This window comes from Bacteroidales bacterium, from assembly GCA_013141385.1.
Classification (GTDB): Bacteria; Bacteroidota; Bacteroidia; order Bacteroidales; family Tenuifilaceae; genus UBA8529.
Genome location: JABFRB010000028.1, coordinates 1 through 57,671, shown reverse-complemented (window position 1 = coordinate 57,671; position 57,671 = coordinate 1). Strand labels below are relative to the sequence as shown.

51 protein-coding genes and 1 tRNA gene (1 of these 52 running past the window's edge) are annotated in these 57,671 nt (G+C 35.8%); 33 read left to right on the top strand and 19 right to left on the bottom strand.

The features are described from left to right. The 5 genes from HOO91_16240 to lpxA form a co-directional block, all read left to right on the top strand. Positions 1-928, top strand: partial view of a hypothetical protein gene (locus HOO91_16240; GenBank protein ID NOU19107.1) — the 3' portion only. 476 nt of this gene lie to the left of the window's left edge; only the last 928 of its 1,404 coding nucleotides appear in the window; its start codon lies beyond the left edge, outside the window; it ends in the stop codon at positions 926-928. A 236-nt stretch (positions 929-1,164) separates the two neighbouring features. Continuing rightward, positions 1,165-2,409 (top strand): HD domain-containing protein, encoded by a 1,245-nt coding sequence (locus tag HOO91_16235; GenBank protein NOU19106.1) that lies wholly within the window; start codon positions 1,165-1,167, stop codon positions 2,407-2,409. A 44-nt stretch (positions 2,410-2,453) separates the two neighbouring features. Beyond that, complete coding sequence (gene lpxD, locus HOO91_16230; GenBank protein NOU19105.1) at positions 2,454-3,503, top strand: UDP-3-O-(3-hydroxymyristoyl)glucosamine N-acyltransferase; 1,050 nt, start codon at positions 2,454-2,456, stop codon at positions 3,501-3,503. Positions 3,504-3,595: 92 nt separating this feature from the next. Continuing rightward, the gene (locus HOO91_16225) at positions 3,596-4,996 is read left to right on the top strand and encodes a bifunctional UDP-3-O-[3-hydroxymyristoyl] N-acetylglucosamine deacetylase/3-hydroxyacyl-ACP dehydratase (protein NOU19104.1); all 1,401 of its coding nucleotides are present in this window, start codon (positions 3,596-3,598) and stop codon (positions 4,994-4,996) included. Continuing rightward, on the top strand, positions 4,993-5,796 hold the full coding sequence (lpxA, locus tag HOO91_16220) for an acyl-ACP--UDP-N-acetylglucosamine O-acyltransferase (GenBank protein ID NOU19103.1): 804 nt from the start codon (positions 4,993-4,995) through the stop codon (positions 5,794-5,796). The genes HOO91_16225 and lpxA overlap by 4 nt, the downstream gene beginning before the upstream one ends. A gap of 44 nt (positions 5,797-5,840) precedes the next feature. Here lpxA and HOO91_16215 read toward each other — a convergent pair whose 3' ends face one another. The 5 genes from HOO91_16215 to HOO91_16195 form a co-directional block, all read right to left on the bottom strand. Continuing rightward, positions 5,841-7,217 (bottom strand): transglycosylase SLT domain-containing protein, encoded by a 1,377-nt coding sequence (locus HOO91_16215; GenBank protein NOU19102.1) that lies wholly within the window; start codon positions 7,215-7,217, stop codon positions 5,841-5,843. Further along, on the bottom strand, positions 7,183-7,389 hold the full coding sequence (gene tatA, locus HOO91_16210; GenBank protein ID NOU19101.1) for a twin-arginine translocase TatA/TatE family subunit: 207 nt from the start codon (positions 7,387-7,389) through the stop codon (positions 7,183-7,185). The genes HOO91_16215 and tatA overlap by 35 nt, the downstream gene beginning before the upstream one ends. 124 nt (positions 7,390-7,513) lie before the next feature. After that, a complete protein-coding gene (gene rseP, locus HOO91_16205) occupies positions 7,514-8,833 on the bottom strand; it encodes an RIP metalloprotease RseP (protein NOU19100.1) in 1,320 nt (439 codons plus the stop codon). Positions 8,834-8,838: 5 nt separating this feature from the next. Continuing rightward, the gene (locus tag HOO91_16200; protein ID NOU19099.1) at positions 8,839-9,996 is read right to left on the bottom strand and encodes a 1-deoxy-D-xylulose-5-phosphate reductoisomerase; all 1,158 of its coding nucleotides are present in this window, start codon (positions 9,994-9,996) and stop codon (positions 8,839-8,841) included. A 32-nt stretch (positions 9,997-10,028) separates the two neighbouring features. After that, positions 10,029-10,895, bottom strand: a complete 867-nt coding sequence (locus tag HOO91_16195; protein ID NOU19098.1) for a M23 family metallopeptidase — start codon at positions 10,893-10,895, stop codon at positions 10,029-10,031. A gap of 246 nt (positions 10,896-11,141) precedes the next feature. Here HOO91_16195 and HOO91_16190 point away from each other — a divergent pair. Continuing rightward, positions 11,142-11,214: transfer RNA gene (locus HOO91_16190), tRNA-Met, on the top strand. A 48-nt stretch (positions 11,215-11,262) separates the two neighbouring features. Then, positions 11,263-11,508, top strand: a complete 246-nt coding sequence (locus HOO91_16185) for a GIY-YIG nuclease family protein (protein NOU19097.1) — start codon at positions 11,263-11,265, stop codon at positions 11,506-11,508. Positions 11,509-11,758: 250 nt separating this feature from the next. On the opposite strand, the gene HOO91_16180 is transcribed toward HOO91_16185, so the two are convergent. From HOO91_16180 to HOO91_16170, 3 genes are all read right to left on the bottom strand, one after another. Further along, positions 11,759-12,142 (bottom strand): DUF1987 domain-containing protein, encoded by a 384-nt coding sequence (locus HOO91_16180; protein NOU19096.1) that lies wholly within the window; start codon positions 12,140-12,142, stop codon positions 11,759-11,761. Between the two features lie 29 nt (positions 12,143-12,171). Beyond that, positions 12,172-12,681, bottom strand: a complete 510-nt coding sequence (locus HOO91_16175) for a DUF1987 domain-containing protein (GenBank protein NOU19095.1) — start codon at positions 12,679-12,681, stop codon at positions 12,172-12,174. A gap of 162 nt (positions 12,682-12,843) precedes the next feature. After that, the gene (locus tag HOO91_16170; GenBank protein NOU19094.1) at positions 12,844-14,283 is read right to left on the bottom strand and encodes an oligosaccharide flippase family protein; all 1,440 of its coding nucleotides are present in this window, start codon (positions 14,281-14,283) and stop codon (positions 12,844-12,846) included. Between the two features lie 119 nt (positions 14,284-14,402). On the opposite strand from HOO91_16170, the gene HOO91_16165 reads away from it, so the two are divergent. The 6 genes from HOO91_16165 (at position 14,403) to HOO91_16140 (ending at position 20,149) form a co-directional block, all read left to right on the top strand. Next, complete coding sequence (locus HOO91_16165) at positions 14,403-15,530, top strand: glycosyltransferase family 4 protein (GenBank protein NOU19093.1); 1,128 nt, start codon at positions 14,403-14,405, stop codon at positions 15,528-15,530. Between the two features lie 5 nt (positions 15,531-15,535). Next, a complete protein-coding gene (locus HOO91_16160; GenBank protein NOU19092.1) occupies positions 15,536-16,135 on the top strand; it encodes a ribonuclease HII in 600 nt (199 codons plus the stop codon). A gap of 102 nt (positions 16,136-16,237) precedes the next feature. Then, a complete protein-coding gene (locus tag HOO91_16155; protein NOU19091.1) occupies positions 16,238-18,385 on the top strand; it encodes a S46 family peptidase in 2,148 nt (715 codons plus the stop codon). A 228-nt stretch (positions 18,386-18,613) separates the two neighbouring features. Next, entirely contained in the window at positions 18,614-19,141 is a 528-nt protein-coding gene (locus HOO91_16150) for a hypothetical protein (GenBank protein ID NOU19090.1), read from the top strand. An 11-nt stretch (positions 19,142-19,152) separates the two neighbouring features. Next, entirely contained in the window at positions 19,153-19,557 is a 405-nt protein-coding gene (locus HOO91_16145) for a DUF1987 domain-containing protein (protein ID NOU19089.1), read from the top strand. A 181-nt stretch (positions 19,558-19,738) separates the two neighbouring features. Next, entirely contained in the window at positions 19,739-20,149 is a 411-nt protein-coding gene (locus tag HOO91_16140) for a DUF1987 domain-containing protein (GenBank protein ID NOU19088.1), read from the top strand. A 75-nt stretch (positions 20,150-20,224) separates the two neighbouring features. On the opposite strand, the gene HOO91_16135 is transcribed toward HOO91_16140, so the two are convergent. After that, positions 20,225-20,752 carry a hypothetical protein gene (locus HOO91_16135; protein NOU19087.1) on the bottom strand — a complete coding sequence of 176 codons (528 nt, stop codon included), beginning with the start codon at positions 20,750-20,752 and terminating at the stop codon, positions 20,225-20,227. Positions 20,753-21,118: 366 nt separating this feature from the next. On the opposite strand from HOO91_16135, the gene sufB reads away from it, so the two are divergent. The 10 genes from sufB to HOO91_16085 all read left to right on the top strand — a co-directional run bounded on the left by sufB (position 21,119) and on the right by HOO91_16085 (position 30,544). Further along, a complete protein-coding gene (gene sufB / locus HOO91_16130; protein ID NOU19086.1) occupies positions 21,119-22,564 on the top strand; it encodes a Fe-S cluster assembly protein SufB in 1,446 nt (481 codons plus the stop codon). 117 nt (positions 22,565-22,681) lie between these two features. Further along, entirely contained in the window at positions 22,682-23,428 is a 747-nt protein-coding gene (sufC, locus tag HOO91_16125) for a Fe-S cluster assembly ATPase SufC (protein NOU19085.1), read from the top strand. 85 nt (positions 23,429-23,513) lie between these two features. Further along, a complete protein-coding gene (sufD, locus tag HOO91_16120) occupies positions 23,514-24,878 on the top strand; it encodes a Fe-S cluster assembly protein SufD (GenBank protein ID NOU19084.1) in 1,365 nt (454 codons plus the stop codon). Between the two features lie 66 nt (positions 24,879-24,944). After that, positions 24,945-26,171, top strand: coding sequence for a cysteine desulfurase (locus HOO91_16115; GenBank protein ID NOU19083.1), 1,227 nt, complete (start codon positions 24,945-24,947; stop codon positions 26,169-26,171). Between the two features lie 32 nt (positions 26,172-26,203). Further along, positions 26,204-26,662: a hypothetical protein gene (locus HOO91_16110; GenBank protein NOU19082.1), complete on the top strand. Its 459-nt coding sequence runs from the start codon at positions 26,204-26,206 to the stop codon at positions 26,660-26,662. 10 nt (positions 26,663-26,672) lie between these two features. Beyond that, the gene (locus HOO91_16105; GenBank protein ID NOU19081.1) at positions 26,673-27,098 is read left to right on the top strand and encodes a SufE family protein; all 426 of its coding nucleotides are present in this window, start codon (positions 26,673-26,675) and stop codon (positions 27,096-27,098) included. A gap of 147 nt (positions 27,099-27,245) precedes the next feature. Beyond that, complete coding sequence (locus tag HOO91_16100; GenBank protein ID NOU19080.1) at positions 27,246-27,569, top strand: DUF59 domain-containing protein; 324 nt, start codon at positions 27,246-27,248, stop codon at positions 27,567-27,569. A gap of 45 nt (positions 27,570-27,614) precedes the next feature. Next, the gene (gene queG, locus HOO91_16095; protein ID NOU19079.1) at positions 27,615-28,550 is read left to right on the top strand and encodes a tRNA epoxyqueuosine(34) reductase QueG; all 936 of its coding nucleotides are present in this window, start codon (positions 27,615-27,617) and stop codon (positions 28,548-28,550) included. Between the two features lie 46 nt (positions 28,551-28,596). Continuing rightward, positions 28,597-29,577: an alpha/beta hydrolase gene (locus tag HOO91_16090; protein ID NOU19078.1), complete on the top strand. Its 981-nt coding sequence runs from the start codon at positions 28,597-28,599 to the stop codon at positions 29,575-29,577. Continuing rightward, on the top strand, positions 29,555-30,544 hold the full coding sequence (locus HOO91_16085) for a GSCFA domain-containing protein (protein ID NOU19077.1): 990 nt from the start codon (positions 29,555-29,557) through the stop codon (positions 30,542-30,544). The genes HOO91_16090 and HOO91_16085 overlap by 23 nt, the downstream gene beginning before the upstream one ends. A 54-nt stretch (positions 30,545-30,598) precedes the next feature. Here the strand turns inward: HOO91_16085 and HOO91_16080 are convergent, their stop codons facing one another. The 3 genes from HOO91_16080 to HOO91_16070 are packed head-to-tail and all read right to left on the bottom strand — an operon-like array spanning position 30,599 to position 36,275. Then, a complete protein-coding gene (locus HOO91_16080; GenBank protein NOU19076.1) occupies positions 30,599-32,683 on the bottom strand; it encodes a DUF5017 domain-containing protein in 2,085 nt (694 codons plus the stop codon). Positions 32,684-32,696: 13 nt separating this feature from the next. Then, entirely contained in the window at positions 32,697-33,557 is an 861-nt protein-coding gene (locus HOO91_16075) for a hypothetical protein (GenBank protein ID NOU19075.1), read from the bottom strand. Between the two features lie 18 nt (positions 33,558-33,575). Beyond that, positions 33,576-36,275, bottom strand: coding sequence for a TonB-dependent receptor (locus HOO91_16070; protein ID NOU19074.1), 2,700 nt, complete (start codon positions 36,273-36,275; stop codon positions 33,576-33,578). A 303-nt stretch (positions 36,276-36,578) separates the two neighbouring features. Between HOO91_16070 and HOO91_16065 the strand changes: the two genes are divergently transcribed. Beyond that, positions 36,579-37,628 carry an endonuclease/exonuclease/phosphatase family protein gene (locus tag HOO91_16065; protein ID NOU19073.1) on the top strand — a complete coding sequence of 350 codons (1,050 nt, stop codon included), beginning with the start codon at positions 36,579-36,581 and terminating at the stop codon, positions 37,626-37,628. 16 nt (positions 37,629-37,644) lie between these two features. Here HOO91_16065 and kdsB read toward each other — a convergent pair whose 3' ends face one another. After that, positions 37,645-38,403, bottom strand: coding sequence for a 3-deoxy-manno-octulosonate cytidylyltransferase (gene kdsB / locus HOO91_16060; GenBank protein ID NOU19072.1), 759 nt, complete (start codon positions 38,401-38,403; stop codon positions 37,645-37,647). Between the two features lie 166 nt (positions 38,404-38,569). On the opposite strand from kdsB, the gene HOO91_16055 reads away from it, so the two are divergent. The 6 genes from HOO91_16055 (at position 38,570) to groL (ending at position 43,704) form a co-directional block, all read left to right on the top strand. Then, positions 38,570-39,808, top strand: a complete 1,239-nt coding sequence (locus HOO91_16055; GenBank protein ID NOU19071.1) for a sigma-54-dependent Fis family transcriptional regulator — start codon at positions 38,570-38,572, stop codon at positions 39,806-39,808. 45 nt (positions 39,809-39,853) lie between these two features. Further along, a complete protein-coding gene (locus tag HOO91_16050) occupies positions 39,854-40,354 on the top strand; it encodes an LptE family protein (protein NOU19070.1) in 501 nt (166 codons plus the stop codon). 5 nt (positions 40,355-40,359) lie between these two features. Continuing rightward, the gene (locus HOO91_16045; protein ID NOU19069.1) at positions 40,360-41,097 is read left to right on the top strand and encodes a hypothetical protein; all 738 of its coding nucleotides are present in this window, start codon (positions 40,360-40,362) and stop codon (positions 41,095-41,097) included. A 17-nt stretch (positions 41,098-41,114) separates the two neighbouring features. After that, entirely contained in the window at positions 41,115-41,468 is a 354-nt protein-coding gene (secG, locus tag HOO91_16040) for a preprotein translocase subunit SecG (GenBank protein ID NOU19068.1), read from the top strand. A gap of 255 nt (positions 41,469-41,723) precedes the next feature. Next, on the top strand, positions 41,724-41,999 hold the full coding sequence (locus HOO91_16035) for a co-chaperone GroES (protein ID NOU19067.1): 276 nt from the start codon (positions 41,724-41,726) through the stop codon (positions 41,997-41,999). A 58-nt stretch (positions 42,000-42,057) separates the two neighbouring features. Further along, positions 42,058-43,704: a chaperonin GroEL gene (gene groL, locus HOO91_16030; GenBank protein ID NOU19066.1), complete on the top strand. Its 1,647-nt coding sequence runs from the start codon at positions 42,058-42,060 to the stop codon at positions 43,702-43,704. A gap of 81 nt (positions 43,705-43,785) precedes the next feature. Here the strand turns inward: groL and HOO91_16025 are convergent, their stop codons facing one another. Beyond that, a complete protein-coding gene (locus HOO91_16025) occupies positions 43,786-44,490 on the bottom strand; it encodes an HAD family hydrolase (GenBank protein NOU19065.1) in 705 nt (234 codons plus the stop codon). Positions 44,491-44,662: 172 nt separating this feature from the next. Here HOO91_16025 and lepA point away from each other — a divergent pair, with 172 nt between their 5' ends. From lepA to HOO91_16010, 3 genes are all read left to right on the top strand, one after another. After that, the gene (gene lepA / locus HOO91_16020; GenBank protein ID NOU19064.1) at positions 44,663-46,450 is read left to right on the top strand and encodes an elongation factor 4; all 1,788 of its coding nucleotides are present in this window, start codon (positions 44,663-44,665) and stop codon (positions 46,448-46,450) included. A 79-nt stretch (positions 46,451-46,529) separates the two neighbouring features. Then, the gene (locus tag HOO91_16015; protein ID NOU19063.1) at positions 46,530-47,291 is read left to right on the top strand and encodes a hypothetical protein; all 762 of its coding nucleotides are present in this window, start codon (positions 46,530-46,532) and stop codon (positions 47,289-47,291) included. 641 nt (positions 47,292-47,932) lie between these two features. Then, complete coding sequence (locus HOO91_16010) at positions 47,933-48,805, top strand: tetratricopeptide repeat protein (GenBank protein ID NOU19062.1); 873 nt, start codon at positions 47,933-47,935, stop codon at positions 48,803-48,805. A 274-nt stretch (positions 48,806-49,079) separates the two neighbouring features. Here the strand turns inward: HOO91_16010 and HOO91_16005 are convergent, their stop codons facing one another. The 5 genes from HOO91_16005 to HOO91_15985 form a co-directional block, all read right to left on the bottom strand. Then, positions 49,080-51,836, bottom strand: a complete 2,757-nt coding sequence (locus HOO91_16005; protein ID NOU19061.1) for a CHAT domain-containing protein — start codon at positions 51,834-51,836, stop codon at positions 49,080-49,082. 904 nt (positions 51,837-52,740) lie between these two features. Continuing rightward, positions 52,741-54,228, bottom strand: coding sequence for a family 16 glycosylhydrolase (locus HOO91_16000; GenBank protein ID NOU19060.1), 1,488 nt, complete (start codon positions 54,226-54,228; stop codon positions 52,741-52,743). Positions 54,229-54,252: 24 nt separating this feature from the next. Then, positions 54,253-54,642 carry a DUF1987 domain-containing protein gene (locus tag HOO91_15995; protein ID NOU19059.1) on the bottom strand — a complete coding sequence of 130 codons (390 nt, stop codon included), beginning with the start codon at positions 54,640-54,642 and terminating at the stop codon, positions 54,253-54,255. A 173-nt stretch (positions 54,643-54,815) separates the two neighbouring features. Beyond that, positions 54,816-55,508: a response regulator transcription factor gene (locus tag HOO91_15990; GenBank protein NOU19058.1), complete on the bottom strand. Its 693-nt coding sequence runs from the start codon at positions 55,506-55,508 to the stop codon at positions 54,816-54,818. Positions 55,509-55,525: 17 nt separating this feature from the next. Next, the gene (locus HOO91_15985; GenBank protein ID NOU19057.1) at positions 55,526-57,133 is read right to left on the bottom strand and encodes a HAMP domain-containing histidine kinase; all 1,608 of its coding nucleotides are present in this window, start codon (positions 57,131-57,133) and stop codon (positions 55,526-55,528) included. Between the last annotated feature and the right edge of the window lie 538 nt (positions 57,134-57,671).

Below are 57,671 nucleotides of genomic sequence, written 5' to 3'. Positions count from 1 at the left end.
AATAGTATTCGCCGTTTACCAAACGGGGGTTAAAATCTATGTAGAGGATAGTCCCGTTAAGGGAGCAAAGGGCGGATTTGCTGTTGGTGGTTTATCAACCCAAGCAAAGGGAGCGATTGCCCGCGATATACTATTTGTTAACCCCGATTCAACTCGAATAAATTTTAATGAGAATATCGCAAAAGGAGCAAAGGGTGGATTTGCAGTTGGAGGACTCTCCAACCAATCAAAATCTGGAACTAATAGCGATTTCTTTAAAGTTACTAAGGACTCATCATATTTTAGTACTACTGTATTTGCAAGTGCGAATATTACATCTACGGGTAATATTAGTTCTGGAGCAGGTACTGCGTCTACCCCAGTTTTAGATATTGATGGAAACGTTTACCAAACTGTTCAGATTGGCACCCAGGTTTGGATGAAAGAGAACCTCAGAACCACTCATTATTCCTATGGTAAATCTATTTACCCATACGATACGGCTTATAATAATACAACTAATGTTGATACTATTAAGAATTATGGTAGGCTTTACTCATATTTTGCAGTAACGGATACTTCAAATGTGTGCCCTAATGGTTGGCATGTTCCATCGCCTCCTGATTGGGATTCTTTATTAGTTTTTGTTGGTGGACCTTACTGGAAAAGAGATTCAATAATAACTGGCTTAAGGCTAATGGACAAAAATTACTGGAGTGTACCCAACAAAGCTAATAACGCTTCAGGATTTTCGGGTAGAGCCGCTGGTCAAGCAATGCCGAGCACACAGTGGATTTTTAGTGGTTTTGGAACGGAAGCCAATTGGTGGGGAAAATTCGGAACTGTACTAAAACTTGATAGTGGTGGAGGGGTAGTCGTTGGTTCAGGAAATCCTTCAAATGCTTTCTCCGTTAGGTGTGTTAAGGGGAAAGGGATGCCCGCAAAGTGATATAGTTCTATTCAATTAAAGAGAATATTCAGATAAAAACAATTAGAATTTAATCATTTATTGAAGAACCTGTCAAGTTTTAAACTTGACAGGTTCTTTTATCTTTTAAAGATATATTTAGAGCCTTTAATGAGAATCGATTGATTGTTTTGTAGTGGAAAATTTTCTTTATCAGGTAAACAATTATTGAAGGTTTGGTTATCTTGCTACCCGACTCTTTCTCATAAATATTTAGTATGGATGCAACCAATAAAAAGAAGATTGTTAACGATCCTGTTCATGGATTTATTAATATACAACATCCCCTTGTTTTCGATTTGATAGAGCATCCATATTTTCAGCGTCTACGAAACATCAAGCAGTTGGGTTTAACCTATTTGGTATACCCTGGGGCAAATCATAATCGCTTCCAACATGCTTTAGGCTCATTACATTTAATGAGCGAGGCGATTTCGGTACTTCGTTCAAAAGGACATTGTATAAGTGAAGAGGAGTCCGAAGCCGTTTCTATAGCAATTTTACTCCATGATATTGGACATGGCCCCTTTTCCCACTCATTGGAGTACAGCATTGCCAAAGATATTAGTCATGAGACCATTAGTCGTTGTTTTATTCAAGGGCTAAATATAGAAATGAAGGGGAGGCTAAAAATGGCAATTGAGGTTTTCGAAGGAGATTACCCTAAGAAATTCTTACACCAGCTGGTGTCCAGCCAGCTTGACATGGATAGGCTCGATTACCTTAGACGAGATAGTTTTTTTTCGGGGGTTACCGAGGGTACTGTTGGTGTTGAGCGGATTATTAAGATGCTTAATGTGGTGGATGATCAGTTAGTTGTTGAAGCAAAAGGGATTTACTCTGTTGAAAATTTTTTAATTGCTCGAAGGCTTATGTACTGGCAGGTTTATCTTCATAAAACGGTAGTAGTTGCAGAGCAAATTCTTATCAAAATGCTACAAAGAGCGAGGGAGTTGGTAAGACGAGGAGAAGACTTATTTGCAACGCCATCACTTAATTTTTTTTTAAAGAATGATGTTTCCGAGAAGGATTTCTTAGTATCTATCAAAATGGATAATCCTTCTGAAGCCCTTACCCATTTTGCAAACCTTGATGATAGCGATTTGATGATAGCTGCTAAAATGTGGTGTCAACATCAGGATATAGTGCTATCAAAATTGGCAGAGATGATAGTAAACCGAAAGTTGCTTAAAATAGAGTTGAGTAGCAAACCCTTCGAAACGGAAAAATTAAATTCTATTCGTCAGCAAGTTTTGCTCAAATTTCCTTTTTTTGATAAAAACATTGACTATTTTGTGTTTTCTGATTCTGTAAGCAATAATGCTTACAGTTCTCAGGACGATTCCATTAAAATATTATATAATAATGGAGATCTGGTTGATATTGCCATAGCTTCAGACATACTTAACACGAAAGCGTTATCTACTGAAGTGAAAAAATATTTTCTCTGTTACCCGAAATGATTTAGAAATATTTAGTTTTGTGAATAAATTAAAGAATATTTAACATGGAATTTACAGCACAAGCAGTTGCCAAATTTTTAGGAGGAACTATTGAAGGAAACCCTGACGTTATTGTTAATAACGTGGCGAAGATAGAAGAGGGATTTTCTGGTGCTCTTTCGTTTTTGGCCAACCCAAAATATGCACATTATATATATACCACGGACTCTTCAATCGTTCTTGTTAATAACGATTTTGTGGCAGAGTCACCGATTAAAGCAACCTTAATTAGGGTCGCTAATGCATATGAAGCTTTTGCCCAATTGCTTCAACTTTATGCACAATCCAAAAAACAAAAAAACGGAATTGAAACGCCTTCTTTTATTCATAGTTCAGCAAAGGTTGGTGAAAATCTTTATCTTGGAGCTTTTGCTTATATCTCAGAAAATGCGATAATTGGTAATAATGTAAAAATTTATCCAAACGCATACGTTGGTGATAATGTTAAAATAGGTAATGATACCATTATTTACCCCAGCGCTATTATTTACGAGGATTGTATCGTAGGCAGCAATTGTGTTATTCATGCAGGGGCTATTATTGGTGCCGATGGATTTGGATTCGCATCAGGCGAGGATACAAATTACAAGAAAATCCCTCAGATTGGTAATGCTATTCTTGAAGATAACGTTGAGATAGGCGCTAACTCAACCATTGACAGGGCAACTATGGGTTCAACGATCCTTCGAAAAGGCGTTAAACTAGACGATCATGTGCACATTGCACACAATGTTGAAGTAGGAGAAAACACAGTTATGGCAGCTCATGCCGGTGTTGCTGGCTCAACAAAAATTGGAAAAAATTGCATGTTTGGTGGACAGGTGGGAATAGGACCTCATCTTAAAATTGCCGACGGTGTAAAAGCCGGGCCACAAGCGGGAATTCCAAGTGACATTAAGAAGGAGGGTAGTATTGTATTAGGTAGCCCTGCAATTGATATATCTTCTCAAAAAAGATCAATGGCTGTTTATAAAAATCTTCCAGAGTTGCGTAACAGAATGAGCGATCTTGAAAAAATAGTTAAGAATTTAAAAGACAGATTATCAGAACAATAAATCTAATTCACGGTTTATTACCCCTTTCGTTACAATAAATTAATAGTTATTTTTATAAATTGCGAAGTTTTATTTCAGCAATTTATAATTTTATGGCAGATAAGCAAAGAACCATTCATCAACCTATTTCTATTAAAGGAAGGGGATTACATACTGGCGTTGAGGTCGAAGTAATAATTTGTCCAGCAGAAGTTAATACTGGATATAATTTCCAAAGAGTTGATTTAGAAGGCCAACCCAAAGTTGAAGCTCTTGCAGATTATGTTACCGATACCTCCCGAGGGACAACGTTAGTCCAAAAAGGAGTTAAGATAAATACCGTTGAGCATGTTTTGGCCGCATTATCTGGGATGGGTATTGATAATGCACTAATTAAGGTGAATGGCCCTGAAATGCCCATTATGGATGGGAGTTCCAGCGCTTTTGTAAACGAAATTGCAAAGGTGGGAACGGATGAGCAGGGTGCGGAAAGAAATTTCTTTATTATTCGCGAAAAAACGGTTTACCGTGACGAGAAGAATAATATCGAAATAGTTGCCTATCCCGATGATGGTTTTAGCATTGATGTGATGATCGATTATAACTCTAGGGTACTTGGGCATCAATATGCAAAACTAACTCACATCGAAGATTTTGAATCACAAATTTCACCTTGTAGAACATTTGTGTTTTTCCATGAGTTAGAGATTCTCCTTAAAAACAACCTTATTAAAGGAGGAGACCTGCAAAACGCAATTGTTATAATGGAGCGGGAGGTTCCTCAGATAGAGCTTGACCGTATTGCTGATCTTTTCAATAAACCCCATGTACAGGTCAGACCCTCAGGATTTCTAAACCATCTTGATCTTCATTTTACTAATGAACCTGCCCGCCATAAACTTTTGGATATGGTTGGTGACCTGTCCCTTTTAGGCCTAAGAATAAAAGGGAAGATAACCGCACTTAGACCTGGACATCATGCAAACACAGAGTTTGCAAAAATGCTTCGCAAGCAGTATAAAAAGGAGATTCTTAAACCAACACCTCCAATATACGATCCAAACCAACAACCCCTGATGAATATTCTTCAGATACAAAGAATACTTCCACATCGTCCTCCATTCCTGTTGATCGATAAGATTATGAGTATGGATGGTTCATCGGTAGTAGGAATGAAGAATGTTACTATGAATGAGGGTTTTTTTGTAGGCCATTTCCCTAATGAACCCGTTATGCCAGGAGTATTACAGGTTGAGGCAATGGCACAGGTTGGTGGAATTTTGGTTCTTAATTCGGTTCCTGATCCTGAAAACTACTTGACATACTTTCTAAAAATTGATCAAGTACGGTTTAAAAGAAAAGTTGTGCCGGGCGATACCCTTATCTTTAAATGTTTTCTTAACGAACCTATACGTAGAGGTATTGCAAACATGACAGGGCAAGCTTTTGTTGGAGATCAGCTTGTTATGGAAGGAGTTCTTATGGCACAAATCTCAAAAATTAAAGAAGAATGAACCAAAATCTAGCATATATACATCCCAATGCAAAAATAGGTAAAGATGTTACCATTGAACCATTCGCATATATTGCTGAGAATGTTGAAATTGGAGATGGAACTTGGGTTGGTCCTAATGCTACCATTCTTGATGGTGCACGGATTGGTAGGAATTGTCGTATTTTTCCGGGTGCGGTTATCTCTGCAATTCCTCAGGATTTAAAATTTAGAGGTGAGGAGACAACCGCCGAAGTTGGTGATAATGTTACAATGCGTGAATGTGTAACCATTAATCGGGGTACCAAATCACGTGGGAAAACTGTTGTAGGCAATAATTGCTTACTAATGGCTTATGTACATGTTGCCCACGATTGTATATTGGGCAACAATATAATATTGGGAAATGGGACACAACTTGCCGGAGAAGTTGAGATCGACGATTTTGCAATCCTTAGCGGTCAAGTTTTAGTTCATCAATTTGAACGAATTGGTATGCATGTAATGGTTCAGGGAGGCACTAAAGTTAATAAGGATATTCCTCCTTATATAATTGCAGCTAGAGAGCCAATTACTTTTGCAGGACTTAATATTATTGGTTTACGGAGGAGAGGCTTTAATGCTGAAAAAGTTGGTGAAATTCAGGAGTTATATCGTAATCTTTATGGCAAGGGGATGAACGTTACCCAAGCAATTGGCTATATTGAGAACAATATGGTTCAAACATCTGAAAGAGATTTAATTTTAGACTTCATTAAAAAATCAAAAAGGGGAATTGTAAGGGAATTTACAGGCGATCCTTCCGATGGACTTGAAGATTAGTGTCCATTCCAAAATAAATTGAAGCCAACGATATGTTGGCTTTTTTATTGGTTTGTGCTTGTTTTTAGTGAGTCAGTGGAATTCTCCTGCTGTATTCTTTGGTATACTTTTTTATCAACCCAAATATTCAGATACTCTCCTTTGTTTAAATTATCATCGGCATTAGGATTCCAAATTAGAATATCGTCTATTGTACAACCATAGTTAATTGCAATTTTGTGAAGATATTCGCCAGATTTTACCTTATGTTGAACCTTAATTTTTCCATCGGTATTACCAGAATTAGCCAGTATATCATTGTAGGTTGCCGTTTCAACTTTTGAATTGTAAATCGTTTGTTCTTTTTGCAGGAATTGTTCAATTTCGTTTGTAGGTAACCATAATGTGATAGGCTTTCCTACTTCGGGTAAAAAGTCTCTACGGTATACGGGATTCAAAAAACGAATTAGTTCTATAGGAATACCAAGTTCTTTTGATATGGCAGCAAATGTTGCAGGCTTGGATACCATAACGGTATCGGTTTTTGTGTAAGTAATGATTGGCTTAATGATATCAATATGGTGACTACTTGCATTGTTCATTATATATGCAGCTGCAATAAAAGCTGGAACATAGTTTTGAGCTGCCTCTGGAAGATAGTCGTAGATTTTCCAAAAATTAGTTTCTCCCTTTGCTCTACTAATAGCATTCCGAACAGCACCAGGACCTGTATTGTAAGCAGCAAGTGCTAAGTGCCAATTGTTAAAAATTTTATAAAGATATTGGAGGTATTGGCAGGCAGCCTCGGTTGATTTTACAGGATCCATTCTTTCATCAACATAGGAGTTAACTGCGAGGTTGAACATCTTTGCAGAGTTGATTTTAAATTGCCAAAGGCCAGTGGCACCTGCCTTTGATACAGCAAGAGGATTTAAGGCTGACTCAACTACCGCTAAATATTTTAACTCAAGAGGTAGATGATACTTATCGAGCATTTCATCGAAAAGAGGAAAATACAATTCAGCAAGTCCAAGGATTAGCGAAACCTGTTCACGACGTTCAATTGAATAGATATCGATATATCTTCTAACATGGGGGTTATAATCAAAGTCAATTGGTGATAACTTTCCAATAGATGCAATTTTATACTCGTAAACAAGATCTGGGAAAGTAGGGAAATTATCAGATAATTTATTCCTTGGCTTAGATATAGAATCAGGGAAAATGTGAAGGCTTTCTAAACAATCAAAGACTTCAAGTGTATAATCATATTTTATCAGAACAGGGTTAACCTTATTATGTCCATTGGCTAATACGGATATAAATAAAAAGAACACCAAAACGATACATTGTCGGAAAAACAAATTAACCGCCATACTGACTATTGGGGAATAAAGGATTACGATACTACTCTTTTGAGGTATTTGTCTCCTTTTTATCATTATTAGTAGGTTGATCGGCTTCGCGCATCCCCTTTTTGAACTCACTTACACCTTGACCAAGTCCTTTCATTAGTTCAGGTATTTTTCTTCCACCAAATAGCAGAAGGACTATGACAAGTATGACCAACAGTTCTGTCATTCCAATTTGACCAGCAAGAACAAATGCATTCATCGTTTTATGTTTTATGGTACAAACCTAATTCAAATAATAACAATTTAAAAGAAAATTAGGAAAACAGTGTTTAAAGAAATCACTTAGAGCCGTTTTCTTCAGTACTTAAGCGCAAGTAATTTTTTTATTTAAAGAGTTTAATAATATCATTTGCATTTGCAAATACTAATAAACTCAGTAAAATAATCATCCCAACTATTTGAGCATACTCTAAGAATTTATCACCAGGCTTTTTACCTGTGACCATCTCGAATAGTAAAAATAGCACATGCCCCCCATCGAGTGCAGGAATTGGAAGGATATTCATAAATGCCAGTATTAATGACAGAAATGCGGTAAGATTCCAAAACGCTTGCCAGTCCCATGTTCCAGGGAAGATGTTGCCAATTGTTATAAATCCACCTACCGATTCGTATGCCTTTGTTTTTGGGGTAAATATCAGTTTAAACTGTTTAATATAGCTGGAAAGGGTGCTCATACCCCTTTTGATTCCTGCAGGAAATGATTGAAAAAAGGTATAGGTTAATTTTTTTGTTTCAAAAAACCTCGAAAAGTCTCTAACGGGATAAACCCCTACAATACCCGTATTTGGTACTTGAACACTTATATCAATTGTATCAACACCTCGTTTAAAAGTAAAAGCAATATTTTTATTTTTAGATTTTTGTATGGTGGATCTAAACTCGTCAAAATATTTTTTTGGCTCGCCATTTATGGCAACCAGTTCATCGCCCTTTTTAAACCCTGCATTTATAGCGGGTGAGTTTTTTTCAAGTTCACCTACAATAAACGGTATACGATAAATAATTACAAATGGGTTTTTAATAAGCCTAGCAATTAGGCTATCGGGGACAATAAAAGTTACAGTCTTGTTATCTCTAAGAACAGTGATACTTCTTTCGCTGTTAAGTAGTATATCGTGTGTAATTTTAAGGAAATCATCTACCTCTTTTCCTCCAACAGTTATAATTTTATCTCCATTACGGAATCCCATTTCAAGCCCAAGAGAATCACAAGCAATACCATATTTAACACTAGAGTTTGGCAGATATTCTTCACCCCATGCATAAAGCACTAGACTATAAATGAATAGGGCTAGAAAAAAGTTGACAACTACACCGCCAATCATTATTAGTAATCTTTGCCATGTTGGTTTTGACCTAAACTCGTAGGGTTGAGGCGGTTGTTTTAGTTGTTCTTTATCGAGCGATTCATCAATCATCCCCGATATTTTAACATAACCACCTAGGGGTAGCCATCCTATTCCGTACTCTGTATCTCCTTTTTTAAACTTAAAAAGCGAGAACCAAGGATCGAAAAAAAGGTAAAATTTCTCGACTCTTGTTTTGAAGAGTTTTGCAAAAATAAAATGACCCAGCTCGTGAAGTAAAACGAGGATTGATAAACTTAATAGAAGTTGACCAGTTTTTACTAATATTTCCATAGCTATTATTGATATTCTTTTATGATTTCTTTGGTTAAAATTCGTGTTTCCTTATCGGTATAAATGTAATCCTCAATGGAAGGTTTGGGAATAAAAAACGAACGAGAAATTGCCTCTCCAATTACCTCCGACATCTGAAGGAAACTAATTTTTTCGTTTAAGAATGATTCCACCGCTATTTCATTTGCAGCATTTAAAATGCATGGGGAGTTACCGCCTCTAATAAGCGATTCTCTGGCAAAATTGAGATTTGGGAATCTTTTAATATCCGGCTCTTCGAAAGTGAGTGTTGGATAATCCGTAAAGGTGAATCGGGGAAAATCCGATTTTATTCTATATGGGAACGAAAACGCATATTGTATTGGTAACCTCATATCGGGAAGTCCGAGTTGAGCTTTAATAGAACTGTCTTCAAATTGAACCAGTGAGTGAATTATTGATTGTGGATGAATAACCACATCAATTTGGTTGGGCTTAAGGTTAAATAGCCATTTTGCCTCTATAACCTCTAATCCCTTATTCATCATTGTGGCTGAATCGATAGTTACTTTTGAGCCCATACACCAGTTTGGATGATTTAATGCATCGGCACAGGTCACCCTTTTAAGCTGTTCAAGGGTGTGCTGACGAAAAGGACCCCCAGAAGCAGTTAGAATTATTTTTTCAATTGGACTTTTTTCTCCCACTAAACATTGAAAAATTGCTGAATGTTCAGAGTCAACAGGTATTATAGGGACATTGTTTTGTAACGAAAGTTCAGTAATCAGATCTCCAGCAACCACCAAGGTCTCTTTATTGGCGAGAGCAATCGTTTTTTTTGCTTTAATTGCATTGATAGTAGGTATTAGTCCAGAAAAACCCACCATTGCTGTTAGGACAATATCAATGGTATCCATTTCTACTATTTGAGCAATAGCATCGAAGCCAGCATAAACCTTAATATCAGTAGAGGATAACGCATCTTTTACAAAGGGGTAGTTCTCTTTATTTCCTATTACAACTGCATTGGGACGGAACTGCAATGCCTGCTTTACTAAGGTTTCGTAACTGTTATATGCGGTTAGCACCTCAACATCAAACAAGTCAGTATTTGATGCAATTACATCCAAAGCCTGTGTTCCAATTGAACCAGTAGATCCAAGTATGGCAATTTTTCTCTTCAATGGATACTTATGTAATTTTGTAAATAAAACGATTAGAAAATAATATACTTTTGAGGATCAATCGGATTTCCATTGTGCCATAGTTCAAAATGTAGATGTGGGCCAGTTGTGAGTTCTCCGGAGTTACCTATAATTGCAATTGTTTCTCCTGCTTTTACTCTAGCACCTTGTTTCTTTAATAGTTGACTATTGTGCTTATAAACAGAAATTAGGTTATCATCGTGCTGGATTTGTATAACATACCCTGTTTCAAGCGTCCAAGTTGATAGGGTAACGGTACCATCAGCAACAGCAACAACAGCTTCGTTTGGAGCAGCAACAATATCTACACCATAATGATTTTGCTGCAAACTAAATGTGCTAGTAATAACACCTTTTACAGGGGTAAAGAAAAGCATATTACTTATACTACTCTTTGATTTGCGATTATCAAACACTGATAAGTTGTACATTTCATTTTCTTCAATTTGCAGCCTTAGTAATGAGTCCTCTACAGATCGAGTAAAACGAATCTCCTTATATTTGACTGTTGAATCGGGTTTACTTACAATACTAGTTGGTTCGCCACCATTTAAAATTTTATTGATATTACTGTAATACCCTTTCCAGTGCTTCAACTCTCTTTCAAGAGAATCTACCCTTAAAGCATTTACAACAATATTTCTTCGTGTATTTCCATCAGGATAACCTGGAATAAATTCCCTAATAGGTGTAAAAGCAATTAGCACGATAATAAAAATTACAATGAGGATTGCTGCACTCCCAAAGACGGAAATTACGTTTAAACGTGATAACCTCATAGTCCAAACCTCTTCGAAAGTTTGATCGTTTAGTATATTGAGGCGATACTTACTCTTAAGTTTTTCAATATACTTTCGTTTTTCCTTACTCTTTGCCATAAATATTAATAAAGCCACAAAGATAATTGATTTTGGATATTAGGGGGTTACTGCGTGGGAATAGTTTATTATATAAGTTTTAAGAAACAAGGTTATTATGGATTATGTTGAATATTTTAACTCTAATTGCTGTAGAATAATAAAAACTTTTTAAAATATTTCTAGGATGTTTGCATATTGTGAGATGAGATGTTATCTTTGCACCGCATTAGAAAAAATTGTTCTTAAGAGATTTGAAAAATATATTGCGGGGTGGAGCAGTTGGTAGCTCGTTGGGCTCATAACCCAAAGGTCGTAGGTTCGAGTCCTACCCCCGCTACTAGGAAACCCCCGAAAAATCGGGGGTTTTTTCGTTAAAAGCAATTTTATGTACTACGTTTACGTCCTTTACTCTGAGGTGAACGACAAGATATACATCGGTTTCACAAATAACCCTCAGGGAAGATTAGAGGCACATAACCATCCTAAGAATAAAGGTTGGACAAAGAGATACCAACCTTGGCGGATAATCCATTCAGAACCCTTTTCCACCAAAGATGAGGCTATGAAACGAGAACAGGAATTGAAGTCACATCAGGGAAGAGATTTTATTCGCAAACTAATACGGAATTAAATAACTCGTTGGGCTCATATCCGGCAACTGCCGGACGTAGGTTCAAGTTTCGTCGGTTGCCGAACGCAGCCTACTCCCGCTACTAGAAAGCCTGCAATTGCAGGCTTTTTTCGTTTATCGGTGCTCTTTACCTCAAAGAAAAGCGATAATTAAGGTATTGTTTTAGACGAATGAATAGAATTCTTTTAGTAGAATTACCAAAAACTCCAGAGTAAAGTTCTGTATCAATCTTATAACCAAAAATTTATTGCTAAATAATTTCTATTAGATTAAACTCCACCTTGCTAATAAGTGCTTTGTAGTCGTTTCCAGCGAAAAAAATATCCTCATCATCCTCCTCGTAATACCAGTTAATAACAACCCTTTTACCGGTATCTGCAGCCATTTTTTCAAGTTTTTTCATAATATCAAAAATCCTTTTCGAGGAACTTGTATTGAAGTACTCAAATTTGAGAGTGATTTCGGTTTTTTCGCATGGGATTTTGGCATACTCATCAATCCACCTAAGTATTGGGTGGTAGAAATCAATAACATTTTCAGGAATTGACCTTCCATCAATTTTGAGTAAACCAGAAGTTGAGTCAAAATTGACATAGGGGGTTGTTGCGGTTTCTTTAAGTTCGAGTTTCACCATGAAATAAGCATTAAATGAAACAGTATATATTAGTTAATCTCTTCAAGTACTATATATTCATCACCATGTCCATTACGAATAATGGCATCCCAGTAACGGTATGTAATTATTGCCTCATTACCATTCTTTTTACTTTTTATTTTAACCCGTTGAGTTCTCATCCTCTCTATCTCAACAACTTCAAATTTAAAAGAAAGTTTTGTTATAGCTTCTAGGTCTTTGCCAAGTTGATATATCGATTCATCATCCTCTTCGTATTTCCAAGTTATAAGCAGTTTATTTCCATTGGAGCTGCAGTCTTCAATTTTTCTAAGTATCTCATTAATGTATTTATTTGAACTGCTATTTGTATACTCAAGGTAAATTACAATGCTTGTAAAGGCTGCTGGTTTCTTGCAGTAGTCAGTTACCCACTCTAGTAATGGCTGCCAAAATGAAAACACATCCTCTGCGATGGAACGACCTTCTATGTCAATAATTCCTTCTTCAGAAAAATTAATATAAGGGGTATCAGCTGTTTTATCAATCAGAAGACCCATGAATACTAATGTTTAATATAAGCCAAATTAATTTATCGGGTTTAAAGGTAATCTTTTAGAAAGAAATATTCAAGGCATAGTTGCAAATTTTACCAAATTACGTTCATAGAAGGCGAATAGAGATAATATTTCTTTAAACAATAATCTAAAAAAAGAAGCGGGTTAGCCTTTAATAAAAAGATCTAATAGTTCTCTTATTTTAATGATTTTCAAAAGGAAGCTAAGCAATGCTACACTGAGCAAAGAGAAAACAAACCCTACAATCCATAGCGGAAACAGCGTTTTTGCAAGAAATACAAGAACAATACTTGCTGGAATAAAGATAAAATAAACACCTAATTGCTTGATGTTTACTGTAAAATTAAAAGTCTTAAAGGCAAGAAATACTTGTAAAATTAAAACGATTAGCTGTGTGTTTAAATTAGCGATTGCTGCACCAAAGGATTTGTAATGAGGTATTAAAATAATATTCAATGTAAAACTTACAGCAACTCCAATTACGGCTATTTTATTTAGTTGCCAAATACTTCCATTGGCTGTTAAAAGGGTTCCGAAGATGTAATTTATAGATATCAAGAGAAACGAAATCATTAGTATGCCTAATACTGATGAAGATTCAGCGGCATGCTGATGATAAAGAAGAAGCATCAATTCTGATCGAAAAAACACACAGGAGACAGTAAAGGCAAATGCAGGAATGAAAAGTAAGGAGAATGAGAAACCAACAAGAGGCTGGGTTGGTTCTATATTCTTGATCATTTTTGAAAATATTGGAAGTAAAAGGCCAGCAAATAGAAAGGGTATCATATTAACAGCATCAACAATACGAAATGCTTGAGCGTAAATTCCTGATTCCACATTCCCTTTAGGGAGTATTCTTTCAAGCATTACGGAGTCAATTCTACTGTACAGATTCATAAGTAGAACAAGCAAAGCGAACGGATAGCTTTGCCGTACAATTGAGATCAGGAAAACTTTATCGAATCGAAATTTAAAGAAATTTGTTTTGGGTAAAACAATTAAAAAAGTAATACACAATGTGATAATATAGGATGCAGTTTGAGCGTAGACAAACCAATCAATGGAGAATTGGAAGTTCGAAATGTTTCCCCATAGCAAAAAACTGCAAATCAAAATCATCAAAAAACGATCTAAAACAGAGATAAAACTATCGGTTTTAAAAAACTGTAGGCCGCTGAGGTTGGAGCGTAGGTAAAGAATAAAAGATGATACAAATTGGTTGAAAACTAGCAAAGAAAGGAGATAGAATTGCCGTCCACTATATCCCATTATAACACCTACTCCTAAACAAAGGATACCATAGATAATAGCAAGAATAACCTTTATAACAACGATATTAGAGAAGTATTTGGAAATGAGTTGTGAGTGTCTACTAATCTCGCGATTATTAAAGTTGGTTAACCCGAAATCAAGTACAATATTTAATAGTAGAGAAAAGTTGAATAGAGAGTAGAATAATCCATATTCACCAGCACCCACAAGATTTTGAACAGTTCGGTCAATCCCAAAGATCCAAAATGGTTTTACAAGTAAATTAAGGGATAGTAGTAGAATTAGATTTGTAGCGAACTTTCTCTTCACTGCTTTACAAATGTTGAATTATCCAAATGTAGACAAAAGGTAGATTTAACCAAACATCTAAAATAATAATCCTTGCAAATTAATGTAAAAATGATGTAATTTGATGGAAATGTTTTCTGATGAGGATTGCCGTTAACACTCGCTTTCTGCTTAAAAATCGACTCGAAGGGATAGGTTGGTTTACGTATGAAACCATGAAGCGAATTACTCAGGGTCATCCTGAGCATGAGTTTTTTTTTCTGTTTGATAGAAAATTCGATCCTGATTTCATTTTTTCGAACAATATAAAACCTGTTGTGCTCAAACCACAATCTAGACATCCCATCTTGTGGTTTATATGGTTTGAGATTTCCGTAAAAAAATATATTAAAAAGAACAAAATCGACCTTTTTGTCTCACCGGATGGTTACCTCCCACTTAAATCAAATATACCACAGATAGGGGTAATACACGACATTAATTTTTTTCATTTTCCTCAAACGATACCTCTTTTAGTAAGGTGGTACTATAACTATTTCTTCCCAAAATTCGCACACAAAGCCAACCGATTAGCAACAGTAAGCGAATATTCTAAAAAGGATATTTGTCAAAATTACGGAATCGATCCAGCCAAAATTGATGTAGTATATAATGGTGCGAATGAATTGTATACCCCTTTATCTCCAAAAGAAATAGAGGGAACCCAGAATTTGATATCCCATGGAGCACCATACTTTGTATTCGTGGGAGCCTTTAACCCACGTAAGAATATTGTTAGGTTATTATTAGCGTTTGAACTATTTAAAAAGTCAACGAGTTCAAAGATAAAACTAGTAATAGTTGGCGAAAAAATGTATGGAACATCTCAGATGATGGGGATTTTAAAAGGAATGGAGTTTAAGGATGAAGTTATTTTCTCTGGGCGATTACAGGTTGATAGGCTTAAGAATGTTATTGGTTCAGCTCTAGCTATGGTATTTGTTTCATATTATGAAGGGTTTGGTATCCCAATACTTGAAGCGATGAAGTGTGATGTGCCGCTAGTAGTATCTAATTGCACATCTTTACCTGAAGTTTCAGGAGATGCAGCCATCTATGTCGATCCCTTTAATATTGAATCTATTGCCGAAGGGATGATAATAATTTCCAAGGACGAAAGCTTAAGGAAACAGCTTATTGTGAACGCTCGTATCCAACGTGAACGATTTAGCTGGGATAGTACTGCTAATTCACTTTACAAATGTATGATGAAAACAGTTAACCAGTAAATACCATGCTTAAACCCTTCTATAAGCCCAATACTATTGAGGCCGGTTGTGATGAAGCTGGTCGGGGATGCCTTGCAGGACCAGTTTTTGCTGCAACCGTAATACTGCCCCCTGATTTTGTAAATGAGGTTCTTAACGATTCAAAAATGCTATCGGCTAAGCAGCGTTATGCCCTTAGGGAAATAATAATTACAAATGCCCTTGATTACTCGGTTCAGCAGGTATCCAATATTGAGATCGATAAAATTAATATACTAAATGCATCCATTTTGGCAATGCATAAGGCGGTTGATGCTTTAAAAAACCTTAAACCTGAACTTTTGCTAATTGATGGAAATAGGTTTAAACAATATCCTGGAATTCAACATCAATGTATTGTTAAAGGAGATGCAAAATATATGTCAATTGCAGCAGCTTCTATTCTGGCAAAAACCTTTCGCGATGATTATATGGCTAACCTGCATAATGAATTTCCTCAATATGGGTGGGAACAGAATAAAGGATACCCAACTAAATTCCATCGAAAAGCATTACAGGAATTCGGAATTACACCTTATCATCGATTATCCTATAAACTGCAAGAAAACCAACTTAAAATGTTTTAATATTTCTTTTGGTATTTTTTGTTAAATAAACTTTATTGTATTTGTTAAGTCTATACGTTATCATTTAACCTTAAATATTTATAATATAAAATAAACCTGGCTATGAGAAGATTTTGTTTACTGCTAATTGGGATGGTTATCCTAATAGGAAATACTGTAAAAGCGGACGAAGGGATGTGGCTACTTCCTTTGCTCAATCAACTAAATATAAAGCAGATGAAACAGGAGGGATTAAAACTTTCAGCTGAAGATATTTACAGTATTAATAGTTCCTGCTTAAAAGATGCAATTGTAATTTTTGGTAACGGTTGTACTGGAGAAATTATTTCTGAACAAGGCTTGATTCTTACAAATCACCATTGTGGTTACGGTTCAATTCAGAAGCACAGTTCGCCAACACATGATTATTTAAAGGATGGTTTCTGGGCAAAAACACTTGAGGAAGAAATTCCAACGCCCGGATTATCTGTTACTTTCTTGGTTAGACTCGAAGATGTAACAAATCAAGTCAATGCAGCAATTACACCGCAAATGACAGAACCAGAAAGAGATAAGGCAATTGAAAAAATAAGTGGTGAAATCTCTAAAAAGGCAAAAGAAGGTAATAGTTACAATGCAATTGTAAAAAATTATTTTGGCGGAAATCAATTTTATCTTTTAGTATATGAGGTTTTTAATGATGTAAGAATGGTTGGTGCTCCACCATCATCAATTGGAAAATATGGTGCTGATACGGATAACTGGATGTGGCCTCGCCATACTGGGGATTTTTCGATTTTTCGTGTATATGCCAATAAAGAAAACAAACCAGGTGAGTACTCAAATGAGAACGTGCCTTATAAACCCAAAAAAGCACTAACAATTTCGATAAAAGGCGTTAAAAAGGATGACTTTGCAATGATAATGGGATATCCCGCAAGGACACAGCGTTACATGACCTCTTCGGAGGTTGAAACCCAAATCAATATTAGTAATAAGAACAGAATTCTTATTAGAGGAATCAGACAGGATATCCTACTAAAAGATATGCTAGCAGATAGAGCAATTAACATTAAATATGCATCTAAATACTCTAGATCAAGCAACTACTGGAAGAACTCCATTGGGCAAAATAAAGCGCTTAAACGGCTAAAGGTATTTGATATTAAAAAACAGGGTGAAAAAACTTTTTCCGATTGGGTGTCCGAAAACAGTCAACGAAAAGAGAAATATGGAGAGGCTCTAAAAATGGTTGAGCAAGGTATAGCAGGCAATAAGAATTACACTTACGTAACCCAATACATCTCGGAGGCATTGTCAAGAGGAATCGAAATATTCTCAATGGCAGATAAGGCATCAAGGTTATATGAATCATTAAAATTGAATGATCCGGATTCAATTGGGAAAAGGGCATTGAGATTAAAGAGAGAAGCAAAACTATTTTATAAGGATTACAGCTTAGCCACTGATATAAAAGTAGCTTGTGCAATGCTAAAATTATTTTATGAAAATGTCGATAAAACGTATTATCCAGATATATTTAACACAATTACTGCCGAATACCAAGGAGACTTTGTGAAATATTCAGACTTTTTGTTTACCAAATCAATTTTTTCAGATTCTACTAAGGTAAATGAATTTCTTGCAGCACCAACTTTGGCTATTTTAGAAAATGATCCGGCGTTTATAGCATCAAAATCAATTAGTGCTAAGGATAAAGAGATAAAAAAACTAATGGATCCATTTGATATTCTCTATAAAAAGGGTCAAAGGTTATATATTGCGGGTGTTTTGGAAATGAATCAAGGGAAAGCGATGTATCCAGATGCAAATTCGACCATGCGTTTAACCTATGGACAGGTTAAAGATTATTACCCTATGGATGCTGTTCATTATGAGTTTTTAACAACACTTGATGGTGTTATGGAGAAGGAAGATCCAGATAATTGGGAATTTGTTGTTCCAGAAAAATTAAAGGATCTTTACAAAACAAAGGACTATGGTCGTTATGGTGAAAATGGCAAAATGCCAGTTGCATTTATAACTACAAACGATATAACTGGTGGAAACTCTGGCAGCCCCGTGTTAAACGCTTATGGAGAACTTATTGGACTAGCTTTTGATGGAAACTGGGAGGCTATGAGCGGAGATATCGTTTTTGAGAAGCAACTTCAACGAACTATAAATGTTGATATTCGGTATGTTCTTTTTATCGTTGATAAATATGCTGGAGCAGCACGATTAATCGATGAAATGAAGATAATTCAATAAATAGAAAACTGCTATATCTGTACTAAAGGGTTGGATTTATTCCAACCTTTTTTTTAAATAAGGTTAAAAATAGCCTCATTAATAGTTTAATATTGAAAGAAAATAGTATTTTTAAGGTGATATTGTAAATTATTTTTTATTAGAACCAAAATATGTTTTATCGAAAATGCCTTTGAATATTAGTTAATATTAATTAACTTTCATATTTTGCAACCCTTAGAATATAAAATGGAAGAAGTAGAAATAGCTAACGAAGAGTTATTAAGGCATTTTGGGCCTTTGAGCTACGAAGAAATAGGATTTTTGCTTAACAAGATGGCTGCCCTTCTTGATAAACGTGGTATGAATATTACTATTAGAAAAAAGGTGTATGCTGCCATGGTTGAAAGTTTGGAAAACATCTATAAGCATCAGGATCATATTGAGGATGATAAAGCATTTTTACCGAAATTTAACTTATATATGGATTCTCAAAATCTAACGATGTATGTTTCAAACTCAATATTTAACCATAAAATTCTACTTTTAAAGAATAAATTAGACAGAGTCAATTCGCTTGACAAAGAAGGATTGAAGGATCTGTATAAGAATACTATTTTAAGCGGAAATGTTTCACCTAAAGGAGGTGCGGGTCTCGGAATTATTAATATTGCAAAGGTTTCAGAAAATAAAATCAACTATACCTTTTCAACAATTAATGATAAATATTCATATTTTACATTAAACGTGCAGATAGCCCATAAACACATAAAATAACCAGAATGCTTATGGATTCCCTTAATATTGAACCTACCGAGTTCACTCCTAAAATAAATTTCGATCCTGAAAACAATCTATTTGAAATTTCTGGTTTCTCGCGACCAGAAAATGTAATTGGTTTTTATAGACCTATCCTAAAGTGGCTTGATGAGTTCAGTGATGGTGTATTGAGTAAAAATATCGATTTTAACAAGAATATATTAACAGTAAACCTTAAGATGACATATTTCAACTCTGCATCCTCAAAATTCTTACTTGATATTTTATTAGAATTTATGAAATATCACTCAAGAGGAAATGAGGTACTAATTAACTGGTTTTTTGAGGATGGAGATGATGAGATTCAGGAATCAGGTGAAGAGATTTCCGATATGCTTGGATACCCCTTTAATTTCATACCCTACCAAACCTAAACCGAATAAGTCCCATTAATTATCAAGCGGACTTACTTTTTAAGACTCTATTTTCTAATTGATGGTCATCTCTAATTGTTAGTTAATCAATTATGTTAGCATCTTTATCGTTTATTAATATTTTTCTGTAATACATAAAGAATGTTTTTTCTATCTTGCACCTTAGAAAATAAAGTCACAAATGAAGTCGTTACATATAAACGGAACACAGGTATCGCCCACTGTTGATTTTAATATTGAATTGCGAACGCTAGAAATTAGTGGGTTTTCGCGACCAGAGAATGTTCGTGATTTTTATTTTCCATTAATTCAGTGGCTCGATGAGTTGAATAATTGGATTAAAAACAACAAATCTTTGAATGTTGAAGTTGAGCCATTTACTTTTAAATTTAAGTTAATATACTTTAACTCCTCATCAGCTAAATTTATTTATGATATAATAATACTGCTCAATGGATTTCAAAAAGAAGGATTTTCCATTAAGATTTATTGGTATTTTGACGAGGATGATGATGAACTTCGCGAAGCGGGCGAGGAGCTTTCTGATATGGCAAATGTCCCCTTCTTCTACATTGCTACAAAAAAAGAATAAACAATTAGAATAGATAGCAAACCCCAACTCAAAAGTTGGGGTTTACCATTTTGGACTTATTGGATTACTAGGTGTTTATTTTGAATCTTTAATTGTTTTGATATCCGCTATCTGCTTTTCTATCAATTCAACCTGCTCTTTTGTTTGTTTGACTACTTCATTTAAAGCTTCGCCACCTTTACTCAGGGATTTGGTTGCTTTTGGCTTTTGAGTCAAGGGGCACTTTTTCAGACTCTCCTGTGCGGGCTTTTGAAGTTCTTGTAATGTCTTTATATTATCGTTTTGTTTCTTGGCTCTAACCAGCAAGTCGCCAAATTGAATAAGGGCAGTTTCTTTGCTAATAGACTCTCCTTTACCGTTAGTAATTTTAATAGGAACTGTTTTCCCATCACCCTCTACCTTGATAAAACTGAGATCCTCAGATATTTTTTGACTTTCATCATAGGTGTCGAAGGTCTTAGAAACAAAATCGTCAATGTTTTTTACATCGCACTTTGATGGTCTATCGATAACTTTTTTCTTTTCCTGCCCGTTTACGGTAGGTTGAGAAATGATCAGAAAACCCAAGAGAAGGGTTGTTAGGTAGATGATTTTTTTTGCCATTTTGATTTACTGTTAGGTTTATCTGAATAGCTACAATTCAGAATATTTTGTTAATGAGCGAGTGGCTGAGGCTTGCAAACACAAATAATCTACAATTTTATAAGAGATAATTTCTTCCAAATAATTTAAAGCCTTCGCTCAGTTTTAGCTACAATAAAATTATTGATAATTCTTTTAAAAGTCAACTATATATAATCTTAGTAATTTAATAGTTCTTGACTAAAAACATTTTCTAATCCAATCAAAGTAAATATCTTTGTGCTTAATTAGAATTATTCTACATTATTAATTTACTATTTGCATATAGGAGCAAACATTACTACTTTCAGTTTGTTCATAAGTTACCGATATAAAGATTTCTTAGCAATGACAAACGATCAGGATAAAATAATAAGCGAGGTTACATCAGGAGACTATAAATACGGATTTGTAACAGATGTTGAAACAGATATTATTCCCAAAGGCTTAAGCGAGGATGTTGTGAGGATAATATCAAAAAAAAAGGAAGAACCAGAGTGGATGCTTGAATTCCGCTTGAAGGCATATCGTTACTGGTTAACAATGGAAACGCCTACTTGGGCTCACCTAAATGTCCCGGACATTGACTATCAAGAGATTATCTTTTATGCTGCTCCTCGTAAGAAAAACCCAAATAGTAGCGAGGAAATAGATCCTGAACTAAAGGAAACATTCGAAAAGTTAGGTATTCCTCTAAATGAACAAAAGATACTATCTGGTGTAGCCGTTGATGCTGTTATGGATAGTTCATCGGTTAAGACAACCTTTAGCGAGACTCTTTCTGAGCATGGTATTATTTTCTGTTCGATGAGCGAAGCTATTCGTGAACATCCTGATTTAATTAAGAAACACCTTGCATCAGTTGTTCCTACAACCGATAACTATTTTGCCGCTCTAAACTCTGCTGTTTTTAGCGATGGTTCGTTCTGCTATATTCCCAGAGGTGTTCGATGCCCAATGGAGTTAAGCACCTATTTCAGGATAAACGCTGCAAATACTGGTCAATTCGAACGTACGCTTATTGTAGCCGAGGCTGATAGTTATGTTAGCTATTTGGAAGGTTGTACTGCTCCTGTTCGTGATGAGAATCAGTTGCATGCGGCAGTAGTCGAAATTGTTGCTCTTGAAAACGCCGAAGTTAAATATTCTACAGTTCAAAACTGGTATCCGGGTGATAAGAATGGTAAAGGCGGAATTTACAACTTTGTCACCAAGCGTGGGATTTGTAGGGGAAAGAATAGTAAGATATCGTGGACTCAGGTTGAAACGGGTTCTGCAATTACTTGGAAATATCCGAGTTGTATACTTCTAGGGGATAATTCATACGGAGAGTTTAATTCGGTAGCGGTAACAAACAATCATCAACAAGCCGATACAGGAACAAAGATGATTCATATTGGTAAAAATACCCGTAGCCATATTATCTCAAAAGGCATTTCCGCGGGGGTTAGTAATAATAGTTATAGGGGGTTGGTTAAGGTTCTTAAAGGGGCAGAGAATGCAAGAAATTTCTCACAGTGTGATTCACTTCTTTTAGGCGATAAATGCGGAGCACATACATTTCCATACATTGAGGTTGATAATCCAACTGCAATAGTTGAACACGAAGCAACAACTTCTAAGATAGGCGAAGATCAAATCTTTTATTGTAATCAGAGAGGCTTATCCACCGAGGATGCGATTGGACTTATAATAAATGGTTATGCAAAGGAGGTGTTAAATAAACTTCCGATGGAGTTTGCTGTTGAAGCGCAGAAATTGCTACAGATTAGTCTTGAGGGAAGTGTTGGGTAATATTTGCAGATAATAAAGTTTAAGATACTTAGCGTCTTTGAGCCTTAGCGTTTAATTATTGATGCAAAGTTACAAAGGCACAAAAATTCAAGAAAGATTTATAATAAACATTTTAATATGCTAGTAATTAAAAACTTACACGCCAACATAAAAGGCAAAGAGATATTAAAGGGAATTAATCTAGAGATTAACGCAGGTGAAGTTCATGCGATCATGGGACCCAATGGCTCTGGAAAAAGCACGCTTGCTGCGGTTCTTGCAGGGAGAGAAATCTTTGAGGTGACACATGGTGAGATCCTTTTCAACGGGAAAAATTTACTTGATCTATCACCCGAAGTTCGTTCGCGTGAAGGGTTATTTCTAAGTTTTCAATATCCTATTGAAATACCAGGCGTTAGCATGGTTAACTTTATGAAAGCGGCTGTTAATGAGCAACGTAAATACAGGGGATTAGAACCATTATCCGCATCAGATTTTTTAAAAATGATGCGCGAGAAGAAAGAACTCGTTGAAATTGATTCTGCATTAACCAATCGCTCAGTGAACGAAGGATTCTCTGGAGGAGAAAAGAAGAAAAATGAAATCTTTCAGATGGCGATGCTTGAACCGAAGCTCTCGATTCTTGATGAGACTGATTCTGGTCTCGATATCGATGCGTTGCGCATTGTGGCAAATGGTGTAAATAAGTTAAAACGCCCAGATAACGCTTCAATAGTAATTACACACTATCAAAGATTGCTTGACTATATTGTTCCAGACTTTGTACATATCCTTTACAGTGGTAAAATTGTAAAAAGTGCTGGCAAAGAACTTGCACTTGAACTTGAGGAGAAAGGGTATGATTGGATTAAAAATGGTGAGTAGGATTTAGTTAACAGATTTTTGTTATCAGTTGACAGATATTTCATTGACTGTCTTTAACAAAGATAACAATCTAATAAAAATTTAAATGAGTAAATCAACAACTATATCGATCAAGGAGGATTTGGTAGACCTTTATCTTAGCAACCTTGATCTTATTACCGATAACTCAGCTCCAATATTGAATAGGGGAAGACAGGAGGCTATAGAGAATTTCAACCTTCTGGGACTGCCCGATGCTAAAAACGAGAAGTATAAATACTCGAAAATTGAGCCTCTATTCTCACAAGATTTTGAAAAATACTTTGCTCCTAAAAATATTACTTTCCAAATTGATGATATTTTTAGGTGTGATATCCCAGAAATTGGAACTGATTTAGCTTTGGTTTTGAATGGATTCTATCTTCCTAAAGGTGAAAAAATCACCAAACTCGATAATGGATTGATATATGGCAGTTTATCCGAAGCAGCAATAAAGTATCCCGAAATAGTTTCGAAGTATTACAATACAATTGCCGATAATAATGGCGAAGGACTTGTTTCGCTTAACACTGCTTTCGTTCAAGATGGTGTTTTTATATATGTTCCTAAAGGAGTCGAACTTGATAGACCTATTCAGATTATCAATCTTTTAATGTCTGATGAAAATCTTCTTGTTCAGTACAGAAACCTAATAATACTTGAAGAGCGAAGTAAAGCGAGTATTGTTGTATGTGATCATACGCTTTCTTCACAGAAATTTCTTTCGAACGTTGTCACTGAAATTATTACGGAATCATCTTCTACGCTGGATTTTGTAAAGATGCAGAACGAACACAACGATTCATCACAAATTTCGCATGTTTACATTCGTCAACTTAGAGACTCGAAGGTTACAACCAACACAATTACCCTTCATGGTGGATTTATAAGAAATAATCTAGATGTTCTTCTTGATGAGGAAGGATGTGAGAATAACTCCTTCGGACTTTACTTAAATGATAGAACCCAGCATATCGATAACTATTCGTTTATTGATCATGCTAAACCACATTGTACTAGCACTGAATTATTCAAAGGTATCCTTGATGATCAGGCAACTGGGGCATTTAACGGTAGAATATTGGTAAGAAGGGGTGCTCAACAAACACAGGCATTTCAAGCGAATAATAATCTACTTCTAACCGCTGATGCCAAGATGAACACAAAGCCTCAACTTGAAATTTATGCTGATGATGTTAAATGTAGTCATGGTGCAACCGTTGGACAACTCGACTTGGAAGCCAAATTTTATATGCAGACAAGAGGTATTGGTGAGAAGGAAGCGATGTTACTGCTGATGTTTGGATTTGCACATGATGTTGTGAAGAAAATCAGCGTTGACCCGCTTCGCGATAGAATTGATGATCTGGTAAACAAACGTCTTCGCGGGGAACTATCAAGATGCCATAATTGTCCTATGCATTGCTGTTAGATTCGTTGACGGTTGAGGTTGACTGTATTTAGTTGACAGTTATCGTAAATCTTAAAAAAATATTTTATGTCATTAGATATTAATAAAATTCGTCAAGATTTCCCAATATTAAATCAAACTCTTTACGGGAAGCCTCTTGCATACTTCGATAATGGGGCAACAACGCAGAAACCTCAAGTAGTTCTCGATGCAATAACTCATTTCCATAACAGCATCAATGCTAATATTCATCGGGGAGTTCATAAGTTGAGCGAGGAGTCAACAAAAGCCTATGAAGAGGCTCGTGAAACAGTTCGAAGTTTTATTAATGCAAAAAAAACAAATGAGGTGATTTTTACCTCTGGAGCAACAGCCTCAATTAACATGATTGCCTTCTCGTTTGGAGAAACTTTTGTTCATGAGGGGGACGAGGTAATTGTCTCAGAAATGGAGCATCATTCCAATATCGTTCCATGGCAGATGTTATGCGAGCGCAAAAAGGCAAAACTTAAAGTTTTACCCTTCGATGATAATGGGGAACTAATCATCGAAAAGTTAGATGAACTAATCACCTCAAAAACACGTATTCTGGCGGTAACTCACGTTTCAAATTCTCTTGGAACTGTAAACCCAATCAAGGAAATCATTAAAAAAGCACATAAGTATAATGTTCCAGTTTTGATAGATGGCGCACAAGGAGTTAAGCATGGTATTATTGATGTTCAGGATCTGGATGCAGATTTTTATGCAATTGCAGGACATAAAATATATGGACCCACTGGAATAGGCGTTTTATATGGTAAAGAAAAACTGTTAAACGCAATAGTCCCTTGGCAGGGAGGGGGAGATATGGTTGCCCCACGAGGAGTAACATTTGAAAAAACCGTATACAATGAACTCCCATTTAAGTTTGAGGCTGGTACTGCAAATTATATAGGAGCGGCTGGATTATCTTCTGCTATTAAATACTATAAATCTATTGGCATTGAGGCAGCCACAGCATATGAAACTGAGTTATTAAAATATGCTACATCAAAATTACTTGCTATTGACGGTGTAAGGATTATAGGGAATGCTCAGCATAAAGCACCAATAGTATCATTTTTGGTTGAAAACATTCATCCCTACGATACAGGAATGATACTCGATAAAATGGGCATTGCCGTCCGCACCGGAAATCATTGCACCCAGCCTGTGATGGCTCATTTTGCTATTGATGGCACCGTTAGGGCTTCATTAGCATTTTACAATACTTTTGAGGAGATTGATAGGTTGATTGATGGTGTTAAGAAGATAAAAGAGATGTTTGGGTAAGCCAGAGGAATAAATAAAATTTAGTAAAAACCATGATAGTAACTGAACAAATAACATTAACTGAAAAAGAGCTATTCAAGATTTTGATCACAAGCTATTTGAAAAAACGCTGGTGGTTAGTGGCTTGGATTTGGATTATGCTGGTATTACTTTTATTACTTAAACAAGGAGATTCTTTTGCGTATTTCATAATTGCAGCGTTAATTCTTATTCAGGCGGTTATGGCATACCAGTATTGGACGTTTGCTAATAATAATGGGCTATTTCTTCTGGAAAGACACTATGAAATTGATTCTGATAAAATCGATGTAATAATTGTGAATGGTACATCAACATCCATTGAAACTCGTTTTTTTCGAAGTGTAGAAAGAAACAGAAAGTATTATTTACTTTACACATCAAAAATTGATTTTATTTATCTTCCTGTCGAATCTTTTAAGAGCGTTGGGGATAGAGAATGGTTTGAAAAAGAAATTATTAAGAAGATTTAAAATAATGGAGATGACTTTAAACGAGGTACAGGATAGGATAATTGACGATTTTAGCGTTTTTGACGATTGGATGGATAAATACCAACAGCTTATAGAGTTGGGGAAAGACCTTCCTCCAATAGATGAGAAGAAGCGCACGGAATCTTACCTTATTAAAGGTTGCCAAAGTAAGGTTTGGCTTGATGCTGAACTTGAAAACGGAAGAATTCTTTTTTCGGCAGATAGCGATGCGATCATAACCAAAGGTATTGTTGCACTGCTCATTCAAGTATTAAACCAACGAACACCCAAAGAGATAATTGATGCGGATCTTTACTTTATTGATAAGATTGGGCTAAAGGAGAATCTTTCCCCAACCCGCTCGAATGGGCTTGTTGCAATGGTTAAGCAGATGAGACTCTATGCAATTGCATACCAATCGAAACTTAATAATTGATCCATGAAATATCAACTACAAATGAACGCTAAGGTCAATCTAACCATTAGGTATTAATAAGTTTTCCTTTGTGTTTCTTAGTGGATTCCTTCATGAAACTATGTGGTTAAAGGATTTAATTATTTGTGGAATAAAATTATTACTATTATGGAAACAAAACGAGATATACTAGCAATAGAGGCCGATATTGTAAAGGTTCTGAAAAATATTTTCGATCCAGAGATACCCGTTAACATTTACGATTTAGGCCTTATTTACGAGGTTGATGTTGATGAGGATAGAAAAGTTAAGGTAACAATGACTCTTACTGCACCAAACTGTCCATTGGCAGATGAATTGCTAGATGAAGTTCATGAAAAGGTGGGTAAGGTTGAGGGCATAACTGAAGCATTAATCAATCTGACCTTCGATCCCCCTTGGGATAAAAGTCGCATGAGCGAAGAGGCTATGCTTGAACTTGGATTTCTATAGTATTGACATTTTTTAGTTGACAGTTGAACGAATCCCCGAATAAATATGAATGGCGAAGCCAAGCAACAGTCAGCGACTAAAGAACAAAAAATCAAATCTCTTGCCCTTGAAATAGGCTTTGATGCTTGTGGGGTATCCTCTGCCAGTTTTTTAGCGGAAGAAGATAGTCATATTAAGCATTGGTTGGCAGAAGGAATGAATGGAGAGATGGCCTACATGGAACGAAATCTCGAAAAACGACTAGATCCCAGAATTCTTGTACCTAATGCTAAATCTGTAATATCTGTTCTAATCAACTACTATTCAGGGAGTCCAAGAATATCAACGGAATCTCCAAAAATTTCCCGTTACGCTCTTAGTCACGATTATCATGATGTTGTAAGGGATAAATTATATCTACTACTTGAGTTAATCCAAAAAGAGTTTGGACAAGTTGAGGGGAGAGTCTTTGTTGATTCTGCCCCAGTTCTGGAAAAAACATGGGCTGTTCGCACAGGGTTAGGCTGGATTGGTAAAAATTCCTTGTTGATAAATCCCAAATTAGGATCATATACTTTTATTGGTGAGTTGATAGTTGATCTTGAGGTTGAACCTTCTATCGCAGAAATTAGAAACCATTGTGGAACATGCACACGTTGCATGGATGCTTGCCCAACTGGAGCAATTGTATCGCCAAGTGTTATCGATTCACGAAAATGTATATCATACCTAACAATTGAAAAAAAATCAGCATTGACTGATGATGAAGTTAAAATGCTAAATGGCTGGTGCTTTGGCTGCGATATTTGCCAGGAAGTCTGCCCTTGGAATAGTAAAATTACTATATCAAAATGTGAAGAGTTAATGTCAAAGCAGGAGATATTAAGCCTTTCTCCAGAAGAAATGCGAACAATATCCAATGAAAATTTTAATATGATTTTTAATAATACGCCTTTACTTAGAACTGGATGGAAAAAAATTGTTACGAATTCTAATCAATAGAATATCACTTAAAAACCTTAAAACAATTCGCAAGTTTTATATCAAAATGCCACTAAAATTTAATATCTGGAGTAATACAATTGTTTTTCATCCTTCATTTTCTATTACACATACAACATTATCAATTATTTACTATCTTGGCTTTTTATTTATTTTTATGAAAATGGTAGAACTACTTTGGGTTACACCCCGAAATCATAAACTATTTGTCTGGCATGTTTCTCCGGGAACAACACCCAAAGCCCTGATACTTTTTGTACATGGACATGGCGAGCATTCCAAACGTTATCTGCATTGGGCGGAGATATTTGTGAATAAAGGATATGCATTTCTTACATGGGATCATATAGGTCATGGTCTTTCGGACGGTCAACGGGGTCACATTCACCATTATGAGCAGTTACTTCTTGAAGTTGATTTAGCGATTACTAAAGGGAAAGAGTTTTTTCCAAATATGCCAGTAATCCTCTATGGTCATAGCATGGGAGGTAACATTGTATTAAATCACGCTATTCGCAGATGCTGTAGTGTAAACGCTATCATTTCAACATCACCTTGGCTAAAATTGACAAAACCAATTTCCCCATTATTAAATTTCTTAGCCTCGGTACTTAATTACATCGCTCCATTCCTACCAATGAAGTCTTCTGTTTTACCCTCTGAAATTTCACATTTAGATGAAGAGGTTTGGAAGTATAAGAACGATCCTCTCAATCACAATCGAATTACACCTAAATTATATGTTGCCTTAAGAAATGCAGGTGAGTTTGCCCTGAAGTATGCAAAGGGAATTAAAACGCCTGTTCTTTTAATGCATGGGGAGGCCGATCAGATTACCTCGTTTAATGCTTCTAAAGAGTTTTCGACTAGTCTTAATTGTGGCACCTTTATTCCTTGGCCTAACATGTACCACGAGTTACACAATGAAACTGTACGGGGGATAGTATTTGAAGAAATCATTAAATGGATTGATTCTAAAATGGATATTGATTTTAAAAAATGCGATGATCCCAGCATTCAGAACTGAGGTTGATGTTCAACCATTCCCTTTTGATATTAGCTACAAAACACCCATAATCTTTTGTGGTTCTTGTTTTACTGAGAATATTGGAAGAATTATGGTTGAGCGCAAGATGCCCGCTTTAGTTAATCCTTTTGGGGTTGTTTATAACCCATTGTCAGTAAAACTTGTTATTGAACGTATTATTCAGGCAACGCCGCTCACGGAATCCGATCTTAGGTTTAGGGATGGTCTATGGTATAGTTACCTTCACCATTCTAGTTACTCCTCTTCAGATAAGAACAAATGTCTTGCGATGATTAACTATGATTTATCACATGCAAATAAATTTATTAAAAGTGCAAATTGCTTACTTGTAACCTTCGGAACGGCTAGGGTATACTACCTTAAGGAGAATAATCAACCCGTTACAAATTGCCATAAGGTTCCATCAAAAGAATTTAATAATAACTTGATGAGCGTTGAGGAGATTGTGACATCATGGTCTGAACTGATTGATTTGCTTTTGAGCCAGACACCATGCAGTAAAATTGTTTTTACGATAAGCCCTGTTCGACATTGGAAAGATGGTGCTGTTGGAAATCAGCAAAGTAAATCAATTCTTAATGTTGCAATCCATAAATTGATCCTCAAATACCCTGATAATGCTTTTTACTTCCCATCGTACGAAATTTTAATGGACGATTTGCGTGATTATCGTTATTATGCCGATGATATGCTGCATCCCTCAAAAGTGGCTGTTGAATATATCTGGGAAAAGTTTAAAAAATCTTTAATTGAATCAAAATCAATAACCTTAATGGAGGAGATAGAAAAAGTTATTTCTGCGGTTAACCACAAGCCATTTAATCCCAATATCCCAGAGCACAGAGCATTTGTTGCTAATACTTTGGAGTTGATAAAAAAAATTAAGAAGAAGAATTCATCTTTGAATTTCACTGAGGAAGAAAATACTTTATTAGGATTTTTATAATGATAAAAAAACCCCACCAGTTTTGCTGATGGGGTCAGAATATTCAAATATCTTTTATTTAGAAAATATCTTTACATTATCAACTCTGTATGCAGTAGCGCTAGTTCCTCCACTGCAAGAGTATTTAAAACCAATGTAGATATTACCTGTATATTGGCTTAGATCGATTGAACCTGAGCTAACCCATTTATTAGTACCATCGGCTTGTTGGACAATTCGTGCTCCTGTCAATTGTGTCCATGTGGCTCCATTAACATTAGTACCATCAAAATCTGTAGAGATGTATGCTTGCAATGTTGATAGGCTAAACCAGTAGTTATATTCAGTTTGGAAAATTAAAGTTGGGTTAGTTATTCCAGCCAAATTTACCTGAGGTGAAACAAGCCATGCTATATTACTAGCCTCACCTGAGTTATAAGGGTTCATCTCAGCGTAAGTATCACCAGAATAAGCCTTTGCCGACCATAATTTTGTGCCAGCGGTGGCAATTGTTTTCCAGCCATCAACAGAAATGGGCAAACCAACAGTAGCAGAACTAAAACCCTGTGAAAGAACAAAGGAGAATCGGGGTTTAATTAGTCGAACATCGGTTAAATCGCGGACTGCAAGTTGGTAATCACTACTATATTTTGTTAAAATTGCAGTGATATTCCCACTACCAGAAGGTAAGCTTGTTAGCGCAAAATTTGCAAAGTTACTTGTTCTAACAATAACCTTATTTCCCGAAATGCTTTCAATATTTCGATTAGTAGTTGCACTGGGTTCAGACCATGATTTTCCAAGATCAGAATCGCCAAACTGTACATCTTTTAATGTAATCAATTTGTTAATCATATTGTCATTCAAAGCGTCAGCTGTAGTGCTAATTGGCGCAACAGTAAAACCTGTTCCAATTGTAAATACTTTGCTATAAAAAGTGTTTTGGTCTAATCTTGTAACATAAGTTGCATAGGGAGGCATACCAAGCTGAACTACACCGCCATATTTTCCAATACACAATCCGTTGCAATTAACGACGATTTTGGTTCCTACAGGATATTCTGGGTATAATCCACCAATGTTAATAGAGAATGTTATTCCACCTGTTTCATCCTGAATGTTTAGTAATTTATAAAGATTTCCCGATTCATCATTTCCAGTTACAATCCCTGAAATAACCACATCTGTATTAATGTATAAATAGGTGGAGGTACACATGGCCTTTAATTCAGCAATGGTTTTATTTGGCGTTGGGGCTGTTGATCCGCATCGAGGGTAGGTAAACTGGATATCATTTAAATCGCGGATATATAATTGGAGCGTTGCATCATAGGTGCTAAGAACACCTGTGATAGAACCGTTTCCAGATGGAACTTGCGCAGCGGCAAATGTTGAAAAACCGCTTGTTCTGAGAATAAGTGTTTTCCCGGCGCAATCAATGAGTGTTCGGTTTGTATTAACACCTGGAATACTAAAAGCATTGAAAGGATCTTTAAATTGAACGTTATTAATTCGAATTAGTTTTTGAACATGCGAAACATTAACCTGATCTATGTTAAGATCGATAGGTTCAAGTTTTTTTCTTACCCCAGATCTTTCAATAAAGTTAGGAACTTGAGCAGGAGGTATTCCAACAAGTTTTAATGCACCTAATTCAACAATTGCAGCACCCAATTGGTATACACCCCTATAATAACCCAAGTATAAATCATTTAATTTAACCAAAACTTTTTGCCCTGGTTTTAGCCTATAAATTGTGTATAAATCGCTTGTATTAACCTTAATATCTATCCCTCCAGTTGCATTCCGTCCATCTATTGAATCCTGAATAGTAAATACCTCATAGAAATTTCCAGTTGAATCACTTGAGGTAACATACCCTTCAATCACAATTGAAGCAATATCAGTCACATTTTTTGAAATATTGCGACTTTTTACTGTTTGCCAAAACGTAGGAGTGGCAAGGTCTTTAACTTTGGAGACAATGGCTGTATTTGTTAATAAAGCTTTTATCTCGGAAATGCTAGCTGTAGTAATTAGGCTTGAGGTATCTTTTAAGCTAGGTATAGTATCAAAGTTTTCCTTAACACATCCACCTTGAAACATTACGTACCCAAGAAAAATAAAGGGTATCAGTATTGATGTAATTTTCTTTTTCATTGTTTATCTCCTCCTAGTTGTTACATCTAGCGTTAATAAAATTAATATCTTTCAAATCCCTCACAATCAGCTGGTAGGTGCCGTTATAGTAGCTGAGTATTCCAATAATTGAACCATTCCTACTGGGAATTGTATCGTTTGCGAATTTTGCATAGCCGCTTGAACGAACCACCAAACTAGTAAACGAGCTAGGGCAGGTATTTATATAATGATCAATGGATTCACCCCCTGCTTTATCCGCAAAAGTTAAACGATTGCTAGTTCCCGGCAAAGACAAAGTTGTAAATTGAACATTATTGACCCTTACCAATTTGCTAAAATTATTGGTAGTTAGCATATTGGGTAATAGCGTTAGAGGGGTTACTGGAACTAAAACTTTTCCTTTTCTATACACATGTTTGTTTATCATAACATCTCCCTCAATACCCCCAATCTGCCTATACCCGTTCTCGGTGAATGTCGAGCCAATTTGGGTTAGTCCACCATAATCGCCTAAATAAAGATCGTTACAAATGACTATAACTCTTTGCCCTCTTTTGTAATCGTTGTAAAGGGTTGTTTTATCTAATTTCACTTCAATTCCACCAGTGGCATCCTGAATGATAATTGATTTATAGAAGTTACCTGCTTGATCATCGGAAATAACAATACCCTCAATAATTATTGAATCTCTTTTGTAAAAGGTGGTATCTGTTAGTTTAATTAATTCCCCTGGGTAAGCAGATTTAAGTTCAGCAATTGTTGTGTTTGCGTTTATTAATGTTGAGTCAATTCTAGGCTCGATATCAGTAAAACTTTTATCGATACAACTTGAGAAGTTGAATATCAGCGTGCAGAGTACTACTCCACTTATTATATATATTATCTTTTTCATCATCTACAGTATTAATTGTTAAAAACGAAATCCAAGACTCAAGTAGTAAGTCCGTCCAAACGCATAGTAATATCTGGATGGGAACTTTGTAATGTCGCTTGATAAACCAGAATAGCGTAATTGCTCATAACCACCTGTCTTAAAATCGGTTTTATCTAGGACATTTGCAATTTGGAAGTTTAAGTTAATAAAGTATTTTTTAATCCTCCATGATTTACCAATACTAGCGTCGACAAGATATGCACTTGGCACACCCGTTTGTTCTGTAATTAGTTGATTGCTTGGATTACTTGGATCAACCATCTCAGCAGTTCTTCTTTCAGGATTGTAATCAATATAGGTATCACCAAAATAGCTTACACTTGCACCTAAATACCAATACTTAGGAGATGCATAATTGATACCAATCATTGCTGCTGTTTGAGGTGTATTAGAGATATAGAAATTCTTTATGTACACAGATTGATTATACGTAAATATTGAATCGCTGTTATCCTTTGTTACTGTTACACTTGGTCTCGAAATATATTTATAAGAACCTAAAGCGGCTGCAAGATTTATTTTAAGTGTTGTTGTAACCTTAATTTCAGCACCAAATTCTATACCCCTATGCTCTTTGTCAATCCCAATCATTGAATAGTTAACAAAAGTATTGTAGGTATCGTGGTAGAAACTCTTCATCTCATTTTGATCCATAAAGCGAGTATAGTAGGCTGAAAATCTTGCTTTAACAAATGGCGTGCGAAGGTTGTAGTTGATATCAGTGCTTAAAATTTTCTCCTCCGTTAATGCTGGAATAATCCTGTTGCTGGTTCTTGGGGAGATATAGGAATTCCTAAAGAATGGTGCCCTTGTTATATAAGTGGCATTAGCTTCAACAAAATTTCTGCCATCTATTTTCCATGTTGCTCCACCTTTAAATCCATATGTGTTGTATGTCTGCTTTTCTGAATTACCCTTTGAGTTTGTTGGGAATCGACCATTACGCATATTTCCTGTTCTCCAAAATTGGGTCATGTCGTAATTGGCGCCAAAGTAATAATCCACATGGTTTGTTATGTAACTAGCAACAACCCAAAGTGAGCCAGTATTAACATTAGCATCATAGTCATAGCCAAATGTATCGCCATTTTTAACTTGTCTATCAGGGTGATCCAAGTCATTTTGAGCCAAATTATGATCACCAAAATCTCTTTCAGCAAATTGATCTATATCTACCCAGTATTTTCCTCCAAGTAAATCGTCAACTGTTTTATAACTTCTTCCTTTATACATTGAGAATTCAACTCCACTTACTATTTTAATATTTGATTTAAAATCCCAGTTTAACACGGAGCTAAAGGAGACTTGTCTTGAATCAGTTATTCTATTTTCAAGAATGTACTTAGCGGTATCAATGCTTCTATAGTTGCTTTGATATAAGTTATCCCAATTAATTTGGCGGGTATTAATATCATTTTTCCAAGCATCTGTAATTTGATCTACGGTTTCTTGATCGCCAGTTGATTGGTAGTAACTGGGAAGTTTACGATAGTAATCAGGTCTTGGATCTTGAGCATCGTACCAATTAAGTGCAGATGTGCTATAATTTCCAAATGAATAACCCAAATTGGTTGTTAGGTTCATTTTATCGTTAATATTCCAGTAATGGTTTAACATGAAGGTTGGTTCCTGTTGATTACGAATTCTGGCGTTACGTTTTTCCCCATTCTGATAGCCCCAATTGGGGTTATAGAAGTTTGAACCAGCAAGTTTGTTTGCCTCGTCTGTTGCAGCTCCTTGCATTCCTCTTTTTGTAGGAGCATTATATGTTGTGAAAGAAACGGAATGCTTATCGCTAAACTTTTTTTCTATAGATATAAAATAGGAATATGCATCATAGAAAGTACCTTCCACATAACCTTCTTCTGACCATCGGCGTGAACCGCTTAAAGTAAGTGCAACACCGTTTTCCATCATTCCGGTTGAATGGGTGAACATTAAACGGTTTGTATAGGTTCTATTAGTAGATGCGTATGATACTTTTGTGCCAACTCGCGCCTGAGATGCACGAGTATTGATATTAGTAACTCCACCAATTCCTCCAAATGAAAAGTTTGAAGTTGATAGGCCGTATCGCGACTCCTTATTACGAGTGACATCATTTAGCCCACCCCAATCGCCCCAGCTGGAAAAACCGCTTTCGGCATCATTTACTGGTATGCCATTCATATACATTAAATTGTAGTCAGAATCATAGCCTCTTATCTGAAATCTGGCAGGGCTAAACGTAAATGAAACAGCCGATTCAAATGGATCTGCGCCAGACTGTAATAACCCAGAAACAGACTGACCCTTTGAGTCCATATCTAAATCATCGGAAGAGATGGTTACCTCTGATAATGTTTGATTTTGAGCCTCATCAACCTGAGTTCGTTTCATAGAAACCTCTGGAATTATTTGGTTCCCAGATTTCAGTTCAACTTGCTGTTCTGTGATTTGAAATCCGGCTAACGTAAATGTAAATAAATAGTTACCTTCTGGAAGGGATGGCAATTGATACTCTCCCAGAGAATTTGTAGTAATTGTAATTGGTGTTCCTTGAATCTGGATGGTAACGCCAGGTAAGGGATTTCCAGTATCTGTATCCTTTACAACCCCCTGTGTTGTAGTTTGCGCACTGATGCTTCCCAATCCTGCCCATAAAACTACAATAGTGAAAATAATTAATCTCTTCATCCGCAAATAAGTATTAATTGTTTTGATTTTCTTACAACTTACAATAATTCTTAATGTTAATAAGTACAAAAAAACAGTTTATTTTTTAATTATTTACCTAAAAGGAATAATAATTGACCTGTAGTTTTTTTATATAAAGGAGTACGCTATATTTGCCATTCGATGAGGCATTGCGAAGAGAAAGGTAGGTTTTATTTTTAATGGATTGACGAAAAAAGTTGTTTTTTCTCTGGTTTATCTCAATGCGTTGTTTTTTTGCTGTTATCAAGATATTTGAGGGTATAAACATTAAAATTTTCTGCGATGAAATCGAAGGGTGTGCTAAAGGTTTTAATTATTGTATTGGTTTTGGGTTTATTCATTGTCGAAAATGCATTTACCCAAGGTAAAAAACAGTACAAAGTGGGTTGTGTTGCTTTTTATAATCTTGAAAATCTATTTGATACAATTCCGGGTTCAAACGATGTTCAATTTACCCCAGATGGTGTTAATAAATGGAATTACGAGAAGTACAATCAAAAACTCGATCACATGTCAACGGTTATTTCTCAGATTGGTTCTGAAATGTTTCCAGGAGGGCCAGCGTTGATTGGAGTAAGCGAAATTGAGAATCGTTCTGTGGTTGAGGATTTGGTAAATACTCCCAAACTAAAAGCTTCAAAGTATAGTTTTGTACATTATGAATCGCCAGATAGGAGAGGTATAGATGTTGCTCTTCTTTATCGCAAAGATTTCTTCAGGGTTGTTTCCAGCCGTTCGGTTCGGTTAATACGTAAAGATGACACAACATGGAGATCCCGAGATCAACTTGTTGTTAGCGGAATGTTCGACAATGAACTTATCCATATTATTGTAAACCATTGGCCATCGAGGAGTGGAGGAGAAAAAAGAAGTCAACCCTTCCGCCAAGCGGCGGCTGAGCTAACAAAATCAATTGTAGACTCGATATTCAAAACCGATATAAACTCTAAAATATTCATCATGGGCGATTTAAATGATGATCCCGTGAATAGTAGCTTAACCAATTCTCTTACGGCAAAAGGGAATATGGATGATGTAAAGAAAGGAGAACTTTTTAACCCAATGTGGAAGCTATTTAAAGATGGTACTGGCTCAATAGCATATCAGGACACATGGAGTTTATTCGATCAAATAATAGTTTCAGAACCTCTTTTGGGTAGCGATAAATCAACCCTCAAATTTTTCAAAGCCAAAGTTTTTAATTCTCCGCTTGTATTGCAGAAAGAAGGGCAATTTAAGGGGTATCCACTACGCACCTATGTTGGTAATACATGGCAAGGAGGATATTCTGATCACTTACCAGTGTATGTATTTATTTTAAAGGAGAAGTAAAGAAAAGGGAGAGGATTTATTTTAAAACAGTTTTCGCAAACTCCTTCACCCTTTCTAAATCCTCTGGGGTATCAACGGCTAGGGTTTCCATATCTGTTTCCTCAACTCGAATTCGATATCCGTTTTCGATCCATCGTAGTTGTTCTAACGATTCTGCTAGTTCAAGGGGCGATTGGGTTAGTTTGGTTATCTCCCTTAAAACATTGCAGCGATATGCATAAAGGCCAATATGCTTATAAAATGGATAGTTTTGTTGCCATTCAGACTTCTCCTTTTTTCTAACAAAAGGAATTACAGATCGGCTAAAATATATAGCCTCCTTTTTTAAGTTTAATATCACCTTTGGGCTATTGGGATTGAAAATATCTTCGCTATTCGAGAACTGTTTTACAAGCGTTGCGAGTTGAACAGCTGGATCGTTAAAACAGTTGGCAACCTTTTTAAGTTGTTCTGGTTGGATGAAAGGTTCATCACCCTGTACATTTATAACAATATCAAACTTAGTATTAACTTCTTTCTCAATTATGTTAAGAGCTTCAGCACACCTGTCTGTTCCGCTTTGATGCTCTGTTGATGTCATTACGACTAGTCCCCCAAATGCCACTACCGCTTTCTGAATGCGCTCATCGTCAGTTGCAACATAAACATCCTCAAAAACCTTAGATGTACGCTCATAAACCCATTGAATCATTGGTTTGCCAGAAATCTCAGCAAGAGGTTTTCCCGGAAATCGGGTTGAAGCAAAGCGGGCTGGGATAACTCCAAGTATTTTCATATAAAAGCATTATTATTTTCTTGCATCAAAAGTACAATTTTTGATTGATTTGGCGACTAAGCAAAAATGTCAGTTAAATAGTAATCTTAAAATGTTTTAAATTGCAGCATTGAGTTGGGTTTATCGTTTTAATGATGTAATTTTGGCAGTGTTTGATTAATTAGTTATGGATATTCAGAGCATTAAGCAACGATTTAGTATAATAGGAGTTTCGGATGAACTAAATAGGGCGATTGATATTGCCCGTCAGGTAGCTCCTACAGATTTATCGGTTTTAATTACAGGCGAAAGTGGGACTGGGAAAGAGGTTTTTCCTCAGATAATCCACCATTTTAGCGCTCGGAAACATGGACAATATATAGCAGTTAACTGTGGTGCAATACCAGAAGGAACTATTGATTCGGAATTGTTCGGGCACGAAAAGGGATCATTTACTGGTGCAACTGAAAGCCGTCAAGGTTATTTTGAGGTTGCTAATGGAGGTACGATCTTTCTTGACGAGGTGGCGGAATTACCATCTTCAACACAAGTTCGTCTGCTCAGAGTTCTTGAGTCGGGCGAATTTATTAGGGTTGGCTCTTCAAAGGTTCATAAAACAAATGTTAGGGTTGTTGCCGCAACCAATGTAGCAATTCCTTATGCCATTCAAGAGGGAAAATTTCGTGAGGATCTGTATTATCGATTAAATACTGTACCCATTCAGATTCCCCCATTACGTGATCGTATGGATGATATACCTTTGCTTTTCCGCAAATTTGCCTCTGACTTTGCGGATAAGTACCGTATGCCCCAAATATCCATAAATGATGATGCTCGTCGGATTTTAGTTTCCTATAAGTGGCCAGGGAATATTAGGCAGCTTAAGAATATTACCGAGCAGATATCCATAATTGAAGAGACCAGAAATGTGACCCCAGAGGTTCTTATGCGATATCTTCCGGATTATAATTCAATTAAACTGCCTGCATTATTAGACAAGAAGGGATTTGTTGATGAACAAACATTTTCATCGGAGCGAGAAATACTTTACAAAGTTCTTTTTGATATGCGCAATGACGTTAACGATCTTAAAAAACTTGTGCTTGACCTTTTACGGAGTAATCCTAATGATATTGAGATTAAAAATGAAAGTGCAAAGTTGTTAAATAATCTATATAATACTTCCGATGCTTTAATTACGCCCGTTTCTGTTCAGGTAGATAGTAAATCATATACTCAAAATCAGGCAAACATTCAGGATACAGAGGAGATTGTTGAAGAGTCTTTATCTCTTGAAAATAAGGAGATAGAGTTCATTAAAAAGGCTCTCGACAAACATAAAGGGAAGAGAAAAATGGCAGCTGGTGAATTGGGTATTTCTGAAAGAACGCTTTATCGCAAAATAAAAGAGCATAATATTGATTAGGAAATTATGATGACTATAATTAGGAAATTCTTTTTTAGTAGATCAATGTCGATTCTAACATTTGTGGGATTAGTGATTATTCCAATTTCAAGTTGCAGAATACAGTATTCATTTACTGGGGCTTCAATATCTCCTGACATTAAAACGGTTAGCGTTGAATACTTCCAGAACTATGCAAGTCTTGTGAATCCTTCACTCAGTCGGATTTTTACAGAAGCTTTAAAAGATAGATTTATAACACAAACTAGTTTAAATCTGGTAAAGGAAAATGGCGATTTACAATTTTCCGGTCAAATAACTAGCTATTTAACCTCACCCATTGCGATACAGGGAAATGAGGTAGCTGCAAAGAATAGGTTAACTATTTCTATAAAGGTTAAGTACGAAAATGTAAAGGATAGTAAGTACAATTTCGATAAGACCATCTCTCAATTTGAAGACTTTGGTGGAGAGCAAGAGTTTTCATCGGTTGAACAGGCACTTGTTAAAACGATAGTTGATAAGATTGTTGACGAAATTTTTAATAGTTCAGTTGCAAATTGGTAATGTAAATGGAGAAAGAAACGTTCTATAGTCGCTTAGATTCATCGAAAATGATGAATGCTGAGACATGCAATTATATCGCATCGGTTGTTGAAAAGTATCCCTATTTTCATGCTGCAAGGGTTTTATACTTGAAAAACCTGAGAATAAATAAACCTTCAACTTTTGAGGAACAACTCTATAAAGGAGCTGCATTGCTGCCGGATCGTCGTCAACTTTTCTTTGTTCTAAATCCATTAGTTAAACCTTCTAATGATATTTCAGTTTCATCAAATGAGTCGGAATCATCTTTTGTTTTAATTGAAGATTCCCAGAATATAAATGGACTATTAGTTGATATAAGTGATCATTCAAAAAATATCGAAACACCCATTTCTAGCCAGGAACTACTAGATATAGGCGAATCGGAAAGCACCGATGAATTTTCAATTATATCTCAGGAATCCGAAAATTTCAATGGCACATCTAGTAAATCATTAACTAATGACGATTTAATAGCACAGTTCATTGAGAGTAATCCTCGGCTTAAGCCACCACAAGTTGTACCCGAAAATCAAGAAGATATTTCATTAAAATCACTCGCAGAACCAGAGGATTTAATTACTGAACCAATAGCAAAGATATACCTTTCACAAGGACATATTGATAAAGCAATTTCAATTTATGAAAAATTAAGTTTGAAATATCCGGAAAAAAGTAGTTACTTTGCGGGTCAAATTTCGAAAATAGAAAAAGATAATAAATAAACGTAAACACCAAAGCGATGTATATTCTTATTTCAGTTCTGATCATTGTAGTCTGCATCTTCATGGTATTAATTGTACTAGTGCAGAATTCAAAAGGAGGCGGATTAGCTTCCAACTTTGCTGGTTCAAACCAGATTATGGGCGTTCGTAAAACTGCTGATTTTCTTGAAAAAGCAACATGGACATTAGCTGTTAGCCTTTTAGTACTTAGCCTTTTAGCATCGCTTACAATGCCAAAGGATAGAGCGAATGCAAGCCGCTCAGAAATTGAGAAACAGATTCAGGACACTCAAGATCCAACGGCTCTCCCTAATTTTCCTAACGCAACACAGCAACCAGGACAAGCGCAAAAGGATACATCCAAGAATTAACGCAATAACAACATCAAAGGGGTGTCAGGATGTCATGTGCTGACACTTTTTTATTTGTACCAATTTATTGCTGTCCTTTGCTTAAAATTAAGAGATTAAGCGGAAAATCCACTTCGAAATAAATTTATTTTAAGATACTTGTGCGACAAATGGCAGATTTTTCTGGCACAAAACGGCAGTAAAAGGATTTGGCATATCTTATGCTATTCCGCAACCATGAAATATGATTATGTTTAACCTTAAACAATAGTAAAAATGTCAGTAAAGATTAAACCATTAGCCGACAGGGTACTTGTTGAACCAACGGCGGCAGAAGAAAAAACCGCAAGTGGAATTTATATTCCTGATACAGCTAAAGAAAAACCTCAAAAAGGCACAGTTATCGCAGTTGGCCCTGGAACAAAAGACGTAACCATGGAGGTTAAGGTTAAAGACGTTGTTCTTTATGGAAAATATGCTGGTACTGAAATCAGCGTTGATGGTAAGGATTATTTAATGATGAAACAATCAGATATCCTTGCAATTGTATAACATTAATTCTGTGAAAATTTTTTCAATAGTTTTCTAAACAGTAAAAAACATAAATAAAATGTCAGCAAAAGAATTAAAATTTAATATTGACGGGCGCGATCAACTTAAAAAAGGTGTTGATAAACTTGCAAACGCCGTTAAAATAACCCTTGGTCCCAAAGGTCGTAATGTAATTATTGAGAAGAAATTTGGCTCAGCTCAAATCACCAAGGACGGTGTTACCGTTGCAAAAGAAATTGAACTTGAAGATCCTTTCGAAAACGTAGGGGCTCAGATGGTTAAAGAGGTTGCTTCTAAAACTGCCGATGATGCAGGTGATGGAACAACTACCGCTACCGTGCTTGCACAGTCAATTGTAGCCGTTGGGTTAAAAAACGTTACCGCAGGTGCAAATCCAATGGATTTAAAGCGTGGTATTGATAAGGGTGTTGCAAAAGTTATTGAAAGCCTAAGAAAACAGAGCATTTCTGTTGGTGATGATTATGTAAAAATTGAGCAAGTAGCTACAATTTCTTCAAACAACGATAGCGAAATTGGTAAGCTTATCGCTGAAGCAATGAAGAAAGTAAAGAAAGAAGGTGTTATTACAGTTGAAGAGGCAAAAGGTATTGAAACAACCGTTGAGATTGTTGAAGGTATGCAATTCGACCGTGGTTACATTTCACCTTATTTCATTACCGATCCAGAAAAGATGGAGGCCGTTCTTGAGAACCCATTCATCCTTATTACCGATCGTAAGATTTCTACAATGAAGGATATTCTTCCAGTTCTTGAGCCTGTTGCACAAGCTGGTCGTTCATTGCTTATTATTGCTGAAGATATAGAAGGTGAAGCTCTTGCCACACTAGTAGTTAACAAACTACGTGGTTCACTAAAGATTGCTGCTGTTAAAGCTCCTGGTTTTGGTGATCGTCGTAAAGAGATGCTAGAAGATATAGCAATTCTTACTGGTGGTGTTGTAATTAGCGAGGAGAAAGGTCTTCGTTTAGACGCAGCCAAGATGGAAATGCTTGGAAAAGCAGAAAAATTAACAATTGACAAGGATAATACAACCATTGTTAATGGTGCTGGTGCAAAAGAAACTATCGCAAAGAGAGTTGCACAAATTAAAATTCAAATTGAAAATACCACATCTGACTACGATCGTGAGAAATTACAAGAACGTCTTGCTAAACTAGCTGGTGGTGTTGCAGTTCTTTATGTTGGTGCTTCTACAGAAACCGAGATGAAGGAGAAGAAGGATCGCGTTGACGATGCTCTTAGCGCAACCCGTGCTGCTGTTGAGGAAGGTATTGTTCCTGGTGGTGGAGTTGCTTATATTCGCGCTATTGCTGCTCTTGATAAACTAAAAGGCGATAATGATGATGAAACTACTGGAATTCTTATTATAAAACGTGCAATTGAAGAACCACTAAGACAAATTGTTGAGAATGCTGGTCTTGAAGGTTCAGTAATTGTTCAGAAGGTTAAAGAAGGTAAAGGCGATTATGGTTACAACGCACAAACAGATAAATATGAAAATCTTTATGCATCTGGTGTTATCGACCCAACCAAAGTAACACGTGTTGCATTGGAAAACGCCGCATCAATTGCTGGAATGCTATTAACAACTGAGTGTGTTATAGTTGAAAAGAAAGAGGAGCATTCTGCACCAATGGGTAACCCAGGAATGGGCGGAATGGGCGGAATGGGCGGAATGATGTAAGCAAAGTATATTTCACTGCCCTAGCAGTATATAGAAAAGGAAGGCAAATTTGCCTTCCTTTTTTTAATGTCATATTTTTTTCTATAATTCAAGCAGTTTCAATTTTAGTAATTCATGTAAAGAGTCCACCTTATAAAATCTTGGATTTGAAACCTCACTCTCGTCAACACGTTCATGTAGCCATGTTACATGAAATGGAATGAAAACGCCATACCCACCTAGGTTAAGCACTGGAAGTATATCTGATTTAAGGGAGTTACCTACCATCAGAAATTCATCTGGCTCAATATCAAGATGCTTAAGAAGATCTTTGTAGTTACCCTCCTGTTTATCGCTCATAATTTCAATGTGATGAAAATACTGGAGGAGGTTTGAATTATTCAGTTTTCTTTCCTGATCGAGCAAATCACCCTTTGTTGCCACAATCAGTTTATATTTAGGTTTTAATGTTTCAAGAACAAGATTCACACCATCCAGTAGATGGTTTGGTCTATTTATTTGTTCTTTCCCAATCTCAATTATTGTTTTAATCTTTGAGGATGAAATCTGGGAATTCGAAATCCGAATGGCAGTTTCAATCAACGAAAGGGTAAACGCTTTAATACCGTAACCGTAAAGTTCAAGATTATTCATTTCGGTTTTGAAAAGTTCCTCTTCAACCTTATTCTTTGGTAAATAATCCTTTAGTAGATCACAAAATTTATCCTCAGTTTCGCGGTAGTATGGTTCATTTTCCCAGAGTGTATCATCTGCATCAAAACCTATAACCTTGATTTTATTCAACATGACTTATCTTTTTTACAAAGATATAGATTTGATATGAGTTCGAATAAACAAAATTTACTATTTGGAAAAAGAAGAGAACTTTAAAAAAGGAATAATAGTCAACTTTAGTTGAACCCGATAGGCATTCTATTTGCGATTTTTGAATATCTTTGCAAACTAATTAAAAATCAGCATGGATAACATCAGGAACTTCTGCATAATTGCCCATATTGATCACGGGAAGAGCACCCTTGCCGATAGATTACTTGATCTTACCCACACTCTTACCGAGCGTGAATCCCAAAATCAGGTTTTGGATAGCATGGATCTGGAGAGGGAGAAGGGGATCACCATTAAGAGTCATGCAATACAGATGGAGTATATGTATCAGGGGTCGAATTATCTTCTAAACCTGATTGACACCCCAGGTCATGTCGACTTCTCGTATGAAGTATCACGGGCAATCGCTTCCTGCGAAGGGGCATTACTTATTGTTGATGCAACTCAAGGAATTCAGGCGCAAACCATATCAAATCTTTACCTTGCCCTAAATCACGATCTTGAGATTATACCTGTTGTGAATAAAATCGATATGGATGCTGCAATGGTTGAGGATGTTAAGGATCAGATTGTGGATCTTATTGGTTGCAAACGCGATGAAATATTATCGGTTAGCGCAAAAACAGGGGAAGGCGTACCAGTTATTCTGGATGAAATTATAAAAAGGATCAAGCCACCAAAAGGTGACTCAAACGCTCCATTACAGGCTCTAATTTTCGACTCTGTTTTTAATCCTTTCCGTGGAATCATCGCCTATTTCAAAATTTTCAATGGAACGATTAAAAAAGGCGACAAAGTTAAATTCTTTAATACTGGTCAAGAATACGAGGCTGATGAGGTTGGTATTTTAAGATTAAAGTTAATTTCCAGAGGGTCATTAAACGCTGGGAATGTTGGGTATATCATCTCAGGAATCAAGGAATCAAAAGAGGTGAAAGTAGGTGATACCATTACCCACGTTGTCAATCCTTGTCTTAAGTCTATTGAGGGTTTTGCTGATGTAAAACCCATGGTTTTTGCGGGCCTATACCCTGTAGATGCCGATGAATATGAAGATTTACGCGCATCATTGGATAAACTTAGATTGAACGATGCCTCGCTTACATATGAACCCGAATCATCACTAGCGTTAGGATTTGGTTTCCGTTGCGGATTCTTGGGTCTGCTTCACATGGAGATTGTACAGGAGCGTTTGTACAGAGAGTTTGATATTGATGTTATTACAACCGTACCCAACGTATCCTATAAAGTTCATACTACTAAAGGAGAGATAATAGAGGTTCATAATCCAAGTGGATTACCCGCTCCAACCGTAATTGATCATATTGAGGAGCCAGTTATCAATGCTCAGGTTATTACTAAATCTGAGTATCTTGGCGGGGTGATGAAACTTTGCATTGATAAACGTGGAATCCTAAAGAATCAGGTATTTCTAACTTCAGATAGGGTAGAGTTGACCTTCCGCTTACCGCTTAGCGATATTGTTTTCGATTTCTATGATAAGTTAAAATCTATTTCCAGAGGATACGCCTCGTTCGACTATCATATCGATGGATTTCAGACGGCAACCCTTGTTAAGCTCGATATTCTGCTTAATGGCGAGATGGTTGATGCACTGTCATCGCTTATTCATCGGGATTATGCGTATGATTTTGGTCGTAAGATGTGCGAGAAGTTACGTGAGCTTATTCCACGCCAACAATTCGACATTGCAATTCAAGCAGCTATTGGAGCAAAAATTATTGCTCGTGAAACCGTTAAGGCTTTACGTAAAGACGTTACTGCAAAGTGCTATGGTGGTGATATAACCCGTAAGCGTAAGCTGTTGGAGAAGCAGAAGAAAGGTAAGAAACGTATGCGCCAGATTGGAACGGTTGAAGTTCCTCAGGAGGCATTCCTTGCAGTTCTTAAAATGGATTAATTAGAAAGATATTGGATTCATTTAAATCCGGCTAGTTGAGCCGGATTTTTTATTCCTTTGTATTTTTTATTCAATTGATATGATTAAAGAATGGTTTAGGAATTCCCGTATGGGTTTTCTCTCAGGGCAGTCAGGCATTATGCGTCGGATGCTGCGCGAGGAGGGAGGATGGCAAAGCCATTTGGTAAAATCGAGCGAGTATATTCAGTTAGCAGTAAAAGACCAACATCCCAAATCGATTAGAATCCTAGGAAGTGGCTGGTTGCTTGATGTGCCAATGCAATTTCTTATAGAAAGATGTGAAAGAATTATACTTACAGATATAATCCATCCCAATCAAATCATTAATAAATATTCAAGATATAAGAATGTTGAGTTCGAAACGATTGATATAACTGGAGGTATTGTAGATTTAATCTATAATCAGAAAAAGAAGGACTTTGAGGGGAATGAGTTTATTCAGCGAATCTCAACAATAAAACCGCCTATCTTTTCTGAGGATATGATTGTATCGGTTAATCTGCTTAGCCAGCTAAGTATAATTCTAACAGATTATCTTGCAAAAAAAGTAAAATTAACAGATGCTCAAGCAATAGTTATAACTGAAGAAATTCAAAAAAAGCATATAGAAATGCTACCTATCGGAAAATCTGTGCTAATTTTTGATTATGAGGAGGAATACCATGATGAGGATGGTAAACTTATAGGTTCAAAACCTACTGTATATACAACCATTTCAGAGGGAATTGAAAAAAAGGGTTGGAGCTGGCATTTTGATACCAAGATGATGTACAAAGAGGATTGCAAAACAACACTAAGCGTAACTGCAATAAGATTGTAACTTTTATGAATAAAAATATAGATAAATACTATGCTTATACTCAAATCAGACATTTAAATATTATCAACCCTTCAAACGAAAATGTTTATTCAAATTAAAAATCAGTTTCATATTTGTTGGGGTAATTTGTTGATAAATAGAAGATTAAACCCAGCAGTTGAGTTTTCCTTCGCATTTCGCGATATTTTATACCAATCTTAAATTCAAAATAGTCCAATCTTTTGAATTTATTAAATTGGTAAATGCCGATGGATAAATATGTTTAGTCCATGAGGCGGAGCCGAAATTGGACTATTACATATTTCCAATCGGTATTATCGCAACACATTGTAAATATTAAGGTTGAACGCATAAGTGGTTTGCTAAAGAATTCAAGTGAGAGTAGCAATATCAAAAGAAAACGGAGTAAAAATACTCAGGATACAACAAAAAAGCATAGATTTATGTTTGTTCACTTGAAGTATTTTCTCTACATCACATAAAAATATAGCCTTAACACCTAAATTATTTGACTCTTTGAATTTGAATGCCTTTTAAGTGTTGTTTTTATTTACACAAAAACATTATTTATTCGTTTTTATAAATATTTTATTGTTATAAATATTATTTGTATATTGCTTGGGTAAAAACAACTATGAATTATGACCTTACCGATTGATAGAGATACGATTATTGCTTTTCTACTCAACACACTTCCTCTGGAACAAATGTCTATTGTTGCGGATGAAATACTCGCCGATGGATATTTAGCAAAAATATACGAGGAAGAAAAAATTAAGGTAGAAACGCATCAATATGCTGATAATGAATTATCACCATCTCAAAGGGTTGAATTTGAACACACGCTAAAAAAGAGGTTAGAACTCTCGAAGGAGGTCTACCTACAAAGAGAAATAAATAATTCTATTGAAAATCTTATACTTAAGGAGAAACTAGAAGAGGCTTATAGAAACTACGTATCCGCCAAAGAACATCCTAGCACCACTCGGACTTTTTCTATAAATAGAAAACTTAAATATTGGCTAGTTGCTGCTTCTATTGCGGTACTAATTATCTCGGGAGGTGGGATTGCGTATTATTTTCAACCCAACGATTCGTTGGAGAATAGCCTTTACGCAAAATATTATGCCCCATACGATTATTCTGGTTACATGATCAATAGCAACTCTTTTAGTATTGCCAAGCAGAAATATATGGATGGGGAGTATACAAATGCTCTACTACTTTTAAAAGATTTGCCATCATCCGTAACTATTGAAGTTGAGCGAAACTTATTCATTGGATTGGCTCTAATGGAGGTTGGCAAATATAGCGTAGCAGCCGACTACCTCGAACAGGTTCTTAATAACCAGAGCAAACTTGATTATTTTCCTCAAGCAAGATGGTATCTAGGACTTTGCTACCTAAAAATTGGAGATAAAGAAAAAGCAATTAATACTTTTCGGGCTATCGTAGATGGCAATGATTATAACTACAAAAAGGCCAAGCGTATTTTAAAGAAACTCAGTGATTAATGACTTCTCACCAGGGAGGTATTAACATTACAAAGAATCCACAGGGGTAATTATTATATAAAATAGATAAAGTCTATATAAATTATATTTAGTGGATTTGATTTTACAATGGTTCGGTAATCTTTTTGGTGGATTTTTGTGACTTTTTTGAATAGCTATTACACAAAGGTTCTCAAAGTATTACACAAAGATTTTTTTCCAGCACCTCAAAATTTTCTTTAGCCCATTAATTATACTCTGATATCTCTTTTGAATTTCTTTGTGACTTAGCGATTTAGCGTGAAAATTTCCTTAACTTGGTTCCTATCGTTTTTCGTTTTCTGAAAATGAGGAATAGTATTAAAATAATTATAGTTGCTATAATTGCCTTTTTTAAGTACCAATAACTGTATAAGGCATTTTGGTTTCCATTTACTACTATACCAGCCCAAAAACGTGGGGATGCTAGGTCGGCATTTTCCAGATACTCTAGTTTTGCAAGTCTAAGAGCCTCATCCTTTCGCATCCCTTTTAGCATATTCAGGTAAAAACTATTTAGTATACTGTTTGTGGATCTATCATAAGCAACCCAAAGCGACATTATTAACGATTTGCTACCAGCATACATAAAACTTCTACTTAAGCTCAGCACTCCTTCTCCCTTCGACATTTTGCCGGATCCAGAGTAACAGGATGCAAGCACCACCAGTTCTGCATTCAGTTGCATATTGTAAACCTCCCAGGCGTGCAGGTATCCATCGTTTACAGAATCTGTAGGGGCGGATAGAACAAGTTTTGAGTTGGCTGGGTTAAGAGTATCCTCAAAACCATGTGCGTAGAAATGGATAATACCGTACCTACCACAATATTTTTTAAACGCCCCTTCAGTTGCACTATTCCCCGTTAGCGATTTTCCGAATGTAAGCAGAGCAATCTTCCTAATATTCTGTAACCCCAAGGGAATGCTTCTTAGCGAATCCTTTGAGTTTTTGTAATCGGGTGCAATTCCAAGAAAATCGGGTGAACCTTTATACGTATTGCTTAAGGTATTATTGTATAAAGTAGCCGAGTAGGCATAGCCTATAGGATATTTCTTTAGTAAATATGATTCTTGCCTGTAATCACGCTTATCGCCATCCCGATAAGGTTTGTCTATGAGTATATCAAAGGCGATAAGGTTCAGCCCACCATCTGGGATTATAAGTAGGCTTTTGTTTTTTAGCAAAGGCTCAACGGGGTAGATAAGTTTCTTGTAAAGGGCATAAGCGGAATTCCTGTAGGCAGCATAATCCGATGAGTATTCGCTATGCAGGGCTGATATTAAAAAGTTAAGACTTGTGTGGCTGGTACTATCAGCCTCCTGCTTTACAAGTTGGAATGTTTCCTTAGTAATGGTAAAGGTATATAATGCATTGTTGCCGAGTACGTATTCGAGTATAGCTTCATTTTTGCCCATTGACTTCTGCAGCTGCTCTACGCTTACAACTTGGTTGCTATACTTTTGCTTGAAGTAAAGCGGATAATTGCTTTCGAGCCTCTGCATTAGCCCCTCAAGGTTCTGGTATAGGCTGAACAGCTGCTCGTTCCACCTATCTATCTTCGGCCTATTCGGGTGTTCCAGTTTGCTCTCATCTGCCACCTGCATTCGAATGCTGGCAATTTGCTGTTTTACCCTACGCTCGTTATCGCTAATGCTATCGGGTATTCCAGCAACCCCCTTGGCCATTTCCTCGTTTTTCAGTTCCCTGAGTACAGCGTACTTGCTATACTCAGCATACCGAAATGCTATACCCAAGTATTTAGAATCGCCTGAAATTTCGTATAGGGCATTGGCTATTTCTACTATAGACAGGTAAGTTTCGTGCTCCTTTGCTGCTATTTGCAGCTTAGAACCCTCGTACAGATAACCCGTACGTAGTTGCTCAATAAAAACTGTTGTAAGTTCAAGGGTTGCAAGAGCTGCTTTAAGATTTTCTTCCTTTCTTTCGCGTTCCGACAATTTTTTAAAAGCCTGTGCTTTTAGTTTTAGTACAACTAGTAAATCCATGTCTGGAAATATATCAGGGACTGGATTTACATATACTGAGCTATCATTATAGTTATATATCTTTGCTATAAGTGATTTTTGAAAATAGATCAAAGCCTGTTTGTATTGATTCAATTGATAGTTTAAAAATCCAATATTTTTAAGACATAACGATGTATAAGGATGTTTATCTCCAAGAGTGTTTTGCAAAATAGCAAGAGATTTTTTATACAGTTTAGAACTATTCTTATAATCACGGATATCTGAATAAAAGGCAGCATAGTTCATATATGCCATTCCTGTCATATAGTGATTTTCTCCAAACTCCTTGGTATTACATTCAATGGCCTTTTTAAAGCAATAATTTGCTTTTTCCAAGCTGTCTAGTTTTTGATATACTAGCCCACTATTATAGTAAGTTTCACCTACCCCTCCCAGCTTATTCTTTTCGGCAAGTTGAATGCTTTTTAAGTAGTAATCTCGGGCAAGGCTGTAATTCTCCAACTTATAGTAGCAAAAGCCAACATTATGATTGTAGTCGGCCATGTAGCGATACCTCTTCGAATCATCGCTTTTTTCAAGTACCTGAAGGGTGTTTTCGTAGTAGTAAATGGCTTTTGAATAATCTCCCTTTAAGGAATAAATATTGGCAATATTTCCATTGATAACTGATAAGTTAAAAATATCGGAAGTACTTTTTGATGCTTTTTTGTAAAAATCAATAGCCCTACTTAGATCACCCTGTCTTCTATAAACTACCCCAAACAGGTTATATATCTTAAAGTATTCAGGACTGTTATCATCTGGTAACTTACTCTTTAGCAGAAGAATTCTATTTAAATCTTTTATAGCATTATTATAATTTCCAACTGAATAGTATACCTTACTGCTATCGTAAAGTATACTTGCATAATTGGCATTAGTAAGTTGTTGTGCATCTACTGTCAGAGCAACAAAAAAACCCGCTAAGAATAAAACAAGATTTTTGAATATCAAGTAATTAAACTGTGATTTAAAAGAATTCATTATTATTGCGATAATGTTCTTAACAGTGCGCCGAAAAACTAAGTATAAATACAAAAATAAACTAAAAGTTTAACTAAAAACCTAAGATTATGAAAACGTTAAAAAAAAGAAAAGAAAAAAAAGTGGCAAAAGGATTTAAAACCCTTAATATTAATGAACTACTCCAAATTAGGGGTGGTGACGGAGACCCAACTACAAAAGATGGTGTTTTTTAATTAGCAATACTTACTACTGCCTGAGCTTAAATTGTGGTGCTGAATAAGATATTAAAGGGTGTCCAAAAAGAATTTTTTACTTCGTTGAGTCCTTAGGGGTTCACGCAAAGATTGCCAAGGGTTTCGCAAAGTTCACAAAGAGTTTGGTTTACAAAATCAGTGCTTTGTGGTCTTTGCGTTTTATTGCTGCGTGTTTTGCGTGAAACTTTGGCTCTTTTTCAGTGGAGTATTATGGTGTTATGAGTTGTAAACCTATCAAAACTCTGCTAGGTCTTTTAGACTCTAGCAGGTTTTTCCATTAGGTAAGACCTTCCAGAGTTTTAGGGGCTGGAAGGTTCTGGAGATATTACGGTGCTACGCACCTAAATTATTGGGGTGATTAATGATTCTACAAATATTGAGGTGCTCTACACCTTCTTTGCTGCGTAGTAACTGAATATTTGTAGAGAATAAAGTAGAATATAGGTATAGATGCGTAGCACCGAAATATTTATTCCTTGAATTTTATTCGAAAAAATATTGGGTGTTATGTATTATAATCTTCTCAAAATTAAATTTTAAAGATTTCAGTAGGATTTTCCATTAAGCAAGACCTTCCAGAGTCGGTAGACCCGGAAGAGTCTAATGTGTCTTTTTGGTTCTTAGGCTGTAAAAAATAAAAGGAGGCTTAAGAACCTCCTTTGCTGTATTTATACTTGATCTTTTTTATGAGTCCAGCATTTTACCCAATCAACCTCAAGGGTTATAGGTAGTTTCGATTCATCTATTTTACCATTTACCCCTGAAGATAATACTAGGTAAACCGCACCTTTGGGTAGGTTATTGGTTTCTACTTTAAATGGAATACCATTTATTTTCCATGTTATTTTTTGCTCGTCCCAATCAACACCTAGAATATAAAACTCAGAATCGAGGGAAAGTCCACCAACAGATGTAATACTCTTTTTTGGTTTTCCCTTTTGTCCATTCTCCCAGAAAAATGCGCCCTGAAGAGCAGAAGAACCATCGCCTTTTTTCCTGAATATATCAACCTCTGGTAGCATTTTATCACCTACCAACCAGAATGCATGGTAAATTCCCTCTAAAGATGTGATTTTGATTTTTGCTTCGAATCGACCATGTTGCTGACGGAATGAATTCCCAGTACTAATAACACCAGATGTATAGTCAAACTCCTTAGGGATAAAACCATATTTTGAATCCCAGGATAAGCCACTTGCTTTCTCCTTGCGTGTAGATATTTTAAGGATGCTTTTATCAATTGAAATGTTATTGCCATCGGTATACCAATGACTATCAGAAGCAAGGGAATAGCTGCTGTTTAGTAATGCTTCACCCCAGAAAAATTTTGTGAGCCATTTTTGCTGATCAAGTTTTTTACTCTCAAATTCTTCACTAAAGGTCAACTCCCATTTTTTAATCTCCTTAAACTTATCATCCTTAATGGCCTTAAAGTACCAACGAATTTTTTCGGATTGTTTTAACTTATTGTATTCTTGAAGTTTTTGGTACTGTTCTGTTTTCTCAAATTTGTCGGTAGATAATAGGTAGACTTTCTTTTCCTTAAAGTCTGGGGAATCAACCTGATCCTTTAATTTGTTATATCTTGGTAGTATATCTGAATCCTTGATCTGAAAGTAGTTTTGTAACGATTTAGATTTCTTAAGGGTGAAGAATTTTTTAACCTGCTCATTCTGTTTTAATTCATTAAATGCAAGTTCTTTTTTATACTCATCGGTATTTTCAGCCACAAATCGTTTTCTTTCCTTCTTGTATTCTGGGCTGGTTATGTATGCTTTAAGTTCAATAAATTTCTGAGGTAATCCCGATTTATCAATATCGGTATACTCTTTAGGAGTATTAGTTTGGGTGAGCATTAAATAATCTTTTAAAGCCTTATTTTTGCGCAGAGTAATAAATTCTTTTTCAGTTTGAAACTCAACGGAGGATTTGAATGTTTTGGCTTTTAGGTCTAGTCTAACCTGCTCATGCTCTTTAGTTTCGATCCAGGTTTTAAGTTCCTGAAATCTTAGTAACTCGTCTGATTTAGCAAAAAGGTTAAACTCCTCAAATTCGTTTTGAAGGGCTTTTTCCTTGGCTTCAACAGCATCAACTTTTGGGAATTTACCAGTAATCCTTAATGCTAGAAGTCGAAGTTTTAAGATTATGCTATCCATTTGATGGGATATTTCAAGGTTAGATCAATTGTTGGATCTTTGGTGTGAGACAAATTTAAATGGCACTTTTACGTGTTCGGAATAATCTTCCCCTGCCTCAATCATATCCTCATCATCATCCATGTAATGCCATTGAATTTCTACATCAAAGCCCTTCCTGTGAATTTCTTTGAATTTTTCGAGAATCTTTAATATCATCTTAGATGATGAAGTGTTGTAGTACTCAAAATTTAATACAACCTCAGTTTTTAAATTTGGACTGGAGGTGTATTCATCAAACCATGAAAGGATTGGAGTATAGAATGAGTTAACATCCTCTGGCAGGGAGTTACCGGAAATTTCAAACCTGTTACTATCTTTATCAAGAACCACCTTGGGTGTCTCGTTTGTAGGGTCAATTAATATTTTTTCCATGGTCACAAAATATTTTGTCTGAATACTAAGAACATAATGCTAATAATACAAAATATTTTTTAAAAAGAAAGAATTAATAGACTAAAACTATGCCAATCCTTTGACAAATATAACGAAAAAGAAGGTTAAAGGTTCTAAATAGCTAATCTTGTTTGAGAATATTGATGAAAAAACTACGAAATAAGCTTAAATCCCTTTCCCCGAACATTAATAATCTCAATGGTTGGATCACCCTTTAAGTATTTACGGAGTTTTGTAATGTATACATCCATGCTTCTAGCATTAAAGTAGCTGTCATCTACCCAAATGGTCTTTAGCGCAAAATTTCTATCAAGAATAGCATTTTTATTTACGCTTAAATATTTTAGCAACTCACTCTCTTTGGTGGTTAGTTTACGGATATTATCTCCAATTTGGAGGGTCTGCTTCATTGCATCAAATGTATATTTGCCAACTTGAAAAATACTTTGACTTGTTGTAACTGAATCTTTTCGGGTACGTCTTAGGATAGCCTCTAAGCGCATAAGCAATTCTTCAATGCTAAATGGTTTTGTCATGTAATCGTCTGCCCCAAGCGAAAAGCCTTCAATTATGTCATCTTTCATTGATTTGGCTGTAAGGAAAAGAATGGGCATACTGCTATTAGACATCCTTATTTCTCTAGCAAGGGTAAACCCATCCTTAATGGGCATCATAACATCTAGGATGCAAATGTCATAATATTTATTTTGAAATCCTTTATATGCTTTTTCCCCATCTTTATAAAGGTCAACCTCAAAATCCTTTGCTTGAAGATACTCTTTTAGCAACATTCCTAAGTTTTCATCGTCTTCTGCAAGCAGAATCCTTATTATTCTATTTTCCATTGTTCGTTTTTTTTGAGTTATTGAATTCTATCGTTTGGGCCTGCATTTGGCAGGTATATTGAAAAAACACTTCCTTCACCTATTGTACTTTCTACCCAAATTTTACCCCCATGAGCTTCTGTTATTTTCTTAACATAGCTAAGACCGAGCCCAAAACCTTTCACATTATGAATATTTCCAGTAGGAACTCGATAAAACTGATCGAAAATTCTTTTTAGATTATCACGACTAATACCTATCCCGTTATCTTTTACGGCAATAATTATTCCATTAGTTGCCGATTGTGTTGATAAAATGATACTTGGGTGACCATTACGATACTTCAAAGCGTTATCAAGTAGGTTTATTATAACATTTGTAATGTGAATTTCATCTGCGTATATATTATAATCCGATGCAGAAAGTTGGCAATGAAGATTTCCTCCTGCATTGTCAATTTGAATTTTAAAATTAGAAGCCACTTTATCTATAATCTGGTGAATATCTATATCTTTTAGTTTTAATTTTAGTTTGGTTTTTTCAAAAATTGCCATTTGGAGCACTTTTTCAACCTGCAATCCAAGCCGTTTACTTTCGTCGGCAATAACACCTCCAAGATAATTTAAGTTTTTCCTTTCAACCGGGATGCTTTTATCATTAAGCATTTGAGCAGCAAGGGAAATTGTTGAAATTGGCGTTTTCAACTCATGAGTCATATTGCTTACAAAATCACTTTTTATTTCCGAGAGACGTTTTTGTCGGAATATTATTAGTATTGTAACTGAAAAACTAAAAACGATTATAAGTGTCAACAGGAATGTTGTTATAGTCATAAGCACAATTGAGCTTAAGATATATGACTTTTGGTTTGGGAAGTAGATATTTAGAAAATATCTACGTGCAAAGAAATCATTTGGAAAAAGTTGATTCCTAAGAATAACCCCTTTGATTTGTCTGCTATAGTATTTTGATTTGTAAACGGTGCTATCCTGCTCATTGCATACACGATACTCAAACTTAGCAGTAATACCCTTACGCAGTAGTTCTCCTCGAATTATAGTATCAAGCACCTCTTTGGTAATTCGTTTCTCAATAGGTTGCTCGATTCGAATCATATTATCTATAGTTTTTTCAACAAATATTGTTTTATTGAGGAGTCTATTATCAATTCCAAGGTTGAGGTTTAGGTCTGAAAAATTCTTCTTGGCGGAGGATTTGGAAGGATTGTAATATGATTCGTTAATTTTGTTAGCCTTGTTTATCCTAATTGAATCACTGGTACTGATGCCAATAATTGTGGGAATTTTTAGTGAGTCAAGTTGATTTAAGGTGAATACTTCACGGTCTTTTTGAAGACTTCGATAACCACTTCGGGTTTGATTTAGTATACTTGTACTATAAGTTAGTCTTGATTTTCCTGTGGAACTTATTGTCGAGTAAGGTTTTATTTCGCCAACAATTTGTAAAATTGTTTCTTGTTGTACAACCTCTTCAATTATGCTTGTCATAGCCAAATTTGCCGACTGAACAAACTGTTCTTCTTTTACATCAATTGCAATTCTAACCCATTTGGATTGAACAAGGATTAATCCAAATGTTGCAAATGAAATAATTATGGTTAAAATCCAGATTAGCTTTCTACTCATATCAACAAAGTTAGCTTTTATGTAAGGCTCACGAATAGGCTTAACAAAGTTTAACAGAGGTAAATGCAAATAGCCTATTTTGCGTGACTCTTTTATTATGTTACTGGTCGGGTTAAGATGTCTAACTCACCAACTTGGTTCTGAACAAATCCAAAAATCTACTTGTTTTGGAAAATAATGCTTTACTTCATTCAACATTTCAAGGCAGTGGATTAAATTTTTTGAAAATAACAATATTCTACGGAATCTCTTTATTCAAATATTGCACAAATGAAGTGATAAAATCCAACTACATGTTAATTAGAGGTTTGGTAGGAAGTAGGAGTAACTATTCCTATCTTTTTATTTTAGTGGGATATTAAATAACGTCAGCTTGATGTAAGGTGTCATTGGCTCTGCCGAACTAGCTCTGCCTTTAGATTTGCATTCAAATAAAAACATTAATTTTCAATACCGATTAACCAGAAGAGTAAAGGTGAACTAGTAGCTCCGCCAGATTATAAGATCTAAGTTCAGCTAAAGACCCTTACTCTTCTCT

What these genes read in the sequence shown, in the direction of transcription:
- HOO91_16235 (NOU19106.1), top strand. Translation starts at nt 1,165, where the DNA reads ATGGATGCAACCAATAAAAAGAAGATTGTTAACGATCCTGTTCATGGA.
- lpxD (NOU19105.1), top strand. Translation starts at nt 2,454, where the DNA reads ATGGAATTTACAGCACAAGCAGTTGCCAAATTTTTAGGAGGAACTATT.
- HOO91_16225 (NOU19104.1), top strand. Translation starts at nt 3,596, where the DNA reads ATGGCAGATAAGCAAAGAACCATTCATCAACCTATTTCTATTAAAGGA.
- lpxA (NOU19103.1), top strand. Translation starts at nt 4,993, where the DNA reads ATGAACCAAAATCTAGCATATATACATCCCAATGCAAAAATAGGTAAA.
- HOO91_16215 (NOU19102.1), bottom strand. Translation starts at nt 7,217, where the DNA reads ATGATAAAAAGGAGACAAATACCTCAAAAGAGTAGTATCGTAATCCTT.
- tatA (NOU19101.1), bottom strand. Translation starts at nt 7,389, where the DNA reads ATGAATGCATTTGTTCTTGCTGGTCAAATTGGAATGACAGAACTGTTG.
- rseP (NOU19100.1), bottom strand. Translation starts at nt 8,833, where the DNA reads ATGGAAATATTAGTAAAAACTGGTCAACTTCTATTAAGTTTATCAATC.
- HOO91_16195 (NOU19098.1), bottom strand. Translation starts at nt 10,895, where the DNA reads ATGGCAAAGAGTAAGGAAAAACGAAAGTATATTGAAAAACTTAAGAGT.
- HOO91_16185 (NOU19097.1), top strand. Translation starts at nt 11,263, where the DNA reads ATGTACTACGTTTACGTCCTTTACTCTGAGGTGAACGACAAGATATAC.
- HOO91_16180 (NOU19096.1), bottom strand. Translation starts at nt 12,142, where the DNA reads ATGGTGAAACTCGAACTTAAAGAAACCGCAACAACCCCCTATGTCAAT.
- HOO91_16175 (NOU19095.1), bottom strand. Translation starts at nt 12,681, where the DNA reads ATGGGTCTTCTGATTGATAAAACAGCTGATACCCCTTATATTAATTTT.
- HOO91_16165 (NOU19093.1), top strand. Translation starts at nt 14,403, where the DNA reads ATGAGGATTGCCGTTAACACTCGCTTTCTGCTTAAAAATCGACTCGAA.
- HOO91_16160 (NOU19092.1), top strand. Translation starts at nt 15,536, where the DNA reads ATGCTTAAACCCTTCTATAAGCCCAATACTATTGAGGCCGGTTGTGAT.
- HOO91_16155 (NOU19091.1), top strand. Translation starts at nt 16,238, where the DNA reads ATGAGAAGATTTTGTTTACTGCTAATTGGGATGGTTATCCTAATAGGA.
- HOO91_16150 (NOU19090.1), top strand. Translation starts at nt 18,614, where the DNA reads ATGGAAGAAGTAGAAATAGCTAACGAAGAGTTATTAAGGCATTTTGGG.
- HOO91_16145 (NOU19089.1), top strand. Translation starts at nt 19,153, where the DNA reads ATGGATTCCCTTAATATTGAACCTACCGAGTTCACTCCTAAAATAAAT.
- HOO91_16140 (NOU19088.1), top strand. Translation starts at nt 19,739, where the DNA reads ATGAAGTCGTTACATATAAACGGAACACAGGTATCGCCCACTGTTGAT.
- HOO91_16135 (NOU19087.1), bottom strand. Translation starts at nt 20,752, where the DNA reads ATGGCAAAAAAAATCATCTACCTAACAACCCTTCTCTTGGGTTTTCTG.
- sufB (NOU19086.1), top strand. Translation starts at nt 21,119, where the DNA reads ATGACAAACGATCAGGATAAAATAATAAGCGAGGTTACATCAGGAGAC.
- sufC (NOU19085.1), top strand. Translation starts at nt 22,682, where the DNA reads ATGCTAGTAATTAAAAACTTACACGCCAACATAAAAGGCAAAGAGATA.
- sufD (NOU19084.1), top strand. Translation starts at nt 23,514, where the DNA reads ATGAGTAAATCAACAACTATATCGATCAAGGAGGATTTGGTAGACCTT.
- HOO91_16115 (NOU19083.1), top strand. Translation starts at nt 24,945, where the DNA reads ATGTCATTAGATATTAATAAAATTCGTCAAGATTTCCCAATATTAAAT.
- HOO91_16110 (NOU19082.1), top strand. Translation starts at nt 26,204, where the DNA reads ATGATAGTAACTGAACAAATAACATTAACTGAAAAAGAGCTATTCAAG.
- HOO91_16105 (NOU19081.1), top strand. Translation starts at nt 26,673, where the DNA reads ATGACTTTAAACGAGGTACAGGATAGGATAATTGACGATTTTAGCGTT.
- HOO91_16100 (NOU19080.1), top strand. Translation starts at nt 27,246, where the DNA reads ATGGAAACAAAACGAGATATACTAGCAATAGAGGCCGATATTGTAAAG.
- queG (NOU19079.1), top strand. Translation starts at nt 27,615, where the DNA reads ATGAATGGCGAAGCCAAGCAACAGTCAGCGACTAAAGAACAAAAAATC.
- HOO91_16090 (NOU19078.1), top strand. Translation starts at nt 28,597, where the DNA reads ATGCCACTAAAATTTAATATCTGGAGTAATACAATTGTTTTTCATCCT.
- HOO91_16085 (NOU19077.1), top strand. Translation starts at nt 29,555, where the DNA reads ATGATCCCAGCATTCAGAACTGAGGTTGATGTTCAACCATTCCCTTTT.
- HOO91_16080 (NOU19076.1), bottom strand. Translation starts at nt 32,683, where the DNA reads ATGAAAAAGAAAATTACATCAATACTGATACCCTTTATTTTTCTTGGG.
- HOO91_16075 (NOU19075.1), bottom strand. Translation starts at nt 33,557, where the DNA reads ATGAAAAAGATAATATATATAATAAGTGGAGTAGTACTCTGCACGCTG.
- HOO91_16070 (NOU19074.1), bottom strand. Translation starts at nt 36,275, where the DNA reads ATGAAGAGATTAATTATTTTCACTATTGTAGTTTTATGGGCAGGATTG.
- HOO91_16065 (NOU19073.1), top strand. Translation starts at nt 36,579, where the DNA reads ATGAAATCGAAGGGTGTGCTAAAGGTTTTAATTATTGTATTGGTTTTG.
- kdsB (NOU19072.1), bottom strand. Translation starts at nt 38,403, where the DNA reads ATGAAAATACTTGGAGTTATCCCAGCCCGCTTTGCTTCAACCCGATTT.
- HOO91_16055 (NOU19071.1), top strand. Translation starts at nt 38,570, where the DNA reads ATGGATATTCAGAGCATTAAGCAACGATTTAGTATAATAGGAGTTTCG.
- HOO91_16050 (NOU19070.1), top strand. Translation starts at nt 39,854, where the DNA reads ATGTCGATTCTAACATTTGTGGGATTAGTGATTATTCCAATTTCAAGT.
- HOO91_16045 (NOU19069.1), top strand. Translation starts at nt 40,360, where the DNA reads ATGGAGAAAGAAACGTTCTATAGTCGCTTAGATTCATCGAAAATGATG.
- secG (NOU19068.1), top strand. Translation starts at nt 41,115, where the DNA reads ATGTATATTCTTATTTCAGTTCTGATCATTGTAGTCTGCATCTTCATG.
- HOO91_16035 (NOU19067.1), top strand. Translation starts at nt 41,724, where the DNA reads ATGTCAGTAAAGATTAAACCATTAGCCGACAGGGTACTTGTTGAACCA.
- groL (NOU19066.1), top strand. Translation starts at nt 42,058, where the DNA reads ATGTCAGCAAAAGAATTAAAATTTAATATTGACGGGCGCGATCAACTT.
- HOO91_16025 (NOU19065.1), bottom strand. Translation starts at nt 44,490, where the DNA reads ATGTTGAATAAAATCAAGGTTATAGGTTTTGATGCAGATGATACACTC.
- lepA (NOU19064.1), top strand. Translation starts at nt 44,663, where the DNA reads ATGGATAACATCAGGAACTTCTGCATAATTGCCCATATTGATCACGGG.
- HOO91_16015 (NOU19063.1), top strand. Translation starts at nt 46,530, where the DNA reads ATGATTAAAGAATGGTTTAGGAATTCCCGTATGGGTTTTCTCTCAGGG.
- HOO91_16010 (NOU19062.1), top strand. Translation starts at nt 47,933, where the DNA reads ATGACCTTACCGATTGATAGAGATACGATTATTGCTTTTCTACTCAAC.
- HOO91_16005 (NOU19061.1), bottom strand. Translation starts at nt 51,836, where the DNA reads ATGAATTCTTTTAAATCACAGTTTAATTACTTGATATTCAAAAATCTT.
- HOO91_16000 (NOU19060.1), bottom strand. Translation starts at nt 54,228, where the DNA reads ATGGATAGCATAATCTTAAAACTTCGACTTCTAGCATTAAGGATTACT.
- HOO91_15995 (NOU19059.1), bottom strand. Translation starts at nt 54,642, where the DNA reads ATGGAAAAAATATTAATTGACCCTACAAACGAGACACCCAAGGTGGTT.
- HOO91_15990 (NOU19058.1), bottom strand. Translation starts at nt 55,508, where the DNA reads ATGGAAAATAGAATAATAAGGATTCTGCTTGCAGAAGACGATGAAAAC.
- HOO91_15985 (NOU19057.1), bottom strand. Translation starts at nt 57,133, where the DNA reads ATGAGTAGAAAGCTAATCTGGATTTTAACCATAATTATTTCATTTGCA.